Here is a 57,671-nt window from a genome sequence, read left to right on the forward strand (position 1 = left end):
TAAATAGTATTTGATAAAAAATATTGAGGATACAAAATGAATATATTTAATTCAGTAACACAGTTTAACTTTGAACAAACCAGAACAATTTCTCCAGAAAATATGACTGGCGAAAAGGGTAAATCGTGTATGAAAGCTAGTGCTTTAGGACCTGGTCGAAAAGGGCAAGGCTGTATTTCAATTGCAGCGGGTGAAAGAGTGACTATTGCTGAAATTACTGGTCCTGCTGAGATTCGTCATATGTGGTTTACTTTAACCGATAAAACGCATCGAGGTAGTTTTGTATTGCGTGATGTGGTAATTCGTATTTATTGGGATGATGAAACAGTTCCTTCAGTAGAAAGTCCAATTGGTGACTTTTTCTGTAATGGTTTTGGTGCAAGATGTGATATAAATTCAATGCCAATTGTGGTTAATCCAACTGGTGGTTTTAATAGCTATTTTAGAATGCCATTTAATAAAAAAGCGCGAATTGAGATTCATAATGAACATGAAGCTGATTTACAGCATTTCTTCTTTACCATTAATTATGCGTTAATGCCAAAACCGTTTGAAAATCCGCTTTATTTCCATGCACAATGGCGTCGTCAACGTGTAACTAATTATGCACAAGATTATGTTATATTAGATAATGTTCAAGGCTACGGCTATTATGTCGGTACCTACTTAGCCCTTACTGCATTAGAGCGTTATTGGTGGGGTGAAGGTGAATTTAAATTCTATCTTGATGATGATGGTGAATATCCAACCCAACATTCAACCGGTTCCGAAGATTACTTTGGTGGTGCATGGGCATTTCATAACCGAGATAGTCAAGGACGTCCAAAAGCAAAATGTTTCCAAACTATGTTTATGGGTTACCCTTATCAAACAAACCGTGATGCGACGCGTGACTTTTTCCAAACGGGTGATTCTAATCCTGTACATGGTTTTGGTGACGATGGTTTACCAATGCATGGTTTATACCGTTGGCATCTTCCAGATCCAATTGCATTCCACAAAAATATCAAATTGGCGTTTCAACAAATCGGTAATGATGATATCAGATTGTATGAACGTTGTGATGATATTGCCAGTGTTGCTTATTGGTATCAAAGTCCATCGGTGAATAACAATCCAGTATTCCCAAATAAACAACAACGCACCCCACGTTAATATTAAGGTGATTAGTATATGGCGAGTAATAAACTGAAAATTAATGATATTGCTCGTTTGGCTGGCGTGTCGGCAACGACCGTCAGTCATATATTTAATAAACGAGATAAAAAATATCGCATTTCTCCGCAAACTAGACAAAGAGTTTTATCTATTGCAGAAAAATACCGGGATCAATCACATATTCATCAATATTTAGTTAAAGCTAACAGTACCAATACTATTGGTGTTATTGTTCCTGATATGTCAAATTCATTTTTTTCAATGTTTTTGCATCATTTAGAAGCTTGTTTCCGGCAAAAAAATATTCAATTATTGATCACTTGTAGTCATTATAATAAAGAAGTTGAACTTAAAGTTGCGCAAAATTTAGTTGAACGTAAAGTTGATGCAATGATTGTGGTAACATCATTAGATGGTGATCAATTTTATGTCGATATTAATCAAAATACACCAGTATTGCTTTTTGACCGTTATCTAAAAGATACAACATTACCTTTTATTACTAGTGAAGCATTGCAATCTGTCGCTGATTTAATCAAACCTTATGCCGAAAAGTTAGATGAATTTTATTTTATTGGCTGTGATATTCAGTTAACGTCAATTCAAGCTAGACTTAAGGGATTTAAGCAAGGTTTAGAAAGTGTTGGATTAAAAGTTGATAGAGATTGGCTGGTGAGTGATGATTATTGTCCAAATAAAGGTTACCAATTGTTGAAAAATGTTCATCAAAAATTGGGTAGGGTACCAAAAGCTATTTTTACACCATCAGGTAACTTACTGCAAGAGGTACTGAGTTATTTGGTCGAAGCTAAAATTGATCCAAAGCAGATCTATTTATGCTCTTATGATTACAATAGTTATCTTGATTATTGTTACTATCCAATAGATGCAATCGAACAGGATTTTGAGAAGATGGCGCTGACTTGTGTGAATGTCATTGATGATTTATTAAATTTTAAAGAATTAAAACATCAGGCATTTTTTATTCAGCCAAAAATTATACGCCATCGTTAATTTAAGATTTGCTGTTGTAAGTAAGATTAGCGGTTGGCATTTTTCATTATGCGAGCTTTGTCAACTTGCCATTGTCTTTCTTTTATATCGGTGCGTTTGTCGTACTCTTTTTTACCTTTTGCGACACCAATTTTTACCTTTGCCCACGCATTTTTCCAATATAAGGATAATGCAACAACGGTATAACCTTGGCGGTTAATTTGGCCAAATAGCGAGTTTAATTCGCGCTCATTAAGTAATAATTTTCGAGTACGCATAGGTTCACATACGACATGTGTAGACGCAACATTTAATGGTGTTATTGTTGCACCAAATAGCCATGCTTCACCATTTTTTAGTAACACATAACTGTCACTAATATTCGCTTTACCTGCTCGCAGGGACTTTACTTCCCAACCTTGTAGGGATAAACCTGCTTCAATTTCCTCTTCTATAAAGTACTCATGGCGTGCACGTTTATTTAATGCAATAGTTGCCGAACCCGGCTTATGTGATTTTTTCTTAGTCATAATGTGCGTTATTATAGAGTTACATGATACTATATGCCACTAATTTTAACTTTTAATTTTATTATTATGGCACATGTTTTTCATGAGGTGATCGAGCCTTATTCAACCGAACAAATGTTTGCATTGGTTAACGATATAGCTAAATACCCCGAATTTGTTCCTGATTGTATCGCAACTGGGATTATTAGCAAACAAGATAACATTCTAACTGCTTTTATTGAAGTTGAAAAATTAGGTTTTAAAAAATCATTTACTACCATAAATAAGATTAATGAACCTAATTCAATTGATATGGCATTGTTAGATGGTCCATTTAAACATTTAAAAGGACGATGGCAATTTACTCAACTGGATAACCAAAACAGTAAAATTAGCTTTAGTTTAGATTTTGAATTTAATAATAAATTAATGGGCGCTGTTTTTTCTCCTATTTTTAAAGAAGTGATGACCAATATGGTTAAAGCATTTTCGCAAAGAGCAAGGCAGATATATTAAGATGATAAATATTCAAGTTGTATATGCGCTACCTAATCAGCCGACTATTATTGATTGTGCAGTTGATGAACAAACGAATGTCTTGCAAGCAATTGCAAAATCCAATATCTTATCATTATGCAATATTCAATTAGATGGTCATTTTGTCGGTATTTATGGCAAACGTTGTGAGCTTACTGAACAAGTAAAAGATGGTGATCGTATTGAAATATATCGAGCGTTAATCAATGATCCGAAAGAGATTCGACGAAAGAAAGCGGCATTGAAAAAGAAATAAATAGAATGAAGGGAACTGAATGCATAACTTGCTGATTGAAAAAGTTGAAACTTTATGCAAAAAACGAGGTATTAAGCTGACCACTCAGCGTAAAACCGTTTTAAATATTATGCTTAAAGCCAATAGAGCAATGAGCGCATATGATCTTTTAGATCTTTTAAAAGTCAGTGAACCACAAGCTAAACCACCAACAATTTATCGTGCTCTGGAATTTTTACTTGAACAAGGTTTTATTCATAAGGTGGAGTCAACTAACTGTTATATTATTTGTCCGCATTTTCATGACCCGCAACATATATCCATTTTATTTATTTGTGATAATTGTCATCAGATTATTGAAAAGCACTCTGAAAATATTGAAAGTCAACTGAAGTTATTAGCGACGCAAAGTGAATTTTTAATAAAACATAGTGTGCTTGAAATTCATGGAATTTGTCATTCATGTCAACCTTAATTATTTTATTATGGTTAGTTAATATAGTTTGTGACACAGTAGGGCAAGTTGCTTTCAAATATGCCGCAGTGACCTCTAATGATAAAGATGGTCGTTATTGGCAGAAATTATTCGGTAACATATGGCTGTGGTTAGGATTCGGTTCTTATTTCCTTGGTTTTGTGTTTTGGTTAGCATTTTTAAGTGAGGTTCCACTATCACAAGGGATCTTATTAGGCTCTTTTAATATGATCACCGTGATGCTTGCTGGGCGCATCTTATTTAAAGAACATCTAACCCCCTTTCGATTACTAGGGATATTTTTTATAACTACCGGCGTGATATTAGTAGGATTAACTTAATGAAAAAGTTTTATATCATCGGTTTTGTCTTGTTGCTCTTTTTTGATACTTTTGGGCAAACTTTTTTTAAACTTACGGCTATTTCAGCCTTGCCTTTTGAAGCAAATATGAGTTGGTTGTTAAGAATTTTTAGTCATGGGTGGGCATATTTAGTTATGGTTGGATATGCTGGAGCATTTATCACTTGGATGGTATTGTTAAAAAAAGCGCCAGTTGGCCCAGCTTTTGCTGCATCGCATTTGCAACTTGTTACTGTGATGTTTGTATCGGTTGTTGCATTTAATGAACAAATTACGCTTACGCGCCTACTAGGGGCATTGTCTATTATTGTTGGGATTGTTTTTCTTGCTTTGGCTGAGCAGAGGTTACATCGTAAATCAGTAAAATAAACAGAATTGAGATAATCACCTTTTTAATAGGAACCAATATAGTTAATTTACATTGATCCCCAATAGTAAAATAGAAAAGGTTTTATTCTATTTTAATTAGCCACGATCTCGCTCCATCACAACTAGATAAGCTTCTCGTCGCCAGAATAAAAATAAACGGCGCAAATCTTTTTGCATTGTTATAACGCGCCAACCTTGCTGTGCATTATCATTTAAAAAAGCACCAAATTTTTCAGGATTTGCATTAGCTGCTCCCAAGAGCATTGAAGACAAAGCGCCTTCTTGATAAATTACTACTTTATATTCTTTCATTGTTTTCATACCTTCTTAAAATAAACAAGATAATCTCTAATAATTGTCAAAATTAAGAGAAAATCGCGTTAATAATACGCATATTTGGGATATTAATCCAGTGGCAGTGAAATGAATGATTGAATTTTAATCAATTTTGGTCGAAGTATAGCAAATAAAATAACAATGAAATTTTTAGTGAGGCCTTAGCTAAAAATAGCTCACAAGCCAAATTCTTAACTAATATTAGCGATAAATTAAATTTGCTTATCTAAATTTTTAAGCATTTCAATAATTAGTCTATTAGCATCAGGAAATTCATCCGCATTTAGATCTTCTTGATCAATCCAACGGCTTGGTTGCCCTTCTTTCGCAAAAGGTACGCCATCCCATTCTTCTACTAAGTAGGCATGAATTGTGATATCGCGATCATCATAACAGTGTTCAAAGGTTTTTAAAAATTGAGCCTGATGAATGTTGATATCAACTTCTTCGGCAATTTCGCGTTCTAATGTTTGATAAGGTGTTTCACCAGTTTCGATTTTTCCGCCAGGAAACTCCCAAAAACCAGCAAGATGAGAATCTTCACCGCGTTGGGTGATAAAAATTTGACAATCTTGTGAACGAATTATACCTACAGCAATTTCAGTATGTTTTTTCATGGTCCTGTCTGTTTATGATTAAAGTTAGGGAAAGACTATGCTTTCCCTTTTGATTTTTAAGTAACAAAATTCGTTGATTTAAACATCAATATTGTTTAATCATACTAAATTTTTGGCTTAATTAACAGCTCCATGACAATGTTTATATTTTTTTCCAGATCCACATGGACAAGGAGCATTACGTCCTACTTTAGCTTGCGTGCGGACAATCGGTTGTGATGAATTTGATGCTTGCCCATCATTCTCACCATCAATACCGGTCACTGATTCATGGTTAGCCTGTTGTTTCGCCATTAATCTTTCAATTTCAGCTTGACGTTGACGTTCAGCTTCATCAACTTCTTCTTGTGAACGAATTTGTACGCGGCTTAAAATACCAATTACATCATATTTTAAAGATTCTAACATATTGGCAAACATATTGAATGATTCACGTTTGTATTCCTGTTTAGGATCTTTTTGTGCATATCCTCGTAAATGAATACCTTGACGTAAATAATCCATAGCAGATAAATGCTCTTTCCATAACGTATCAAGCGTTTGTAACATAACGCTTTTTTCGAATTGTCTGAAGGCGTCAGCGCCAGCTGCAGTTTCTTTTTCAAGATATTTATCTTGTGCAAGTTGTAAGATGCGTTCACGTAAATTTTCTTCATGAAGATTTTGCTCTTCATCAAGCCATTTAGCGATAGGTAAATCTAAATCGAAATCATTTTTTAAGGCTGCTTCTAATCCAGCAACATCCCACATTTCTTCAATCGATTGTGGTGGAATATATTGATCAATAACCGTCGAAAATACATCGCCACGTATTGAATCAATTGTCTCTTTGATATCTACGTTATCTAATAAATCATTACGTTGGCTATAAATAGCTTTACGTTGATCATTGGCTACATCATCATATTCGAGTAATTGTTTACGAATATCAAAGTTGCGACTTTCAACTTTTTTCTGAGCATTAGCGATAGCTTTCGTAATCCATGGGTGTTCAATTGCTTCACCTTCTTTCATACCAAATTTACGCATCATATTACCGACACGATCCGATGCGAAGATACGCATTAATGGATCTTCTAATGATAGATAAAAGCGAGAAGCACCTGGATCCCCTTGACGACCAGCACGACCACGTAATTGATTATCAATTCGGCGTGATTCATGACGTTCAGTACCAAGAATATATAATCCACCTAGTTCAATAACTTCTTCATGTTTCGCTTGCCATGCTTGTTTCGCTTTTTCGATATCTGCTTCAGTAGGATTTTCTAATTTTGCAACTTCACTTTGCCAGTTACCACCAAGCATAATATCTGTACCACGACCAGCCATATTCGTTGCGATTGTTACGGCCCCTTTACTACCTGCGTCAGCAATAATTTCGGCTTCTTGCGCATGGAATTTGGCGTTAAGAACATTATGTTTGATGCCTGCTTTTTTAAAGGCATGTGAGACAAGCTCTGATTTCTCGATAGATGCAGTACCGACTAATACCGGTTGTCCTCGTTTAACACAAGCTTGTACATCAGCCACGATAGCATCGATCTTTTCTTTTTCGGTCATATAGACAAGATCAGGCTGATCTTTTCTTACCATAGGTCGGTTGGTAGGAATTACAATAGTATCCAAACCATAAATTTGGTTAAATTCGAAAGCTTCAGTATCAGCAGTACCTGTCATACCAGCTAATTTTTCATAGAGACGGAAATAATTTTGGAAAGTGATAGAGGCTAATGTTTGATTCTCATTTTGAATTTTAACATGCTCTTTAGCTTCAACCGCTTGGTGTAAACCGTCAGACCAACGACGACCATCCATTGTACGGCCTGTATGTTCATCAACAATAACGATTTCATTGTCTCTAACAATATAATCAACATCACGATGGAATAAGTGATGGGCACGAAGCGCTGCATTAACATGGTGCATTAGTACAATATTACTAGGTGCGTAAAGTGATTCATCACCTTTCATAATGCCTTGTTTTATTAGTAATTCTTCAACCTTAATTAAACCTCGTTCGGTTAAGTTAACCTGACGAGATTTTTCATCAATTGAGAAGTCTCCATCACCTTGGAACTGATCCGAATCTTCTTTTTCTTGACGGATTAAATGTGGAATGATTTTATCGATACTAACATATCTATCTGAGCTATCTTCAGCTTGACCAGAAATAATTAGTGGTGTTCTTGCTTCATCAATTAAAATTGAATCGACCTCATCCACTAAAGCATAATGAAGTGGGCGTTGTACTCGGGCCTCTTTACTAAAGACCATATTGTCACGCAAATAGTCAAACCCATATTCGTTGTTAGTACCATAAGTGATGTCGGCATTGTAAGCTTCACGTTTTAAATGCGGTGGCATATTAGGTAAGTTAATGCCCACTGTTAAGCCTAAAAATTCAAATAAAGGACGATTATTTTCAGCATCACGTTGCGCTAAATAATCATTAACGGTGACAACATGTACCCCTTTACCGGTTAACGCATTTAAATAAGCAGGCAACGTTGCGGTTAATGTTTTACCTTCACCGGTACGCATTTCAGCTATACAACGTTCATTTAGAACCATACCACCAATTAATTGCACATCAAAATGACGCATACCAAATACACGCTTACTTGCTTCACGGACTACGGCAAAAGCTTCTTCTAATATATCGTCTAATTTTGTACCGTCGGCAATTTTTTGTTTAAATTCGTTAGTTTTTGCCTTAAGTTCATCATCGCTTAATGCTTCCATTGCTGGTTCAAGGGCATTGATGGTTTCAACACGCTTACGCATAGATTTTAATACGCGTTCATTACGGCTACCGAATACTTTAGTTAATAATTTTAATAACATAACTTTTCTCTTATTGTTTTTTATAATGGGAGATATAAGGATTAAACCTTATTGAATAAATTAATTAATTTGATTATGTAAAATCTATTAAGCGGTAGCGTTTGGACCGGCTCTAATTCCATTATAGGGAGATAATCGAATAACAGTATTTGGACTAACTTCGTCATAATTTCGCACGATAATTTGCTTATCGTAATGCTGTTTTGGTGACAAAGATAAGATTTGCGAGGCTTTTTTAGTTGGAATTTGCTGATCTTGAACTATTTCAGTAATCGCAATAATTCCAACTTGAGTTGTAAATGATTGAACTGGTAACGCATTTTGTTGGTAAAAACCGAACCCAGTAGCAATTACACCTAATAATAAGTGCGATAATGCGGTTTTAATAATAAGGCGTTTACTTATATGTTGCCAGTAATTAATCATAGTCATAACCGCAGTATCTTAGCATTTTTTGCCAAAATGAAAAACTATTATTGATTAATAAACTGTCTGAATATTCGAATTTTTATGGTAATAGTAATTAAAAATACCCACCATGTTTTATAGTAGGTATATAGTTAACTAATCCTTAACCATTAATTGTCCCATCATACCGAGTGTTTCATGTTCAACAATATGGCAATGATACATGCGTAATCCTGGCATATTTTGTTGAATTTTTATGGTGATTTTTTCGTGAGGACGTAAATTGATGGTATCTTTTAATGCAACATATTCTGGTGGATATTTTTTACCATCAAATTCATGCGATACAACCGTGAATTGTGTACCATGAATATGGAAATTATGATCCATATGTGAATTATTGAATATTGTCCACTCCTCAACATCATGGATTTTACTTTCTAGATCAATTCGTTTCATATCATGGAGTTTGCCATTAATTAAAAACAGCATGCCACCTCTTGGTTCGTTCTTGTCCATGACCTCTGTATATTCAAGCGTTTTATGCGCTTTTGCTTCACCAATTTTAGGTAGAGTTCGTAATGGCGAAGGTAAAACAATCGAATTTGCTTGTTGTAACTCTAATTCAGCAAGTATTATATCTTGTTCTGGTGGTACATTTCCCATCTTACCGCGATCATAACCAATTGATTGTAAGTAAACCGTACCGGTTTGTTTGGGTAAAATTACCAATTCTGCGCGTTCGGCAGGTGATAATAATAGTGGCTTTTCAAGGGAAATTGGTTCAGGCATTAATCCACCATCACTACCCACTAAAAAGACATCACAACCTGGAATTGAAAGGTTAAGATAACGTCCAGAACAGGCATTCCAAACACGAACACGTGTTGCAGTATTAACTTTCATTTTTGGACGATAACCACCATTAATTAATACAAATTGTCCTTCTCGACCATTCATCCAATCAGTCATTGAGTTATCGGCAATTTCTCCTTTGTCTGTCAGTTTCAGATCTGAGAAAAACCAATTTAGTTCCGGTAAAGATTCTAAAGGGTCTTTTTTACTACGAACTATAAATACTCCCGCTAATCCTCTAGCGACTTGTTCAGCAACGGTGTTATGACCATGAGGATGATACCAATAGGTACCAGCACTGTCTTCGGGAATGGTAAATTCGTAAATACGTTCACTGCCTGCAGGTATTTCATCTTGTGGATTGCCATCTTGATTTGATGGCACAAGTAAACCATGCCAGTGCACTGTTGTTGGTTGTGACAGTTTATTTTTTACTGTCAATTTGACTTTATCACCTTCATAAACTTCAATAAGTGGCCCTGGTATTGAATCATTGTAAGCCCAAAATTCTGTAGTGATATCAGGCGTTAATTCAATTTTTACAGGTTTGGCTTCAATAGTAGCTTCAAATATACCTGATTGATGACTACTATTTTTTAACAGCTGGAATTTGGGTAAATCATGACCTTTTGGTAGTGCTGAAGTAGATAATAGTTTTTGTGGTTGTTTGTTGTTCATATTCATATTCATATGATCGTGCATGTTGTCCCCCTTATCACAATTATCAGATTTAACATCACAAACCATGTCAGACATTGATGAATGATCCAATTTGGCAATGGCTTTAGTCGCAATTAAACCACCAACGGCAGCGGTAATATTCATTATAAAATTTCGGCGTTTCATAGTATTCCTATAATCATTTATTTAGTTAAATAATAACTAGTAGTTAGCTCTCCCAACTCGTCTAGTCGTTCAGCAAGCTAACGTGTTATTGATTTCCAGTATTTATTACTAATATTTAACAGAGCGTAAATTAGCTAATTTTTGGTGGTTTTAACTCAGGAATAAATTCTTTATATTCAGGAATAAAATTTGTTGGTAGATATTGTTCACGGTAAATCGGATAATCAATATTAACGCTATAATTAGCAATAGCCATGCCACAAGCAAAACAATGATTAACTGATTCACTAATAAAAGGTTTTGTTGATTTAGAAGTCGGCAAATCAATTACTGGAGAGTGATGATTTGCGTTCACCCTTAAAGATTGTAAGCTAGGTGAATGATGAACAGTACAAGGTTTGGACATAATGAGTGGAACATGCCAAATAGAATAAAAAAACAAAAAGATTATCGATATAATTAAAATATTTACTCGCTTTTTGTTTATAGTTAATGACATTATTTATCACGCAATTAATCTAGCAAACCTTGTATTTATTTTACTAGAGAAAACACTAAATTTATACTATTTTGACAAGTGGAAGTTTTATTCAACTTCACTTGCTAATAATCGCCAATCTTTCAATCTGTAACATCAACAATAATTGGTATATTAATGGTTATTTAGTACAAGATGATCATAAAAATATATAAGCCAAATATAATTGGTTCTGGTATCATATTCGCATAAAAAACATTATGAATAATAGCGATATGAAAATTCTTTTTGGAGTACAAGGAACAGGAAATGGCCATATCAGTCGTTGTCGAACATTAGCCAAAGCTTTAAAAAAGGCTGGAGCGGATGTTGACTATATTTTAAGTGGTCGTGATCCTAAAGATTATTTTGATATGCAAGCTTTTGGCAACTACCGAACATTTGCTGGTCTTTCATTTGCTACGCTTAATGGCAAAATCAATTTTCGTAAAACTATCCAAAGAATTCGGGCTTTTAGATTAATTAAAGATGTTCGTGATTTAGATTTATCTGCATATGATTGTATTATTAGTGACTTTGAACCGGTTAGTGCTTGGGCTGCACATCATCAAAATCGAGAATGTTTAGGTATCAGTAATCAGTCTGTTTGCCAATATCTCAAGCCTAAAGAATATGGCACGATAGCAAATGTGATTATGAAATACTATGCTCCAGTTACACAACCTATTGGTTTACATTGGTTCCATTTTGGTCATAAATTGGTTCCGCCAATGATTGATTCATTTGCTACACCACCAACTGAAGATGGTAAAATTGTCGTTTATTTGCCTTTTGAAGATTTAACTGAAATTACTGGATTATTAAGTCAATTTTCGCAATATCAATTTAGTTGTTTTCACCCTGAGATAAAACAATCTTCTGCGCATGGTAATATTTTATTGCAACCGTTAAGTCGAGATAATTTTACTCAAGCTCTATTAAGTTGTTCTGGTATTATTTCAAATACTGGATTTGCTCTAATTTCAGAAGCATTATCTTTGGGTAAAAAGATTTTAACTAAACCAGTAGCAGGTCAATTTGAACAAGTTTACAATGCCCAATGTTTGCAGTCTTTAGACATGGCAACCGTTATGGAACATTTAAATAATATGAAGTTGAAATACTGGCTTGGTCTACCGTCACCTAAAGCTATTATTTATCCTGATGTGGCGACTGAATTAGCGAATTGGATTGTTTCAGGTCAAAAAGAGACATTACTTTCTTTAAGCCAAAGACTGTGGTCGCAGACTAAATTTCCGAGTAATGTTAGTGAACGTATTAAATCTTTAGGTTATGTATAAAGGAACTACAATGATATTAAGTATAATTGTTGCAATGGCTGATAATCGTGTGATTGGTATGAACAATCAAATGCCATGGCACATGCCTGCAGATTTAGCATGGTTTAAAAAAAATACATTAAATAAACCGGTGATTATGGGGCGTAAAACGTTTGAATCTATTGGTCGACCATTGCCTAATCGCCACAATATTGTCATCAGTCGACAGGCTGAGAGTAATACGTCAATTAATGCTAATGTTAGTTGGGTTAAATCGATTGATGAGGCAATATCAATTATTAATCAACTACAAGTAGAAGAAGCCTTTATTATAGGTGGTGGTAATATTTATCAACAGGTATTACCTTTAGTTAATCGACTTTATTTAACGCATATTGATGCCAAATTGACTGGCGATACTTATTTTCCTGATTATTTACAAACATCATGGCAACAAATTTATTCAGAAAATCATAAAGCGGATGATAAAAATTGTTATGATTACCAATTTGAGATTTTACAGCGAAGTTAATCAATAGATAAGGTTGCCACTCACATACTAGCGGCAACCGAATTATTATGCTTGTAAGCGTTTTGCTTCCAGCACGTCAGAAAGTTGTTTAATTTTATTCATAACTCTTTCAAGAGAGTCCTGATCAAAAATTTGCATATCCATATCAATCGTTGCAATTTGTTGTTTCATATCTATGCGACTCGAAACTCCTAAGACATTTACTTTTTCATTAGCTAAAATTGTTGTTATGTCTCGCAATAAACCACTTCTATCACTAGCTATGATGCGAATGACCATCGTATAACTTGCGTTATGATTACCACTCCATACCGCACTGGTGATTCGTTCTGGAGCATGATTTTTTAGCTCTTGCAACTGTTCACAGTCTGAACGATGGATTGAAATACCTCGTCCTTGGGTAACAAAACCGACAATTGGATCACCGGGGATAGGGCGACAACAATTAGCAATGGTGTAGAGTAAATTATCTACACCTTCAATAATAATTTCACCACCTTTTATCGATGATATTTTATTGGTATTTTTGGCTTGAGAGGTTGATTTTTGGGTGATCTGTTTAAGAACAGCTTCATCTTCCTCTTCAGCTGTTGGCTTATTAAATTGGGCATTAATAAAATTAACCAGTTGGTTAATTCTAACATCCCCACTACCTATCCCTGCTAATACTTCGTCAAACGAATGGGCGTTATATTTACTAATCAGAATCTTTTCGACACTTTTTAGGCTAATATTTAACGGTTCTAATTCATTGTCTAAAATTTGTTGACCAGCAGCTATATTTTTATCTCGATCTTGTTTTTTAAACCAAGCTTGTATTTTTGCTCGTGCACGGCTGCTATTTACAAATCCAGTATTTGGATTTAGCCAATCGCGGCTTGGATTAGGTTGTTTTTGGGTGATAATTTCAACTTGATCGCCCGTTTTTAATATATAGGTAAACGGTACTATGCGACCCGCAACTTTAGCTCCGATACAACGGTGACCAACATCACTATGAATGTGATAAGCAAAATCTAACGGTGTTGAACCGGCAGGCAAGTCAACAACATCACCTTTTGGTGTAAATACATAAACGCGATCATCAAAAATTTGACTACGCACAGTTTCTTGAATTTCACCACTTTCTGACATCTCTTGTTGCCAAGTTAATAATTTACGTAGCCAAGAAATGCGCTGATCGTAGGCAGTCATTTTATCTGTACTGCCTTCTTTGTATTTCCAATGTGCTGCTACACCTAATTCAGCATCATTGTGCATTTGTTCGGTACGTATTTGAATTTCAATAGTTTTATCATTTGGACCATAAACCACGGTATGAATTGATTGATATCCATTGGGTTTTGGATTGGCAACATAGTCATCAAATTCTTTTGCAATATGTTTATAATGGCTATGTACGATACCTAAGGCATTGTAACAGTCTTCGATTCGCTCACAGATGATGCGTACCGCTCGAATATCATATAAATCTTCAAATTGTAGATGTTTACGTTCCATTTTTCGCCATATGCTATAGATATGTTTAGGGCGACCGTAAACTTCGGCACGAATATGATCTTTATTCATCATATCCTGTAAATTTTTAACAAATAGATTGATATATGATTCGCGATCTAGACGTTTCTCATGTAATTTATGGGCAATAAAACGATATTGGTCAGGATGTAAATAACGGAAACAGAAATCTTCAAGCTCCCATTTTAATTGACCAATACCTAGTCTATTCGCTAAAGGGGCATAGATATTAAAACACTCTTTAGCAGCTAGCACTTGATCTTCTTTGGGTGCATGCATCAAATTACGTAAATAAGTGATACGCTCCGCTAGTTTAATGACTACACTACGGAAGTCATTAACCATCGCAAGTAACATACGACGAATACTATCAATTTGTTCGTTTGTTGCATGACCATTACGGATAGCACGGAGTTGCCTAATGTCCTTCATTTTGACAACACTAGAAAGAATATGAATAATTTCACGGTCAAAATTTTCAGGTAGATCTTCACGGCAGATAATTTTAGTATCAAAGAAAGGGAGTAAAAGGGCGGTTGCTAAACTATTAATATCCATATTTAAGGTTGATAAAATTTCAACCATTTCAATTGCATTTTGGAAGCAATTGACTTGCTCTGGTGCACCAGCGCTATGCTCAAAACAAAAATCCCAAATATCTTTAAACTTTTGATAAGATTCAATATTGGTTAATAACAGTTCTTGTTTTGCCCATTGTTCAACATCAAACTGTGCGAGAGTATAATGCTCGTCATTTTGTTGATGGGCGCCTCTAATTGATACCATAATTATTATCCTGATTTAGTTAACATCAACATTGATTCAATGTGCTTAGTTTGTGGAAACATATCCAAAATAGCAACTTTTGCAATGTTGTATCCTTCCTCAATAAATAGCTTGCAGTCCCTAGCTAATGTAGCAGGATTGCATGAAATATAAACTATTTTTGTAGGCGATATCTTAACAATTTCTGCTGTAGCATTATAAGCACCGGCTCTAGCAGGATCTAATAATACTTTATCAAATTTTGACTGATTCCATATTGAAAATTGCTGTTTATCTTCTAAATTACAGGTGAAAAACTGGGTTTTAGCTACAATTTTATCTTTATTTAGTTTAGCATTGATCTTGGCTTTTTCCACCAGAGCATCAACACCTTCAATACCTGTTACTGATTGGCTGTTTATTGCCATAGGTAACGAGAAATTACCCATACCACAAAATAGGTCGAGTATTTTATCATCTGAAGTTATATCTAACCACTCTAAAGCCTTATCAATCATCTTTTGATTAATTTGACTATTAACTTGTATAAAATCAAGTGGACTGAAAGTTAATTTTAGATGATTAATCAGATAATAATGTTCAGTGGTGCCACTGATATGGAGCAGTTCATGACCATGAAAATAGAGTGAAATATTGTGAGCTTCAGCGAATTTTTTTAATAAAATGCTATCTTGTTCTGTTAGTGGCATGGTGTGTCTTAACACAAGGATAATGCCACTATCGACAGCAATTAATTCAATATGTCCAAGTGATTTTTTTTGTTTAATTTGTCTTAAACAAGACTGTAATGGCATTAATAATTTATCTAATTGTTCAACTAATACCGGACAGTGTTCTATATTTATAATTTGGTTTGATTCTGCCTGCCTAAAGCCGATAAATAATTCACCTTTAACAAAATTAATTGATAATCTAGCTCTCCTACGATAATGATATGGTTGGTCGGCAATGATATTAGGTGAATTGTCTTTATAGTCCAACTCCGCCCCAGCTTCTTTCTGCAATAGTTTGATTAAGGCTTCATATTTAGCTTGTTGCTGTAAATTTGATGAAATATGTTGTAATTCACAGCCACCGCATTTTGTATAGTACTTACATTGTGGTTTAACTCGCTGTTGGCTGTGATTGTGGTATTTTATAACTTTTGCTTTGGCATAATTTTTTTTATCATCAGTTAGTTGAATATCAACAGTTTCATCGGGTAAAGCAGATTTTATAAAAATTGTTTTACCTTTATGATTTGCGACACCTTGACCGAACGCATCTAAATTAGTGACAGTAACTGTCAATTTTTGTGGAGTAAACTTCTTTTTTGTAGGGGTGTAAAAATTAACCATATTAATAAATTGAAATTATGTTAGCCGTTTTAGTAACTCTGTTTTGACATGTAAAGGTACTAAATTAGAGATGTCTCCACCATGGAAAGCAACATCTTTAACAATAGTCGATGAAATAAATCCCATCGCAATAGACGGCATTAAGAAGATAGTATCTAAATCAGGTTTTAATGCTCGGTTCATTTCAGCTAATTGTCTTTCGTATTCAAAATCGTGAGTTGTTCTCACTCCTCTGACTATCACTGTCGCCGCATGCTTTTGGGCGAAGTCAGCCATAAGATTATCAAAGCCAATCACTTCCACATTCAATAAGTGTTCAACCGATGTTGAGGCTAAGTTTACTCGTTCTTCTAAAGTAAACAGTGTTTTTTTATTTGGATTTTGAGCTATAGCTACAATTAAACGTGGAAACAATTGCGATGCACGGGTAATTAGGTCTATATGACCATTGGTGATTGGATCAAATGTTCCCGGAAAAATCGCTGTGAGCGCTTTGCTTTTCATCTATCTTATTATCCATTAGTGAATAGGGGAATATCATACCTAATTTTAACCTAGATTGTTAGGTTAACTATGTAAAATCTTCGATTTTTTAGCCTAAAAAATCCCTTTCCTCAATATTTTTTATAGTGATAAAAAAATATTGAGAGTAACGTAAATGTTAGTTGTTCTGTGTATAATTTTTAACCAATTTTAACTATAAAATATTAGTTATTTGTTAGTTTTATCTTTGTAGTATACATCACTAAGGTTGCTCAATCTTTCTGCAGCTTGTTCTGGCGTTAGATCTTGTTGCGCTTCTGCTAGCATTTCATCACCGACCATGAATTTTTTAATACTGGTTGAACGTAATGGAGATATTTAGATTGTCTAATCGTTTAAACTTTAAACATTTATAGACAATCTAATTTATTTATTTTTTAAATTCTTTTAGGCGGGTTTCAAACTCTTGCCACTGATAAAAACCATCACTATTTGCTACTGCATTTTTTAGCTGAAGTTGGTAATGTTGTGGTGGATGATTGATATCAAGTGGTTGCGCGGTGTAAAGTTGTTCAAAACTTTGATAAACGTATTCAGCTTTAAACAAATATTCCCCCGATGCTTTATTACGATAACGTTGTAATATAACCATACCACCAATTGGTGTATTTTCACATTGGTTAGGAAGTTGGTATTCGGCAAAATCCAAGGCACCAAGTAGTGCAGCAATGGTACTATCATGGCCAACGAGTAAATTTACCTTGTTATTCTTTTGGTGTAACAGATCATCTATCATATTAATTAATAACGCACTATTTTTTCGAGCTATAGATCTGGAATGAAAAACTAAATTAATATAGTGGTTACGAATTTGTATAAGTTGTTGCCATTGTTCGTGGCTGGTTATTTTTCCCCATGCAATTTGTTCTTTAGGAAAAGCTGAATAGTACTGTAATAAGAAAGCATCAACAGCACAAATACCAATTGCTAGAGGCCCTAATAATTCTGGCTCTTCATCTTTTACAAAATGAAGATCATAAGGAATATCAGCAAAATCACATTGATATTCAGCATATAATTGTGAATTTTTATAGTCCAAAATATCCGATAGCATCGCATAAGCTGGCGCTAAATTTTTGAAAATTGATTCAGCTTTATCTGCATCATCAATATCTTTTAATAATGCTTGTTTAGATTCTGGTGAATCATCTTGTACACTTGGATCAAATATAGGGTCCATTTTTTCAATGGTATATTTGTGGTTAACCGGGATATCATAACCCGCAAAAGCCCCTGTAACTAAGAATTGCGCGGTGGCAACTGTTCTTTGAAGACTATTAGCATAAACATATATATCAGGATTTTCCGGTGTAAGGCTAATGTTTTGTTGTTCAAGCCATTGCGATAGATAATGTCCAAAATAAGATTCTAAAACACCTCCTCTGGTAGTTAAATAACCATAAGCATGATCCCAACTTGGCCATTTTAATGGGCTAGCTTTTTCTAAAAACTCTATGGTGTTTGCTAATGGAGTGCGTATTCCATGACGACTTAGTATTACAACTTTATCTAATTGGTATTGATCTTTTTTCATTTAGTTATCCATCCTTGTTTATGCAAATAATTTAAAACGAAATCTCGTTGCCCTTTGCTAATTGTTTCTGCAATTTTATCACTCCAACCATTGGTTTTTTGATTAGTCAGTCGATGCTCATAGTATTGACGCATCTGAGTATCATATTGAGCTAATAATTGGTGATTGATTGGTTGATAATGATTTTCAAAAAAAACCAATTGTTTTGGTAATCGTGGTTTATTATCAGGATTTTGGTCAGGATAACCGATACAAAGTCCAAATAAAGGAAGAACATATTTAGGTAGCGCAAGTAATTCGGTCACTTTAGCAATATTATTGCGTAAACCTCCAATGTACACCGTACCTAAACCTAATGATTGTGCTGCAATAACCGCGTTTTGAGCCATAAGTGTGGTATCAATACAACCCACTAGAAGTTGCTCGGCTTTTTCAAGTGGAATAGTAGCATCAATTTGAAAATGGCGGTTAAAATCGGCACAAAATACCCAAAACTCTGGCGCTTGAACGATATAACTCTGATCGCCTGAATAATGAGCTAATTCTGATCTTTTCTCACTATCAGTGATTCTAATGATGGTAGCGCATTGTAAAAAGTTTGAACTTGGAGCCGATTGTGCCGCTTGAATAATTGCATCAATCTGTTCAGTCGTTAATGGCGTTAATTTATAAGACCGAATTGAACGACGTTGGCAAATTAAATCAATTGTCTCATTTTGCATAACGGCTCCTTGATATCACTATTTTTTTTAAATTGCAAATCCCAAACGCCATGCCCTAGATTTTGACCGCGTTTTTCGAATTTGGTAATAGGTCGATCTTCGGGTCTTGGAATATAGTCGTTAGTTGCAGATAAATTTTTGAATCCTTCTGCTTGACTTAATACTTCAAGCATATGCTCAGCATAGTGTTGCCAGTCAGTAGCTAAATGTAAAATACCATCAGTCTTCAATTTTCTATGAATTAAAGCAACAAAATTAGGTTGAATGATTCGACGTTTATTGTGTCTTGCTTTATGCCATGGATCGGGGAAGAAAATTTGCACCTTATCTAATGAGTTATCAGGTATCATGTTTTCTAACACTTCAACGGCATCATGGCACATAACTTTTAAATTAGATAATTGATTTTCCTCAATTGCCATTAAACAAGCACCAACGCCGGGTTTATGGACTTCAATACCTAAAAAATTCTTGGTAGGGGCATTTTTTGCCATTTCAATTAATGAAGCGCCCATACCAAAACCGATTTCAAACACCACCGGTTTGTTTTCTTCAAAAACAATTGGCGAGGTAGCATTGTACTCAATACCATAGATAGGCCATAAGTGAGTTAAAGCCTGTTGTTGCCCTTTAGTTAAACGGCCTTGTCTTAATACAAAACTACGTATTGTTCGTTTAGATTCTGTTACTTGGTTATTTGTGTTTAATTGTTCACTCATTGCGTATCTGCTGTAAGGTTAAATAGATTATTAAGGTAATAGATCATCTTAGCTATATAGTAGTTTACCTGATTTTTTATTCACTTCAAAAAAACATCTTATTAACTTAGTTTTTTATAGATTAATGTGATGAATGTAAAATATTTTTAATAAATTTTTATAATGTGGTTGAGCATAATCTGTAAATGATTATATAATTGTGATCCCGATTTAACCGATTACGTTTTATGTAATCATGATTACATGCTTGAGGATTTCTCGTGCCTGATATGAAGCTTTTTGCTGGTAACGCCACACCCGAACTAGCAAAACGTATAGCTAATCGTCTTTATACTTCTCTTGGTGATATTATTGTTAGCCGTTTTAGTGACGGTGAAGTAAATGTCCAAATTAATGAAAATGTCCGTGGTGAAGATGTTTTTATTATCCAATCAACTTGTGCGCCTACCAATGATAATTTAATGGAATTATTAGTGATGATTGATGCGATGCGTCGAGCATCTGCTGGTCGTATTACTGCTGTTATTCCTTATTTTGGTTATGCAAGACAAGATCGTCGCGTACGTTCAGCCCGTGTGCCTATTACAGCCAAAGTTGTTGCTGACTTTTTATCGACTGTAGGTGTTGATAGGGTTTTAACCGTTGATCTTCATGCTGAACAGATTCAAGGCTTCTTTGATGTACCCGTTGATAATGTGTTTGGTAGCCCTGTTATTTTAGAAGATATGTTGCAACGTGATTTTGAACGCCCAATCGTGGTATCTCCAGATATTGGTGGTGTGGTTCGTGCTCGTGCTATTGCTAAACTTTTAAATGACACTGATATGGCGATTATTGATAAACGTCGTCAACGTGCTAACGAAGCAGAAGTGATGAATATTATCGGTGATGTTGCTGATAGAGATTGTATTTTAGTTGATGACATGATCGATACGGCAGGAACACTTTGTAAAGCGGCTGATGCATTAAAAGCTCGTGGCGCAAAACGTGTCTTTGCTTATGCGACCCACCCAATTTTCTCAGGAAAAGCTGTAAGTAACATTAAAGATTCTGCTATTGATGAAATTGTAGTTTGTGACACAATTCCATTAACTGCGGAAGTTAAAGCATTGAAAAATGTGCGTCAACTTACATTATCAGGTATGCTTGCTGAAGCAATTCGACGTATTAGTAACGAAGAATCGATTTCAGCAATGTTCCATCAATAATCTTTTCTTCTGAATTAGATAAATGCCCCTGTTAGGGGCTTTTTTGTAATAACAAGATAATTAACGATTAAACTATTATGTCAACAATCAAACTAATTGTAGGGTTAGCCAATCCGGGTAATGAATATGCCGCAACTCGCCATAATGCAGGAGCTTGGTATGTTGATCTCCTTGCTGAACGTTATAATCAACCATTAAAAAATGATCCTAAATTTTTTGGATATAGTTCTCGAATTAATATCAATGGGCATGATGTTCGTTTGTTAGTACCAACTACCTTTATGAACTTAAGTGGTAAAGCAGTGCAAGCAATGGCTTCTTTTTATCAAATTAAGCCCGATGAGATATTAGTTGCTCATGATGAGTTAGATCTTAATCCGGGGATTGCCAAATTAAAATTTGGCGGTAGCCATGGTGGTCACAACGGCTTAAAAGATATTGCCAGTAAACTTGGCAATAATCTGAATTTTTATCGGTTGAGAATTGGAATTGGCCATCCAGGAGATAAAAATAAAGTAGTTGGTTATGTCTTAAATAAACCCTCTAAACCAGAACAAGAATTAATTGATAAAGCTATCGATGAATCAGTTTATTGTACTAATATTTTATTAACAAATGGAATAGAAAGTGCGATGAATCGTCTGCATGCATTCAAAGCTTAAAGTTGTCAACAATAGCGTGTTTTAATTAATTGACTATAAAAAAATCCACCTGATAGACAGGTGGATAACAAATCACGTATCAATTTTGATTAAGAAAATAAATGAGAAACATTACCACCTTTTTCAGCTATTTTCTTCATTACTTCTTTTATTAACCATGTATTCATCGATGCGGTATCGTCAGTACTGCCGGTATAATTAAGTTCGGTGGCGAGTTTTTTACGTGCATCTAAACTACTATCGATACCTAATAATTTCAATAAATCAACAATAGATGTTTTCCAATTAAGTTTTTCTGGAAATTTTTTAGCTAAATTATCCAAAATTGACATGACATCGATCTCAGATATCGGCGCTTTGTTGTCCGATGTGTTTTGTTGATTTTGATCGGAATTACTATTATTTGTGTTATTACTTGAAGTATTATCTGAAGTTTTGTCTTTTACTGTGTCAGTGATTTTATCAACTTGCTCTTTCACTGCATCTTTAGCATGACCTACAGCGGCTTGTGCGTTTGGAAATATTTTTGAAAAAATATTATTTAAGATACCCATATTACACCCCTTATGTTTAAACTGCTTATTAAAAAACTGCTTAACGATATAGATGTAGAAAATATCCCCTTAAGTATAGCGGTTAAGTATAAATTATGTCAAAACCACAATCATTTAATAGCATTTTTTGTAATATTAGTATTTTATGCTTTATTGTAACTATAACTATCTTATCTAACATTTTCGATTAATTGTTTTTTTAACTCAATGGGCACGCATAAATTAATAGTCTTTATTCTTTATTCACGTCATAAAAACACATTAAGATATTATACCAATTCTATTATTATGTGATCCAAATCACGATTTAGATTAATTTTGGAATACTATAATGAAAAATAACGGTAATATTTGGTTTACCAATTTTGGTGACACTAATTATATTTTAGAAATTTACATTAAAACTAGAGGTTATTATGAGTGCCATATTGAAGTCAGGAGGATATGTCCGTTGGCTTATGATTATTTTATTTGCGACGGGTGTTATCCTCAATTATGTTGATAGAAATGCTTTAGGCATTATGGCTCAGGAAATTATACGAGATCTAAATATTACACCTAAAGAATACTCTTATATTACAGGGGCTTTCCAATTAGCTTATACCATTTTTCAACCTATCGTTGGATGGTTTGTTGATGTAATAGGCCTACGTATTGGATTTGCAATTATGGTTGTAATATGGTCAGTTATGTGTGTACTACATGCTGGCGCTGGCGCATGGATCCATTTGGCTATTTTACGTTTTGTTATGGGTGGTGCTGAATCAGTCGTTGCTCCTGCTAATGCAAAAGTAATTAGTTTATGGTTTCCGAAAAAAGAGCGAGCTATAGCTAATGGCTGGAGTATGGTCGGTTTTTCTTTAGGTGCAATGATTGCTCCTCCTTTGATTTATACAATTCATCAATTTGGCGGATGGCAGTTAGCATTTTTAATTCCTGGTTCTTTAGGAATAATTTGGGCTGGAATTTGGCTTTTCTTCTTTAGTGAACCATCCAAAAGTCGTTTTATTTCTGAAGCTGAAAAGAAATATATTCTTTCTGAACAGGATGATAGCGAAATCCAGCAAAATAAAAATATTTGGGTTGCTCTTAAACAAGTGGTTAGTAAAAAGAAATTCTATGGTATTGCTATTCCTGCCTTTTTAGCTGAGCCTGCATGGGCAGCAGTTAACTTCTGGGTACCATATTATTTATTAACCGAACGAGGCATGCAATTGAAAGAGATGGCAATGTTTGTCTGGATTCCATTTCTTGCTGCCGATTTTGGTGGATTATCATCTGGATATTTTTCTAGAATGTTAAATAAACATTTTGGTCTTTCTCGAATAAATGCAGCATGTACAACTTATTTAGGTGCAGCATTGTTCATGTTATCAATGGCTTTTGCTAGTTTAACTGAAAGCCCTTATACGGCTATTGCATTAATTGCTATTGGCGCATGGGGACATCAAATGTTATCGGCGATGTTAACTATTCAAGTTATTGAAAACTTTTCTGGTAAAGAAGTCTCAACGGTGAATGGATTAAGAGGTAGTTCTGCTTGGATAGCGAGTTTCTTATTTACTATAGTTGTTGGGCAGTTTGTTGAAACTATTGGTTTTAAACCATTCTTTATTACCATGGGCTTTTTAGATATCATTGGCGCTATCATAATGTGTTCTTTGTTATATCAACGTAGCCAAAAAAATAACAAGTAATTCGCAAATTATTTATAGACACACATCCTAACTATAAATATAAAAAGAAGAATAGCGTGTATATCACGCTATTTTTATATGTAAATTTAGAAAATAAACAAGCCCATAATCATGGGCTTCAACATAGATAAATTATTTTTTATTCGAAAAATGCGCGTCTAATTGCGTATTCAACACCACGGATTTCAGCTAAGCCTCTTAAGCGTCCTATTGCAGAATAACCTGGATTAGTTTTCTTTTTAAGGTCATCAAGCATCTGGTGGCCATGATCTGGACGAACGGGTATTAAACGGTTTATACCAGCTTTTTTGCGACGTTCTTCTTCCGCAATAAGTACCTTTATTACGCCATACATATCAACGTCCCCAGCTAGGTGATCACCTTCGTGGAAAGATAATGGATTTTCTTCACGTACTGTTGCGCGTAGGTGAATAAAATAAACTCGATCGGCAAATTTTTCAGCCATAGTAACTAAATCATTATCACTACGAACACCATAAGAGCCAGTACAAAAGCAAAAACCATTATGGATACTATCAACAGTCTCTTTTATCCATTGCATATCTTCAATCGTTGAAACAATGCGAGGTAAACCTAAAATCGGTCTAGGAGGATCATCTGGATGAACAGTTAATACAACTCCAACTTCTTCGGCAACAGGTACAATAGCTTTTAAAAAATAAGCATAGTTTTCGCGTAATTTAGCTTTATCAATACCATCATAAGTTGCAAGATGTGCTCGAAACTGATCAAGTGAATAACCTTCTTCAGCGCCAGGTAAACCAGCAATAATGTTTGCTACCAATTTATCTTTATCGGCTTGTGTCATTTGTTCAAAGTAGTTTTTTGCTGAAAGGACATCTTCTTGACTATAATCTTTTTCGGCATTAGGTCGTTGTAAAATATGAATATCAAATGCTGCAAAGGCAATTTGATCAAAGCGCAGGGCTCTTGAACCATCCGGTAATTGATAACCAAGATCGGTACGAGTCCAGTCTAATACCGGCATAAAATTATAGCAAACCGTATCAATACCACAAGCAGCTAAATTACGAATAGATTGTTGATAATTAGCAATATGTTGTTCAACATTACCTGAATGGGTTTTTATCTCTTCATGAACAGGAATACTTTCGACAACAGACCAAACTAGACCTTTATCTTCGATTATTTTTTTTCGTTTTTGAATTTCATCAATAGTCCATACTTCACCGTTAGGTATATGGTGTAATGCTGTAACAATTCCGGTTGCTCCGGATTGTCTGATATCATCCAATGATACCGGGTCACTAGGGCCAAACCAACGCATTGTTTGTTCCATCTAAAATCTCCTTAATGATTCTTTATTTAATAAGTCATTCCAAAAGGAAGATCCATTAACAATGCATATTTTCAACTATTGGTTAACAATAGTGACCGGAATAGAGTCAAATAAATAACCATCAAAATTTGGATCTTCACTGTCAGAAACTGTCATTAATGTTTGTTTAACATTTTCTAAGTGTTGCCACATAGCATGGCGTGCAGCCATAGCATCTTTTAACTGTAAAGCTTGTAGAATTTTTTCGTGATCATATAGCCACTTTTTACGGTAACTATGATCGGTGATTCTACTTTGTAGCTGGTCCCACATTTTACTTGTAGATCGTTTAGCCCATAGATCTGACAATAAACGTTCAAGTACTGAATTTTTGGTAGCTCGTGCTATAGCAATGTGAAACATTTCATCAGCACTATAGTCATCAAGAACCTCTTGTTCTAATATTTGCCGTTCCTGTTCCAATATTGCTCTTAATTCAACAATATCTGCTTTGACAATTTGTGAGGCTGCAAAAGCGGCAATATTGCTTTCAATTAATTGCCTAGCTTGTAATAATTCAAATGGACCTAAATCTTCTTCTTCAATTTTCCTATCTTTTTCTGATAAGACTTCATCAGGTAAACCAATTACATAAACACCGGAGCCTTTTTTTACTGCAACTAAATTTTCAAGCTCTAACATAATCAACGCTTCACGAACTACTGTCCTACTGACATTAAAAGTTTCAGCAATGTCTCTTTCTGGTGGAAGCCGATCACCAATTTTAAAGGTTCCACTTTTTAATAATGATTTCAATTCATTACCAATTTCTTGATAAAGTCGATTGACCACTGGCATAATCTATAGTCCTTAGAATACTTTTAAGTTTAATGTAGATAATTATACGCTAATTATTACAACTCCTCTAAGCCTATAATAACAGAAAGTCGTTTCAGTTTTTATATTGGTTTACCAATATTGTTCGGTATTATAGTGTTTTTTGCAAGGATGCTTATAATATAAACCAAAAAATGTGACTAAAATCACAAAAATTAAAAAATAAAGGTGAAAATTTTATCAACAAGTGAAAATATGTCTAACCAATAAATACTGTCAACTAGTTAATAATGGTGTGTTACATGTTAAATTTATCAAATACTCCCCAATCAATTGCACACAAACCTTTATATGCCCGAGAAAAAATGGTAGCGCGGATTGTACATATAGGTTTTGGTGCTTTTCATCGGGCTCATCAGGCATTATTTACTGATCGCCTATTAAATAAAGGTAATAGTGATTGGGCCATTTGTGAGGTAAATATTGTCGGAGGTGAAGAGCTTATTAATGATATTCGAAAACAAGATCACCTCTATACGGTTTTAGAAAAAGGTGCAACATCTAAACAAGCTTATATTATTGGCAGTGTGAAAGAATCATTATTAGCGCCAATAGATGGTATTGAAACTATTTTAGAAAAAATGGCTGATCCGGTAGTCGAGATCGTTTCATTGACAGTAACCGAAAAAGGTTATTGTATGTTACTAGGTGGTGCTGGTTTGGATTTAAATAATCAATTAATTAAATCCGATCTGAGTTCGCCGACTAAACCTATGTCAGCTCCTGGCGTGATTGTTGAGGCCTTATATAGAAGGATGCAACGAGGTTTAAAATCATTTACTGCTTTATCATGTGATAATATGCCTGAAAATGGTTTGGTATTAAAAAAAGCGATTTTAGACTTAGCAAATGCACGTGACCCAGAGTTAGCTAAATGGATTGAAACCAACACCACTTTCCCTTGTACCATGGTTGATCGTATTGTACCCGCTGCGACAGCCGAAACATTAACAGAAATTCAAGATGCACTAGGTGGTATGTTTGATCCTTGTGGTATAGCTTGTGAACCATTTATTCAATGGGTTATTGAAGATAATTTTGTTACTGCTCGACCTAATTGGAACGAAGTTGGTGCTGAATTTGTTGATAATGTTGTCCCATATGAAGAGATGAAACTTCGAATGTTAAATGGTAGTCATTCATTCTTAGCGTATTTAGGCTATTTAGCTGGGTATGAGCATATTAATGATTGTATGAATGATGAGGCATATAAACAGGCAACTTTATCATTAATGCTACAACAACAAGTTCCAACTTTAAATGTTTCGCCGCAGGTTAATTTACAACAATATGCAGAAAAACTCATTGAAAGATTTAGTAATCCATCACTAAAACATCGAACATGGCAAATAGCCATGGATGGAACGCAAAAATTACCACAACGCATGCTTGATTCAATTCGTTGGCATATCAAACATAATTCTGATTTTTCTTTACTTGCTTTAGGAGTGGCTGGCTGGATGCGTTATGTTGGTGGTATTGATGATCATAAACAAATAATCGATCTTCGTGACCCAATGGTAGATGAGTTAAAAAAAATAGTAACCGCTAGTGATGATGGTATTGAGCGAGTCAATGCTTTATTAACTTTAAACGCTGTTTTTGGATCTGATTTACCAAATAATTCATTATTTAAAGATAAAGTAACTCAATATTATCTTTGTTTAATGGAGAAAGGTGCAAAACAAACTATTCAGGATTTATTTTTTTAAATTGGACTTTAGAGTATGAAAAAATTTTTAGATGATAACTTTTTGTTACAAACTGATGCAGCACAAAAGCTTTATTTTGATTATGCTAAAGATCAACCTATATATGATTATCATTGTCATTTACCACCAAAAGATATCGCTGAGAATAAAAATTTCGGTAATTTAACTGAAATTTGGTTAGCTGGTGACCATTATAAATGGCGAGTATTGCGAACTGCTGGTGTCGATGAAAAATTTATAACCGGAACCGCATCTGATTATGAAAAATATCTTACATGGGCAAAAGTTGTTCCTTTAACACTAGGAAACCCTATTTATCATTGGACCCATTTAGAGTTAAAGAGACCATTTGGTATAAAAAATATTATTTTTAATGAAAAAACAGCTGATCAAATATGGGCTGAAGCTAATGCTAAATTAGCAACAGCTGAGTTTTCTACTCGTGGTATTTTAACTCAAATGAATGTTAAAGCCGTTGGTACAACCGATGATCCTATCGATTCACTTGAATATCATAAGCAAATTGCATTAGATACCTCATTTCTGACTAAAGTAAGGCCTAGTTGGCGACCAGATAAAGTCTTCAAAATAGAATTGGCTGGTTTTGCTGATTATATTGCTGAATTAGGCAAAGTTACTGATATCGAAATTAATAATTTTGAAAAACTACTTTGTGCATTAACTAAACGTCTAGATCATTTTCAACAGCATGGCTGTGAAGCATCAGATCATGGTATTGAAATTTTACATTATGCCGACATTCGTAGCGAAAAACAGCTTGATCAAATAATAACAAAACGCCTTGCTAATCAATCCCTTTCTGAATTAGAAATTGCTCAATTTAGTACCGCGGTATTGGTATGGTTAGGTAAGCAATATCATAAACGCAATTGGGTAATGCAGTTACACTTAGGTGCGCTACGTAATAATAATCAAAGAATGTTTAAATTACTTGGCCCTGATGCTGGATTTGATTCGATTGGCGATAGAACAATTGCCGAACCTCTTTCTTCATTATTAGGTATTTTAGACTTAACTGACGAATTACCGAAAACCATTTTATATTGCCTAAACCCTCGTGACAATGAAGTGTTAGCTACTATGGCTGGCAACTTTCAAGGTTCAGGCATCGCAGGAAAAATTCAATTTGGATCTGGTTGGTGGTTCAATGATCAGAAAGATGGTATGGAACGCCAAATTATGCAACTTTCTCAAATGGGATTATTAAGTCAATTTGTTGGTATGTTAACTGATTCTCGTAGTTTCTTATCCTTTACCAGACATGAGTATTTTAGGCGAATCCTTTGCAATATGGTGGGAAATTGGATGGCAAATGGCGAAATTCCTGCTGATTTTAATTTAGTTGGCAACATGATTAGCAATATTTGTTTTAACAATGCAAATCGTTACTTTGGTTCTCATTAATTGAGTTTATTTTTGTCTAAAAAATAGAAATATTAGAATCAGATGACTCGTATTGGAAAATAGTTATTAATTTTTTAGGATAGTTATATGAAAACATTAAAGACATGGATTTTTAAGAATGACCAAAACAATTGCATTGAATTATTAGTAGATAATCGATTTAACTTTTGCCTGTATGTGCTTGAAGAAAAGATGTTTCGTGTTTTAATTAAACGAAATAATAGTTTATCACTTGATAGAACATGGAGTATTGCTCCTAATCAAGATACGCCATTAGAAGGTCGTGATCGATTAAGCACCGAAGGTTTTTCTTTACCAAAATATGAATTATTGCAACAAGACAATAAAGTTATTATTAGTTCAAGCCAGTTAAGAGTAACTATTGATCAACCATTATCACTAAAATGGGAATTTAAGAATGAATTTGGTGAGTGGCAATTGCTGGTTGAGGATAGAAGTACTAGTGCTTATTTAATTAATCCTCATGGTGATGGTATTGCTCATTATCAACGAAGATATAAAGATGAACATTATTATGGTTTGGGTGAGAAAGCAGGCGACCTTAATCGTGCCGGCCGCCGTTTTGAAATGCGTAATCTTGATTCAATGGGCTATAATGCTAAGGAGACTGATCCGCTTTATAAACATATACCGTTTACTATTACCCATCGAAATGATGTTAGTTTTGGACTATTTTATGATAATTTAAGCAGTTGTTGGATAGATTTGGGAACGGAACATGATAATTATCACCTTTTATATCGTCGTTACCAAGCTGAAGCAGGGGATATTGATTTCTATTTCTTCTTAGGGCCGAAAATTATTGATGTTACTAAATCTTTCATTAAGTTAACCGGTAAAACGTTTTTTGGCCCTAAGTGGAGTTTAGGTTACAGCGGTTCAACAATGTTTTATACCGATGCGCCTAATGCTCAAGAGCAGATGCAAAATTTTATTGATCTGTGTCAAGAGCACGGTATTCCATGTGATTCATTTCAATTGTCATCAGGCTATACCTCGATTAATGGTAAACGATATGTCTTTAATTGGAATTATGATAAATTCCCTGATCCGAAAGCTTTCACCAAATCTTATCATGAGGCAGGTTTAAGAATCGCTGCTAATATAAAACCATGTTTGTTACAAGATCATCCTAAATATAAGGAAGCAGCGGAGAAGGGACTTTTTATCAAAGATTCAGAAAGTGATAATCCTGAACGTTCAATGTTTTGGGATGATGAAGGTTCTAATTTAGATCTTACTAATCCAGCAACATTTAATTGGTGGAAAAACAATGTAACCAAGCAACTTCTTGAAATGGGCATTGATTCTACTTGGAATGATAATAATGAATTTGAAGTTTGGGATGGAGAAGCTCGTTGTCATGGTTTTGGTAAAGAAATTACTATTAAACATATTCGACCAGTAATGCCATTACTAATGTGTAGAGCATCAATGGAAGCGCAACAAACTTATAATCCAAATATTCGCCCTTATTTGATTTCACGTTCAGGTTGCGCAGGCATTCAACGTTATGTGCAAACATGGTCAGGAGACAATCGAACAAGTTGGCAAACTCTGCGATATAATATTCGTATGGGATTAGGAATGAGTCTATCCGGATTGTACAATGTTGGTCATGATGTAGGTGGTTTTTCTGGTGATAAACCGGAACCAGAACTTTTCGTACGTTGGGTGCAAAATGGTATTATGCATCCTCGTTTTACTATTCACTCATGGAATGATGATCATACTGTTAATGAACCTTGGATGTATCCAGAAGTTACACCAATAATTCGCGATACTATTTGTTTTCGTTATCAGTTACTCCCTTATTTCTATAATTTATTATGGCAAGCACATCATAATGATGAACCAATGCTAAGACCAACTTTTTTGGATCATGAACATGATGCAAATACTTTTAAAGAAACTGACGATTTTATGATTGGTAAAGATCTGTTAGTTGCGAGCATTGTTGAACCAGGCCAACGAGAGCGTGAAATTTATTTACCAGATAATAGTACTGGTTGGTATTGTTATCATTCACAGCAATGGTTTAGTGGTAAACAATCGATAACTTTACCTGCTCCACTTGAATCATTTCCTTTATTAGTTAGAGCCGGTGCTATTATTCCTATGTCTAAACGTATGGCTTATGTTAATCATCAATTAGATGATTACCGAGAATTTAAAGTTTTTCCTGCTAAAGGTGTTTATTCAACAAAAGGCAGTTTCTTTGAAGATGATGGCGAAAGTTACGATTATCAAAAAGGGAAAGGCTTATGGATTGATTGGGATTTAACCTCGGATAATCAACGTATTGATCTTCATATACAAGCAAGAGGTGAATATCAACCTGCTTGGGATGAAATTAATATTTCATTACCAAAAGGTGAATTACGTTCATTATTCATTAATGGTCATTCAATAAATAAAGTTTCTTTAAAATCTATCAAATAATTCTTTATTCTCTCAATTCAATATTAATTGGATTGAGAGATCTATATCAAATTGATTTGATTTCACTTAATGTGTTTTTATTAACAAACTTTACCTATAGCAATTATTTTGCAAATATGCAGTTAATTTGACGTTATTTTCCAATTAATTGTGGATAATACAAATAAACTGTAAATATTATTTTTTTACAGGACATTTTTAATTAGATAAGGTAAATTATTCGGTATAAAAATTTTATGGTTGAGTTAGTTGCTATTAATTTTAGCAGGAAGAAAGGATAAGCCTGAATTATGCGTGGTAATGAGCCAAAAGTGTTGACCTCTTTGTTATCACAAGGGGCCTTATTATCAAAAATAAAAGATAGAACCATTGCTTTAAGTCAATTGACCAAAATTATTGATGAATTACTTCCACCACCATTAATTCAGCAATATCGAGTTGCTAATTATCGTCAAGGTGTGCTTATTCTTGAGGTCAGTTCGGCCAGCTGGTTAACAAGATTAAAATATGAACAAGGTAACTTATTATCAGGGATACGCCAAAAAATTTTACCATCTTTATCTTCCATTCAATATAAAATTAATCCAACTATAGCAACTAATTATTCGCAATCAGTTATTTTGTCTGATAAGAATGTTAAAATTAGTAATGTTATTAGTAAGCAAACAGCAATATATTTAAATGCAATTGCAGAGCAAGCACCAGATAAATTAAAAAAACAATTGATTAAACTTGCGAACCATGCAAAATAAACTAAACAATATGTTCAAGTTATATAATTAAGAGCTATAAGGAGTGAAATATGGATAATAATATGATGACTTATATCGTCATTGGCCTAGTAATTGGATTTATTTTAGGCATGATTTTCATGAATTTTATTTCGCCAAAAGGGCGCAAATATATCAAAGCACAACGTGAATTAGAACAAACCCAAGAAGAGTTAGCCTCACAAAAACAAATGATGGTTAAGCATTTTTCACATAGTGCTGAAATTTTAGATAATATGGCCAAAGAATTCCGTCGTTTATACCAACACATCGCTGAAAGTTCAGGACAATTTGTAAATAATGAAAATAGGCCTATTATTGATCTAGAGTCAAATAATGACATCAGTATTAAACAAGAGTTAACGCTTGAAAAACAGCCTAAAGATTATTCAGATAACCCATCTGGATTATTCAAAAGTGAAGATATTAAACCATAATCAATTTTTAAATATTTTTTGATAAGATAATATTAATCAGATTTATATTGTCAATATTAAATCATTCAAACAAGAGAGTTTTATAATGAGTCATTCTTTACGTAAACCAAAAAATTTATTAAGCATAATTGCCTTAAGTTTAGGTTTAAGTTTAGCTACATTACCGAATGCTTATGCTGCTTTTCCGTTTATTCCAACGGATAATAATTTACAACAGCAACAACCTTCATTGGCACCAATGTTAGAAAAAGTACTCCCTTCAGTTGTAAGTATTAACGTTGAAGGTACAGCAAAAATGCAAAGTAATATGCCAGAAGAGTTTAGACGATTTTTTGGTTATCCTGATAGTCAGTCTAGATCATTTTCTGGATTAGGTTCTGGTGTAATTATTGATGCTGAAAAAGGATATATTGTTACTAATAATCATGTTATTGATAATGCAGATAAAATTACTGTTTCGTTAAATGATGGTCATGAATATCAAGCGAAATTAATTGGTAAAGATCCACAAAGTGATATTGCTTTGTTAAAAGTTGATGATGCTAGTAAATTAACTGCTATTAAAATTGCTGATTCAGATAAAACAAGAGTTGGTGATTATGTTGTTGCGATTGGTAATCCATTCGGGATTGGTCAAACGGTAACATCAGGTATTATTTCCGCCTTAGCTCGTAGTGGGCTAAATATGAATGGATTTGAAAACTTTATTCAAACTGACGCATCTATTAACCAAGGTAATTCTGGTGGTGCGTTAGTTAATTTAAATGGTGAACTAGTTGGCATTAACACCGCTATTATTGCACCAAGTGGTGGTAATGTCGGTATTGGTTTTGCTATACCAAGCAATATGGTTAAAAGTTTAACTTCTCAGCTTATTGAATATGGTGAAGTTAAACGAGGTGTTTTAGGTATAAAAGGTAATGAATTAACTTCAGATATCGCTAAAGCCTTTGATCTTGAAGTACAGAAAGGTGCCTTTGTTAGTGAGGTTATTGCTGATTCAGCAGCCCAAGAGGCGGGCATAAAATCCGGCGATGTCATTGTTTCTATGGATGGTAAACCTGTTGATAGCTTTGCTGAATTACGAGCTAAAATTGCCACAACAGGAGCTGGTCGTACCGTTAAATTAGGTTTAATTCGTGATGGTAAAGAGATTTCTGTTGAAGTTAAATTGAAGAACAGTGACCAATTAAGTACCGAGGCTAAATCTCTTCATCCAGCGCTTGATGGAGCAACATTGACTAATGGTGATGTAAAAGGTCAAAAAGGTGTATTGATTGAAAGTATTGCTAAAAATTCACCAGCTTCTCGTTTAAGCTTACAAGAAGGCGATCTTATTACAGGAGTTAATAAGACCAGAGTCGAAAGTATTTCTGATCTACGTAAAATTATTGACAGTAATCCTTCTGCTATTGCCTTAAACATTGTTAGAGGTGATAGTCGTCTTTATCTAATTTTACGTTAATTATTTAGCCAAATATCGTCGGTGCTTCGCATCGACGAAAACGCCTTTTTAACCCTCAGTTATATATGATAGAATCTTATTAATCATTCTTATCCTGTTTGTGACAATTATGCTTAAAAAAATTCTATGGCCGATATTAATCGGTGCTGTTTTAGCGATAGTGTTACTCATTATTTTTCCTTCTTTGAGAAATGGATCTCAATCTGATTTTTCAAGATCCATTTTTAATGATGAACCTATGAGTTATTCTAGTGCAGTAAAGATAGCTGCGCCTGCAGTGGTTAATATTTATAGCCGCTCAATTAATTCTGTACCTGAACAATCACAAGATAGTCCAATAACACCATTAGGTTCTGGTGTTATTATGAGTGAGCTTGGTTATATTGTTACCAATTATCATGTTGTTGATGGCGCAGAACAAATTATCGTTGCTTTGCAAGATGGACGAATTTTTGCTGCATTACCTGTCGGTTCCGATAAATTAGTTGATATTGCTGTACTTAAAATCGAAGCATCTAATCTTCCGATAATACCGATTAATCCTTCCCGCGATCCGAAAATTGGTGATGTCGTTTTAGCCATTGGCAATCCATATAATATTGGGCAAACTATTACCCAAGGTATTATTAGTGCTACTGGCCGTGATGGACTCAGTCCATATCGTCGACAAAATTTTATCCAAACTGATGCTTCAATTAATCATGGTAATTCTGGTGGTGCTTTAGTTAACACTAAAGGTGAATTAATGGGTATTAATACTCTGACATTTGCCAAAAATCTAGGTAATGATGTTCCTGAAGGTATTGGTTTTGCTATTCCAACAGCATTAGCCGTTAAAATAATGAATAAATTAATTCAAGATGGCAAAGTGATACGAGGCTATATTGGCATTGATGGTTTAGAATTTGCTCCAACACAAAATACTAGTGATCTCCCAAAAGTGTTAGGTATTTTAGTCACTAATGCTGAAGGTCCTTCTTTGCAGGCAGGTGTACAAGCTAATGATATTTTAATAATGGTTGATAATAAACCAGTAAGATCGATTGTTGAAACAATGGACCAAATTGCAGAGTTGAAACCGGGAACAATCGTCCCCATAATTGTCTTGCGTAATGGAGAAAAGATTCAACTGCAAATTACTATTGGTCAATTGCCGGTTTAGATTGGCCTTTTATTGCTTGATTATCTTTGATATAGGACGTATAATTCGCACCCTTATCATGTTATTTAACACTCGTATGGTGTATAAATTTTGCGGTTAAGCCATTTATATAGCGATACGAACAAACTTTAGAGGTTTATTATGAAAGAAGGTATCCATCCAGAATACACTGCAATTACAGCAACTTGTTCTTGTGGTAACAAAATTGAAACTCATTCAACTATTGGTCATGACATTCATCTTGACGTATGTGGTGAATGTCACCCGTTCTATACAGGTAAACAACGTGATGTAGCAACTGGCGGACGTGTTGATAAATTTAAACAACGTTTTGCAATGGTTGGTGGTAAAAAATAGTTTTACTAATTTTTACGTTGTAAAAAAGGCGCTTTAAGCGCCTTTTTTGTATCCATGATTTAATCATTCATCAATTAAATCAGGATCTATACCTAAAGCTCGCATCATTTTCTGTGCTTGTAATGGAATGCCATCATCATGATCTTTCTGTAAATCTTCATCACAAGGCAATGGCTGACCAGTATAAGCGTGTAGAAAAGCTTCACATAAAAGTTCACTATTCGTTGCATGACGTAAATTATTGACTTGTCGTCTAGTTCGCTCATCAGTTAATATCTTTAATACTTTTAACGGAATTGAGACTGTAATTTTTTTTACTTGTTCGCTTTTTTTACCATGCTCAGCATAAGGGCTAATATAATCGCCGTTCCATTCCATCATTTATTCACCAAATCAATCACATCACAAATAATGTGGATAATTTTAGCGTTTTTTTTGCTTAGCTGCAATCTATACACCAAGATAGTTAGACGTCTAGACATGTTGACGTCTTTTGTTATTGTGTTATTCTTATACAACTAAATCTAAAAATAAATAAAGTGGTTTGTAGGAAGGTTATTATGGCTCGTAAATCTAAAAATCTTAGCCAAGATACTATTGCTGTTCGTGGTGGATTAAATACAGATGACCAATTTGGTAGCGTAGTTCCTGTTATTACGCCATCAACATGTTATCGATATGAAGAGTTTGCCACCCCAAGGAAATTTGATTATGGTCGAAAATCTAATCCAAGTAGACGATTAGTTGAGGAAACGGTAGCAGAGTTAGAAGGCGGTGCCGATGCCATTTTAACCAATTGCGGTATGTCAGCAATACATCTAGTCAGTGTAGCCTTACTTGGCCCAAATGATGTCGTGGTTGCACCTCATGATTGTTATGGTGGTAGTTATCGATTATTTAATAGTTTGAGCCAAAAAGGGTATTTTAAAACCAAATTTGTAGACCAATCCGATCCTGTTGCTTTAAAAGAAGCGCTGAATTTAAAACCTAAATTAGTATTGATTGAATCGCCAAGTAATCCATTATTAAGAGTCGTTGATATTACTGATATTGCACGTCAGTCGCATGAGGTTGGAGCGTTAGTTCTGGTTGATAATACCTTTATGACACCAATTTTACAAAAACCACTGGAATTAGGGGCTGATATTGTTAGTCACTCTTGTACTAAATTTTTAAATGGCCACTCAGATCTATTAGCCGGAATATTAGTATTTAAAGATCAACAATTAGCTACAGATGTATTGTGGTGGGCAAATAATATCGGAACATCAACTTCATCATTTGATAGTTATTTATTATTGCGCGGTTTAAGAACTCTTACTGCAAGAGTTAGATTACAACAAGAAAATGCAGAAAAAGTCGTCGAATTTTTAGTTAATCATCCTAAAATTGCTAAAGTTTTTCATCCTTCGTTACCAACAAATTTAGGTCATGACATTGCCAAAAAACAACAAAAAGGCTTCGGTTCACTGTTGAGTTTTGAATTAGCTTGCGCTGCCGATGATATGCCTAAATTCCTAGATGCGTTGAATATTTTTACCTTAGCGCAATCACTTGGTGGCGTAGAAAGTTTAATATGTCATCCAGCTACAATGACCCATTCAGGAATTAGTGCTGAAGCACGCAAAACAGCGGGTATATCCGATCAATTATTACGTATTTCTGTGGGGCTCGAGGATATCAATGATCTGATTGGTGATTTAGAGCAAGCGTTAGCAAATATTTAACCGTCATCAATTTATCAATAGAGTTGGAAAATAGCTTATTTTTCGACTCTATTAATATAGATAGCTAAATATTTAAGCTCGATTAATTATTTCGATAATCATTGACTTTATTGGCAATGGCGCTGAGGATCTCGTTAATGGAATGCCGTTTACTTCGACCACAAATTTTAGCATTATCATGGCAAACTAAACATTGTCGAGAATGATGCTCGAATTTAGACCGAGAAATACTTTTTTGTGTAACAGGGTCAATGACATCTATATCCCATAATCGTCCTAAAAAATGCCTCTCCTCAATTTTTATACACAGTTGTTTAAGCATATCAACGTTATAATCAATTGATAATAATGCTTCATCACCAGTTATGCTTTCATAAAGTTTTTCATGGATAATAGAAATATTATGTTGGTTTAACATCTGATGAATAGCTTTTACAGCTTCATTAAATAAGAATACAGTGCCACTACTTTTCTTGATTGGTCCAGGTATTACTAAACTTAATGATATTAGCGGATAAGGGTATTGCTCAAAAACTTGTTGCTGATTGTTTACGCGATTTTCTTTAGCCATTAACATTTGCTCAAGCGTTATGTTAATGCCATCGTCAAATCTTAATGTTGGATTATTCATAATGATGTTGAGTAATAGCATAACTAAGAATTTTGTTATGCTATTACTATTACAAAGTTAATTAGTCTTTGACTTGACGAACAACATCAATAATTGAGCCGTCACGGAAGTGAACAATCCCAACAATTTTATCGTTAAATTCAATTGGTTTTGGTTCACCTGTTAATGCAATAGCACGTTGATAAAGTTCTTCAATAGTCATTACTGGTAAATTAGCCGCTTTTAATCGTTCGGCGATTTCAGGACGAGCAGGATTTACCGCTATACCATGGTCAGTGACTAACACATCTACACTTTCACCTGGTGTAACAATAGTGGTTACTTTTCTAATTACCGTTGGAATTCGGCTACGAATTAGTGGCGCAACGATAATAGTTAGATTTGCTCCAGCGGCTGTATCACAGTGACCACCGGATGCACCACGCATAACACCATCAGATCCTGTTAGTACATTAATGTTGAAATCTAAATCTACTTCGAGTGCACTGAGAATGACAATATCTAATTCATCAACACTCGCACCTTTTGAGGCTGGATTAGCGTAAACGTTGGTTGAAACTTCAATATGATCTTTATTCTTACCTAAAGATTGTCCCGCAGCTCCATCAAAACTTTGTGTATCAAGTAAACGTTTTACTAAGCCTTTCTCATGAAGATCGACGATACTTGCTGTAATACCACCTAGAGCAAATGATGCTGTGATATTTTTCGCTCGCATTCGATTTTCTAGAAAGCGTGTCGCTGCAGTTGATGATGCGCCAGAACCAGTCTGAATTGAGAATCCATCTTTAAAATAACCTGCATTTTCGATAACATCAGCGGCATAGCGGGCAATCATTAATTCTCTAGGGTTACTGGTGATACGTGCTGCACCAACGCTAATTTTAGTTGGGTCACCAACTTCGTCAACTTTAACAATATAGTCAACTTGATCTTGGCGGATACTTGCTGGATGGTTAGGATAACCAACAATATCTTCAGTAAGTAAAACCACTTTCTTAGCAAATTGAGCATCAACCATAGCATAACCAAGGGCGCCACATTGTGATTTACCTGATACGCCATTAGCATTACCTTGTTCGTCAGCAGTTGATACAGCTAAGAATGCGATATCAATATTGATTTCTCCGCTTTGGATTAATTTGACTCGACCACCGTGAGAATGGATATGTACCGGATTTTCCATCAGGCCGTGTGAAATCGCATCAGCTAATTTTCCTCGTAATCCTGAGGTATAGATTTTAGTAATTACACCAGACTCAATGTGAGGAATCAATGCTGCGTTACAGCTTAATAATGAGCTTGAAGCTAATGTAAGGTTCTTAATACCTAATTTACTAATGGTTTCAACAACTTTGTTGATAACTTTATCGCCTTCACGAAATGCGTGGTGAAAAGAGATAGTCATTCCATCACGAAGTTCACACTTCTCTATTGCTTGCTCTATTGACTCACACAATTTACGGGTATACTTAGACTCATCTTTTAGATAAGGTGTGGTTGCATTAGCATCAATAAATGGTGTGATATTTTTAAGATCAGGATGCTGTTTTAATAAATCAGCAATTTTTTGGTTTATAGAAGTTGTCATGTTTCAATCCTATCAAATTTCTTTACGTACACCGGAGTATTTAGCTAGTTCAATGATTTTTTGCGCACGAGCAATAATTGGTGCATCAATCATTTTGCCATTCAAAGAAACAACTCCAAGCCCTTTTCTTTCACCTTCTTCAGCGGCTTCAACGACTTTTTTAGCATTTTCTACTTCACTAGCAGTAGGTGCATAAGCATTATGTAATAGCTCAATTTGTCGTGGATTAATCAATGATTTACCGTTGTATCCTAATTTTTTAATTAGGCTGACTTCTTTTAAAAAGCCTTCATCATCATTAACATTCGAATAAACAACATCAAATGCATCAATACCGGCTACGCGAGCAGCATGTAAAACAGCACAGCGTGCATAAAATAGTTCAGTACCATCCCCGCGTTCTGTTTGCATATCGACTAGATAATCAAATGCCGCAAGAGCGATACCAATTAAACGAGGCGATGATTTGGCAATGGATACGGCATTAACTACTGCTTGAGCTGATTCAATAGCAGCCATTAATTTAGTGCTACCCACTTCTCGGCCACACTCTTTTTCAATTCGTTCAACATGCGCTTCAAGTTCATGAATATCTTCAGCACTATTGGTCATTGGTAAGCGAACAACATCAACACCAGCTCGCACAACGGCTTCTAAGTCTTTAAGACCAAATGGTGTATTTAATGCATTAATTCGAACTACAGTTTCAATACCATGTTCTTTATAAACAGGTAATTTTAATGTTTGCGCGACGAGTAGACGAGCTGAATCTTTTTCTTTGATAGATACAGCATCTTCAAGATCAAACATAATTGAGTCTGGTTTATAGACAAAAGATGTAGATAACATTGCTGCATTTGCACCTGGAAGAAACAGCATACTTCGACGTAATTTTTTCATAGTAATTTACTCCAATCTAATTCAGTTTCTTCTGCACCACGTAACACAGCACATTGTACCCGTGCTTTTATTGCACAATCTAAAGCTCCTTTATCGTCAATAATGATTAAACCATCAGTTAAGTTAAGTTCATTTAACGTGTTATTAACCACTGCGCGAATTTGATCGCCAAATTGTTTATTTACATCACTATTAATAACAATTTCGATGCCAGTATTTGGCATGACTTTAACTAACAAATCGCTGGATTCGAGAGTTCCTGCCATGGCTTCTTTTTGTATTTTCATGTTTTTACCTTTTGAAAAGAATTAAATATTTAATTTATCCAAATTAGCTGAAATATAATTCCAAGTTGTTGAAGGAACTAATTTCTTAATCTGTTCATAATTTTTTAATGCCAGTGAGTTTCGCACTAATGATGCTGATATTATGTTTGATTCTTCGAGTTTTCGAGCAACCTCAATGACAGTAATCTTGGATGCCAAACTAACTTTGTCATCTTCTAACCAATATTTCATCGCTTGGTTATAAGCATTAGTTACTTCACTATGTGGCTCAGTACCAACAAAACGGTGAGTTATATTTAATGCTGGAGCAATATAGTTACGGAAGATTAACAGATCGATTCCCATATAAGCATAGTCAATTTTGCTTTTATCTTTTAAAAAATAAGTAGGGAAGGTTGCTTTAGAAATAATGTATGTCGAACTGGCATGAACCGTAACATTTTTGATATGTTTTGTGCCATCTTTTACTAACTGTAAACGTACCTGAAACGGAAACATTGATACATCTTCATTAACCACAAATACATGTACCCAATCACATTGATTGGCTGCAAATTCAATAAGATATTGATGACCTTTAGTAAAAGGATTGGCATTCATCACTATACTGCCAATTTTGTTACCAGCCTTTAGGTGTTGCGATAATTGTTTACAATATTGTTTAATCCCAATCGGTGTGTTTTCCATCAATACGACTAAATCAGAAATTTCAACAATAGGATAAAAACCGCATGCTTTGAAAAAAGCGATATTTTCAGGTTTGGTATATAAAAATAGATGAAAATAGCCGTTATCATTGGCATATTTCATCGTATAGTCGATTAAAGTTAGATTTAGTTGGTTACCGCGATAATCAGGAGCAATGGCTACACACTTGATAATATTGTGATCAAGACCGGCACAAGCGATACAATTATTATTCAGTTTTGCAACAATGAAAGTTGTGACTTGTGGATCTAAATCGAGGTCAGATTGCAATAGTAATTGCTTAATTGCTTGATAATCTTGTTCAGATTTAGATATATCAACAACACTGTAATCAACTAAATCGTACATATAACTACCTTTTTTCTTCAACAATAAAGTTAGTTAGACGACCAATATTGGTAATTTCAACTTCAATGGTATCACCATCGTGCATAAATATTGGTGGATTTCGTTTTTTTCCAACCCCACCTGGTGAGCCAGTAAGAATAACATCACCCGGTGATAATTTAGTAAATGTACTAATATACGAGATTAAATCAGGTACAGTATGTACTAAATTCTTGATGCTATCATGTTGCATCTCTTTTCCATTCAGATAAGTTGCTATTGATAGCGCTTTAGGATCGGGTATTTCATCTGTAGTTGTTAAACATGGTCCAAAAGCCCCAGTATTTGGCCAATTTTTACCAGCTGTGTACCAAGTATATTGCCAGTCACGAATCGAACCATCCATATAACAGCTATAGCCTGCGACATAAGATAAGGCTTCTTCTGATTTTATGCGGAAGGCCTCTTTACCAATAACAATTGCTAATTCGCCTTCATAATCGAGTTCATCGCTGATAGTTGGTTTAATGATATTTGTCTTATGTCCTGTTTGAGAATCAGGAAAACGAACAAATAAAGTTGGGGCAGAACTAGTTTCATTAAATTCTGCTCGTTTTTCCGCATAATTCATTCCTACACACAAAATTTTGTTTGGATTTGGAATTACCGGTAAATAAATTATTGCTTGTTCATCGATATCACTAGGTGAGTCTAAATAGTTTTTTGCGTTAGCTAATCCATCTTTATCAGAAAGAAGGGATTTTAGATCTTGATATTTATCGCCTAGTTTTTGGCCTAAATCTACGATGCCATGATCAGTATATAAACCAAAACTTGGTCGACCAGAAACAAGGTAACTGACAAGCTTCATGAATACTCCTTAAAAGCTGTTTATTGAAACTACAAAATAAAATAGAACAACCCTAGTAATAACTAAGGTTGCTCTTAAAAAAAACTATACTAAAAAATTGCCTAGAATGAGTAAGGATACTGATACGTTAATTGCACCACCAATACGAGTGGCAATTTGGGCAAACGGCATCAACTCCATACGTTCTGCTGCAGTTAGGATTGCAACATCACCTGTTCCTCCTTGCCCACTTTGACAGCAAGAAATAACCGCCGCATCAACTGGGTACATACCTAGTTTTTTAGCAACAAAGAAACCCGTTGTGACTAAACTCACTACTGTACAAACAATAACTATTAGGTTGATTACGGTGAAAGCTGCAACGATTTTATCCCACGGTGTGATTGCCACGCCCACAGCGAATAAAATAGGATAGGTTACAGATGTTTGGAAGAACTTGTAAACTACTTGCGAACCACTTAGTACTTTTGGTGAAACACCTGATACTAGTTTAACAAATACTGCAGCAAATAGCATCCCTACTGGTGCTGGAATACCGGTTACTTTGTGGCCAATCATACCGACCATATAGAGGATAGCGGCTAACAATACACCAGATGCAAAAGTTGTCACATCAATAACCGATTCTGTTTTAGCCGTTTTATTGATAATTTGGTCATCTTCTGATGCTGGTAACAAGCGACCGTTACCAGTTAAATGAGGATAAGCTTTACCAATACGGTTAAGGATACCACCACAAATAATACCGGTTAAACCACCTAACATAACAATTGGTAATACTCGACCTAGTGCTTCACCTTGTTCCATACCTAAAATAGAGGCATAGCCGATTGATAATGGAATTGCGCCTTCACCAACACCGCCAGCCATGATCGGTAATACTAAGAAGAAGAATGTTTCAAATGGTGATAAGCCTAATAAATAACCCACACCAACACCAACTAGCATACCAACAATTTCACCACATACCATTGGTCCGAAGATTTTTAAGAAACCTTGAATAAGCGTTTTCTTATCCATATTCATAATACTACCAACGATGATACAGCAGATATAAAGATATAAAATGTGAGTATCTTTATAGAATTTGGTTGTTGCTTGTACCACAGGAGTAGGCAGAATGCCATAATAGACTAGAGCTGATGGAATAAAGGTTGCACAAATTGCTGCTGCCCCCATTTTTCCAACAATCGGTAAACGTTTACCTATTTCACCACATAGGAAACCAAAGAAAGCACATGTTACTACCATAACAACTATTTCGCTTGGTAATTTACCTGTTACTAATACTTCAGCAAAGATAAGAATACCTGCGATAATAAATAATGGTAAAGGAATTACACCGATTTTATAATCATCCATAAGTTTCCACCATCCGTATGGCCAAAACTTTTTAGTCTGATCTTCGTGTTTTATCTCATGTTTTTCGACGGTATTGTGCGTTTTTTCAACTGAATTGAAATCCACCATATTTTTTTTATCTCCAAAATAAATTTGCTTTGTTTTAATGGCGCATATGGTGACAAAATATTAATATCAATTTTGTGATATAAATCATAAATTAAGTGTGGTTTTTATGGTTTTAAAGGCTCTAAGTTTTTTTATGCTGTGTTACACTCCTCAGCAGATACAGCAATTATTTATTAAGTATAAAAATGCGAAAACGAATACATCTGTCATTTACGACAAAATTATTTTTATCTCTTTTAATCTTTTCATTGGTGGTTTTAGCATTGCTGCAAAGCTACATATGGAATGTGACAGAAAATGCCTTATATCGTAGTTTAGGCGAAAAAGCTCAAATTCAGGCGAAAGAGTTAGCTGTGATTCCTAGCTTAATCAAATATGTAGAAGATAAAGATACTGAACAAATCGCAAAACTTGTTTCAGATATTTTTGAACAAAGCGATGCGAGTTATATTGTTATAGGTGATGCTAAAGCTTATCGGTTATTTCATACGGCTAATAATTCAATATATTTACCCATGGTTGGTGATGACAATCAGGAGGTGTTAAGTGGTATTAGTAGCACCACAATAAGTCAAGGATCTTTAGGTTTAGCCCTAAGAGGTAAAGCGCCGATTATTAGCAATGGCAAAGTAATTGGTATTGTTTCGGTTGGTTATATGGTAGATGATATTTATGCGTCACATATAAAACAATTTATTCCATTCATTATTTTTTGTTCATTTTTATTCTTTGCTCTGTTTATATTTTCTTTATGCTTTGCTAGAGCTATCAAAAAACAGATGTTTAATTTAGAACCTCAAGCAATTGCACTATTGGTAAAAAGCCAGAAATCAATAATGGAATCAATCTTTGAAGGTATTATTGCGATTGATCTTGATTACAAAATTATTAATATCAACCAATCAGCAAGGCGCATGCTAAATATTGATATTGATGATAATAGTTTACTTAATCATGATTTATCTAACTTTATTAAATCAACTGATTTTCTTTATGGTAGTACCAATCAGACCAAAGATGTGCATGACCATATTTGCTATTTCAATAATATTATTGTTATTGCTAATCGTATTCGCGTGATTGTTGATGATGAAATTCATGGATGGGTGATAACCTTCCGAAATTATGATGATATTAATTTATTAAGTATGCAATTAACCCAAGTTACGCAATATGTGGATAATTTGCGTGCGCTAAGACATGAACATCTTAATTGGATGGCAACGTTATCCGGTTTAATTTATATGAAACGATATGAAGAAGCGGAATCATTTATTGCGTTACATTCTGCTGATAATCAACAAAATCTAGATTTCATTACCAGTCATTTTCAGGTTCCAGCTATTTGCGGTTTATTAATCGGTAAATATTCTAAGTCACATGAAATTGGCTTAAAATTGTTCTTTGATCCTGCCTGCCATTTGGAGGCATTGCCTTCCAAGATAACTGAAGCCGAGTTTATGTCGATATTAGGTAATCTGCTGGATAATGCCTTTAATGCCTGTTTAAAAAATAATCAAGGTGATAAATCTATCTATTTATATTTAAGTGATAGAACCGATGAAATTGTTTTAGAAGTCAGTGATCAGGGTTGTGGTATAGATGATAAAATCCGCAATTCAATTTTCCAACCGGGGGTAACCTCACAAAATTCGAACGAACATGGTATAGGTTTACATTTAGTTTCAACATATGTGAAAAAAGCTAACGGCTACATCACATTTGAAGATAATGAACCTTATGGAACGATTTTTTCTGTTTTTATACCTAAGTAGTTAACAGAGGTGAATAAAGTATGTATGAAATAAAAGAAGATACAATTAAAGTTCTTATTGTTGAAGATGAACCCATTTTAGCTGAATTAAATGCTGAATTTATTCAACGAGACACCAAAGTAGAAGTTATTGGTATCGCTGCAACTTTGGAAGAAGCGAAAGTGATGGTTGAAAAATTAAAACCAACATTAATTTTATTAGATAATTACCTCCCTGATGGAAAAGGAATTGAATTATTTGAATATATTATTAATAATAATTTAGATTGTTATGTTATTTTTATCACTGCTGCGAGTGATATGGATACCTGTAGTAAAGCGATACGTTTTGGCGCTTTTGATTATTTAATCAAGCCGGTATCTTATCAGCGCTTAAAACATTCACTTGAACGTTTTGAACTGTTTTTATATCGTCAAAGTTTGCAAAAACATGTGAATCAAAGACGTATTGATGAACTTTTTAATCTACAAACTAAAGACTTTGTTGATATTAATCGCCACTCCAAAGGTATTGAAGAAATTACCTTACAAAAAGTTAAAGATCTATTTATGCAAACCAATGAACCGCAAACAGTAGATCAAATTGTCGAAAAAGCTAATATTAGTAAAACCACCGCTAGACGATATTTAGAATATTGTGTGCAAACTAAATTATTAACGGTTGAGCTTAACCATGGCAAAATAGGTCGCCCTGAAAGGCTTTATAAAAGATTAGGTAAGTAATTTTTTTCGCAAAGTTGGTTATTAATCCTACGTTATATAATTTATGATTATATAAATATGCTTATTGATTATTTTATTGCCTAAATATTTGATGCTAGATTGAATTAATCCAATTGTTGGATGATTTAAATTGCAGTATCAAATAATAGGAGTAAGCGTATGTCCGTAACAATGTAGTGATTACTCTAATTGGTTAATCAATTTAATGGTGAGATTATTTTGATTTTTGTGATGTATTATTTCTTTTTATCGGGTTAATTGGTTTTCTAAACAACATAGCGTTATTAATCTCCATCTTGATAAATAAATACACATTTTAAATTCTATTTACCCGTGTCATAGATTTAGATTTATTTAAGTTAGACTGTAAACAATTCAATAACATTTGATCATTTTGACTGATTAAATTCATAAACTATATGTTAATTTTCTATTAAGAAACGATTTATATGCATATCACTTTTATTTACGTTATCTTGCTTAAAAACGCATGTCTATTATTTGTAAAGATAATTGAATTGTTGAAAAAAATAGCTTATTTTACAGCAAATTGGTTATTGTTACTAATTAACCAAAACTAATGGAAAAATTATAATATAGTAAGAAATACTGACGACTATAATGAAGCAAATGGAAAATGCAGTTAATACATTGGTAGCTAGTCATCCCTTTAATCATTATCATTTAACGATTGACGGCCAACCTACTATCACCACTTTATCCGTTCTATCACTCTCTGGGCGGGAAGATTTAAACCAACCATGGCGTTATGAAATCAACTTTACCTACACCGATAAACAAATCGCTGTTGATGCTATTTTTCACCGATCTGATAATCTTATTTTTCAAACACCTCATATCGCTCAGCAACTCACCAAAATCAGCGCGAAGGATAATATTGAACTATACGTTCCGAGCAAAATAACCTATGGCGCACAATCATTCCCTTTTACAGACCCGATTCAAATGCAGTTTACACTTTATTCATTTAAATTTAGTGAAAACTTCAATTATTGGAGTTGGGGTAATGACAGTTATAAAGAAACAAATTGTCATGTCCTTTTATTCATTATATTAGTTAATGTAGTTTAGTTGATCCTGAATGTATTGGTGAGAATCTAGCAATACTATCCAAAAAAGCAAAACAAAATTATTAGTAATTATATAATTACATTAAGAAAGCTTGTTAGGAGACAATATGAAAAGCTTAATAAAGATATACTTACTGCCTTTTATGCTATGGATAATAACGGTTGATTATGTTTATGCAGAGGTAAAAATGAACGAACATCAAATAAAAATCATAGAACAGTTAAAAAAACAATCAATTTTACCTAATAAAATTTATTATCAATATGATTTTATGACAGCTTTTGAAAATGAAGATAGCGTTCCAATGGAACATTTATTTTCATCATTATCAGGTTTAGAAACTCACCCAGACATGTATGAATTAGCCATTCAAAGCATTGCAGAAGTAAAATTAAATAAAAATTATCAATATAATGAAGTATTACAACGCAATCGAAATATTATTGAAGTTATCTACCCTACTGATTCATTTCAATCATTAAACGATGGCGTTTATTTTTATACCTTAGATAAAAATAAACAGTTGCAAAAAAAAGATTCATTTAATGAGGTTTACAAATTACCCTGTTATTTAAGAGTCGAAAAGAAACACGGCATTGTGGTAAGTATTCAAAAAAGGCCTTTAGCGGCCATTTCTCATTATAAGTACGATTATTGGCCGAATAACAGTCTAAAATATCTTAAAATAGAAATGACTGATAATAATGACAAGATTATCTATATCTCTGAAACATTTTTTAATGATTATGGAAGAATAGAGAAAAATATTAGGAAAAATACTATAACGGGGAATCTGGCTATTGAATCCATCCAGCATCATGGGGATGTTTATTCTATTGAAGAGTATTTTAATAATAAAAATACCAAAACCAACCGTGTAATTCACTATGAGAACTCGTTCCGTGTAAAAAATGAGATATTAAATAAGAGCGGTAAAGTAATAAAAATAAATAATATAAATCCACTATTATTTGATTTTGAAAAAGATTTGGATGAGCCTTACCCTTACAATAAGCTAGTAGTGAACCTCGAAAAGAGTATTACTCAATTAGTATCATTGACAGAAAAACTGGAGAGTAAATGAAGACTTTAGTTAAAATCTGCTTAATTCCTTTTTTATTTGGGATTGTCTCTACTCAATATGTGATTGCAAAGGTAAAAATGAATGAGCAACAAGTACAAATCGTCAAGCAATTAAAAAAACAAGGAATTTTGCCTAATACAACTTATTACCAATTTGATTATTTACCCGCTTTGGATAATCAAGACAGTTTCCCTGAAAAAAGTTTATATTTATCAGTAAATGAATTAGAAACCAATCCAAATATGTACATAATGGCGACTCAGAGCATTGCACAAGTACAGTTAAATAAAAACTTCCAATATAGCCAGATAATACAACTAGATCGAAATATTATTGAAGTTATCTATCCCACTGATTCATTTCAGTCATTAGACGATGGCGTCTATTTTTATACCTTAGATGAACATAAACAATTACAAAAGAAAAACTCATTCAATGATGTTTACTTATTACCGAGTTACTTACGGATTGAAAAAAAACACGGTATTGTGGTGAGTATTCAAAAAAGATCTTTAACTTCTATTACCCATTATAAATATGATTATTGGTCTAATAACAGCTTAAAATATCTTAAATTAGAAATGTATGATAACAATAAAAAAGTTATTTATAATTCTGAGGTATTCTTTGATGAAAAAGGAAAGATGGTAAAAGCGATCAGAAAAAATATAGAAACAAAACAGTCTTCTATTGAAACTATCGTGCATCAAGAGGATATTTACTCAATAGATGAGTTCTTTGATAATGAAGGCATTAAAACTAATAGAGTTAGCCATTATGAGAACTCATTCCGTGTAAAAAATGAGGTATTAAATAAAAACGGTAAAGTAATAAAAACCAATAATTCCGAACCTGAAATATTCGATTTTGACAAAGATTTGGATGAGCCTTATCCTTACAATAAGTTAGTAATGAACGTCGAAAAAAGTAATGCATTACTGACCGATTCAATGTTTGAGCAAGGTATCAGGGATAACTCTAAGCACGATGAAGAAGCGCTTAAAAGAGCTCAGTATTTAGGTATTAAACCGAACCAAGTTTATTATCATAAACTACCTTTCCCCAATTTTATGGCTGAACGGTATAAGAATTTCCCGCATCAAGCACCTTTAACGTTACTTGAAGCCGAAAATCAATCACCTCAAGAAAAATACAGTGATTTAATAAAAGTTGAAATAGATAATAATTATCAATATAAGAAAATCGATAAAACCAAATGGCAACAAACGGCTATCTCTTTACCTTCAGCGCAACTTAAATCTCTCGAAAATGGTATTCACTTTTTTGTGATTAATGACAAAGGTCAATTAACACCGTTAAACAGTGTTGAAGAGGCAATAGCTCAACCTACTTATGTTCGAGTGGAAAAAGTCATGGGCAAAATTGTCGCAACATTACAAAAAACACGAGTGCAGTGGTTAACAACCGAGTTTGATTACAAAAAGAATTCCCCTATACGAAGTAAATTAACTGTCATTGAAAGCCATGTTGTCCCGAAATTGGTGATAGAGTCGGAATATGAAAGCGGGCAGTCTTTGCCGGTCTCACAAGTCATAAAAAATGCTCAAGGTAATATTATCCGAACGTATAAAACTGTTAAAAAGAAAAATATTATCGCTATATTAGAAAGGTTCAATGAACAAGGCGTTAAAACTAATCATATTGAGATATCCAAACAAAGGGATATCGAAAATCAATACCTTGATAATAAAGAGCATTCGCAACTTTATGATGAGTTACCATTTAATCCGGATGGATTTGAAATGATGCTATTTGAACATTTTAAAAAATAACAGTACAGATAAAACAATTTATTTGAGTTGAAGACACGATCGACAGAGTGATTATAAATCGGAAATGGTAAGTTCCTAAATAAATGAAATGGAGATAGAACAAAATTAATCAATAAACTACTAACTATTTCCCTAAAAACTAAACAATTATTGAAAAATAGCCAAGTAAAAAAAAGAACTGTATTGGAGAAAATATGCAGAAATTAGTGAAAACATTCTTACTTCTTTTTTTAGTAGGGATTGGATCAACTCAATATGTGATCGCAAAGGTAAAAATGAACGAGCAACAAGCACCAATCGTCAAGCAATTAAAACAACAAGGAATTTTACCTCAAAAGGTTTATTTTCAATATGAAGTTATACCTGCTCTAAATAATAAATATAGTTTCCCTAATGAAAATTTATATTCATTAGTATCAGATTTAGAGACTCACCCAGATATGTATAACTTAGCAATTCAGAATATTGCACAAGTAAAATTAAATGAAAATTACCAATATAGTGATGTATTACAACGTAGTCGAAATATTATCGAAGTTATCTACCCGACTGATTCATTTCAAGCATTAGACGATGGTGTTTATTTTTATATCTTAGATGAACAAAAGCAGTTACAAAAAAAAGAGTCATTTAACGAGGTTTACAAATTACCCTGTTATTTAAGAGTCGAAAAAAAACATGGTATTGTGGTAAGTATTCAAAAAAGACCTTTAGCAGCAATTTCTCATTATAAGTATGATTATTGGCCAAATAATAGCCTAAAATATCTGAAAATAGAAATGTTAGATAGTAACAATAATATTATTTATGATTCTGAGATTTTTTTTAATGATAACGGAAAAATGGTCAAAGCAATCAGGAAGAATATAAAAACTGGGCAGTATTCTATTGAAAATATTATTCATCAGGATGATATTTATTCTATCGAAGAATATTATAATAATTCAGATATAAAAACTAATCGTGTGACTAATTATGAAAACACTTCTCGCGTAAAAAATGAGGTATTAAATAAAAACGGTAAAGTAATAAAAACCAATAGCGCCGAACCTGAAATATTCGATTTTGACAAAGATTTGGATGAGCCTTATCCTTACAATAAGCTAGTAATGAACGTCGAAAAGAGTAATGCATTACTGACCGATTCAATGTTTGAGCAAGGTATCAGTGATAATGCTAAGTACGACGAAGAAGCGCTTAAAAGAGCCAAGTATTTAGGTATTAAACCAAAGCAAGTTTACTATCATAAACTACCTTTCCCGAGTTTTATGGCTGAACGCTATAAGAATTTCCCGCATCAAGCACCTTTAACGCTAATTGAAGCCGAAAATCAATCACCTCAAGAAAAATACAGTGATTTAATAAAAGTTGAAATAGATAATAATTATCAATATAAGAAAATCGATAAAACCAAATGGCAACAAACGGCTATCTCTTTACCTTCAGCGCAACTTAAATCTCTCGAAAATGGTATTCACTTTTTTGTGATTAATGACAAAGGTCAATTAACACCGTTAAACAGTGTTGAAGAGGCAATAGCTCAACCTACTTATGTTCGTGTGGAAAAAGTCATGGGCAAAATTGTCTCAAAATTACAAAAAAACCGTGTGCAATGGTTAACAACCGAGTTTGATTACAAAAAGAACTCACCTATTCGAAGTAAATTAACTGTCATTGAAAGTCATATTGTGCCGAAGTTAGTGATAGAGTCAGAATATGAAAGTGGGCAATATTTACCTGTCTCACAAGTCATAAAAAATGCTCAAGGTAATATAATTCGAACGTTCAAAACGGTTAAAAAGAAAAATATTATCGCTATATTAGAAAGATTCAATGAACAAGGCGTTAAAACTAATCATATTGAGATATCCAAACAAAAAGATATTGAAAATCAATATTTTGATAATAAAGAGCATCCGCAACTTTATGATGAGTTACCATTTAATCCAGATGGATTTGAAATGATGCTATTTGAACATTTTAAAAAATAACAGTACAGATAAAACAATTTATTTGAGTTGAAGACACGATCGGCAGAGCGATTATAAATCGGAAATGGTAAGTTCCCAAATAAAAGAAATAGAGATAGAACAAAATTAATCAATAAACTACTAACTATTTCCCTAAAAACTAAACAATTATTGAAAAATAGCCAAGTAAAAAAACTGTATTGGAGAAAATATGCAGAAATTAGTGAAAACATTCTTACTTCTTTTTTTAGTAGGGATTGGATCAACTCAATATGTGATTGCAAAGGTAAAAATGAACGAGCAACAAGCACCAATCGTCAAACAATTAAAAAAACAGGGAATTTTACCTAATAAAACTTATTACCAACTTGATTATTTGCCCGCTTTGGATAATGAAGATCGAATCCCTAATAAAACTTTATATCCATCATTATCTCATTTAGAAACCATCCCAGAGATGTATATAATGGCAATGCAGAGCATTGCACAAGTACAGTTAAATGAAAATTATCAATATAGCAAAGTATTGCGACTTAATCGAAATATTATCGAAGTTATCTACCCGACTGATTCATTTCAATCATTAGACGATGGCGTTTATTTTTATACCTTAGATGAAAATAAACAGTTACAACCAAAAGGGTCATTTAACAAGGTCTACAAATTACCTTGTTATTTAAGAGTCGAAAAAAAACACGGCATTGTGGTCAGTATTCAAAAAAGAGGCTTAGCATCCATCAGCCGTTATATTTATGATTATTGGCATAATACTAATCTGAAATATCTTAAAATAGAAAAATACGATACTAAAAATAATATTATTTATGATTCAGAGGTGTTTTTTGATGATAAAGGAGAGATGGTAAAAGCGATCAGGAAAAATACAAAAACCGGGCTATACTCTATCGAAAATATTATTCATCAAGGAGAGATCTACTCAATTAATGAATTCTTTGATAATGAAGGCAATATAACTAATCGTGTGACTAATTATGAGAACACTTCTCGCGTAAAAAATGAGGTATTAAATAAAAACGGTAAAGTAATAAAAACCAATAACGCCGAACCAGAAATATTCGATTTTGACAAAGATTTGGATGAATCTTACCCATATAATAAGCTAGTAATGAATGTCGAAAAGAGTAATGCATTACTGACTGATTCAATGTTTGAGCAAGGTATCCGTGATAATCCTAAGTACGATGAAGAAGCGCTTAAAAGAGTTCAGTATTTAGGTATTAAACCAAAGCAAGTTTACTATCATAAACTACCTTTCCCGAGTTTTATGGCTGGACGCTATAAGAACTATCCTCATCAAGCACCTTTAACGCTAATTGAAGCCGAAAATCAATCACCTCAAGAAAAATACAGTGATTTAATAAAAGTTGAAATAGATAATAATTATCAATATAAGAAAATTGATAAAACCAAATGGCAACAAGCAGCTATCTTTTTACCTTCAGCGCAACTTAAATCTCTTGAAAATGGTATTCACTTTTTTGTGATTAATAACAAAGGTCAGTTAACACCGTTAAACGGTGCTGAAGAGGCTATAGCGCAACCTACTTATGTTCGAGTGGAAAAAGTCATGGGTAAAATTGTCTCAACATTACAAAAAAACCGTGTGCAATGGTTAACAACCGAGTTTGATTACAAAAAGAATTCCCCTATTCGAAGTAAACTAACTGTTATTGAAAGCCATGTTGTCCCAAAATTGGTGATAGAGTCGGAATATGAAAGTGGGCAATATTTACCTGTCTCACAAGTCATAAAAAATGCTCAAGGTAATATTATCCGAACGTATAAAACTGTTAAAAAGAAAAATATTATCGCTATTTTAGAAAGATTCGATGAACAAGGCGTTAAAACTAACCATATTGAGATATCAAAACAAAGGGATATAGAAAATCAATACTTTGATAATAAAAAGCATGTGCGGTTTACAACAAGTGATATTCAAGATAAAGAGCATCCGCAACTTTATGATGAGTTACCATTTAATCCGGATGGATTTGAAATGATGCTATTTGAACATTTTAAAAAATAACAGTTCAGACTAGATAACATAATATAACAATAAGTGATGATAGATCTTAGTATTATCGTAACTATAAACTAATGAGTCATAGTTCAATTGAGCAATACATTGAGTATCCTCCCCCTACTTTGGTTACTCAATTAGCATCATTGACAAGAAAGTTGGAGACTATATGAAGACTTTAGTTAAAATCTGCTTACTTCCTTTTTTATTTGGGATATGCTCAATTCAATATGTGATCGCTAAGGTAAATATGAACGACCAACAAGTACAAATCAAGCTGTATCATAAGGCTGGTGCGCCAGAACTCTATCCAGAACATTTACGTACTGAAATTGATCAATTGAATGATGTGATATTTTATGAAGTCAGCAACGGCGTATAAAGAAGGCTTTGCCCGATCGTAACAAGCCTATGAATATGCTTACCATCTTTTTTTAATCAATTAGATAAATTGGAACAACGCTTAAGTTGTAACTATCCCCTTAAAATATTACATAAAAAAGTAGAAAATTCTCTATAGTATTTTTAAGGAGAATTTCAACATGAAAAATTATCTGAGCATCAAATTGTCTCCATATTAAAAAAAGCTGAAGCAGCTACCCCTGTCAAACAGCTTTGTCGTCTTTATGTTATATTAATTATTCTTCAATGCCATTGTCTTTGATGACTTGCTGATACCAATAAAAACTATCTTTTTTAATTCGATTAAGGGTTTTTAGGGCATGATCATCTCGATCGACATAGACAAAGCCATATCGCTTTTTAAAACCTTGATGTGAGCTTAATAAATCAATGGCTGACCATGGACAGTATCCAAATAGTTCAACACCATCTTCAATGGCATCATGGCAAGCTAAGATGTGCGATTTTATATAATCAATGCGATAGTCGTCATGTACTTTATTGTCAGCGGTTAACGTATCTGGTGTGCCTAAACCATTTTCAGTAATAATTAACGGTAAACGATATTGGCGATAATATTCATTTAGTACAAGACGTAATCCCATAGGATCAATTTGCGCACCATAAGTTGAGGCAACTAAATTTGGATTCTTCTCGATCTTGAAATAACCATAAAGATCAAAATCGATATCTTTTTCTTTGGTACCAAATGGATGGTTTTCATCTTCGGGTAGGTAACTAGCCACTAAAGTCCGATAGTAATTTACAGCAATAAAATCGGGCTTTGCTTGCTTTAAAATTTGAGCATCTTCTACTTGAGTAATAGGATAGATACCACAACGATTTAAGTAATTTTTATAATACCCAGGATAGTCACCAAAACAGTACATTTCAAGTGCGTAATTGGTTTTGAAATTGTCATTCATTTTCGCAGCCCATACATCCATGGGTTTGTTACTTGCAGGATAAGTCATCGTAGATGAAACCGCAGGCCCAACTTTACTGTCAGAAATTAATTCATGGCAATCATTGGTCGCCATCGCATGAGCAACAAACATATGATAATCCATCTGTGCCCTTACTTTTTCAACATCATGCGGAGCAACTTTATACATATTCATTCTCTCATTGACACGGATCATCAGATTTTGTTCATTATTAATCTGCCAATGTTTCACTCGATCTCCGAATGCTTGATAACATATTTGCGCATAACGTCTAAATGCATCAACACAACGACGATCTTGCCAACCATTATATTTATCAACTAAGGCGAATGGTAAATCAAAATGATAAAGAGTAATAAACGGAATGATATCGTTCTTAATTAATTCATTGATGACTTTATTGTAGAAATCAATGCCTGCTTGATTTATTTCACCATCACCATCGGGAATAATACGCGCCCATGATATAGAAAAGCGATAAGTTTTTAGTCCTAACTCTTTAAATAACGCAATATCACTTTCAACATGATGATAAAAATCACTGGCGACTTTACTGTCGGCTTGTATAGCAGAGCGTTGAAATGAATTATAATCGGCAACAGTCATTCCTTTGCCATCTGCATCCCATCCACCTTCAATTTGAAATGCTGAAGATGATGCACCCCACCAAAAATCCTTAGCAAAAGCTTTCATAACTAAACCTCTAAACTTGAATAAATAATAAATCGTCTTTTTCACTAACCTGAGCTTGTTGGCAATATTCTATATGTTTATATTGATCGGAATTAACCAAAATAATTGAGGTGGTTAAATCAAATTGTTGTTTTATTTTATCAATATCAAATGAAACTAATTTGGTTCCTTTAGTAATATGTTGACCAGCGTGAACATAAGACTGGAAGTATTTACCTTGTAAATTAACTGTATCAATACCGATATGAATTAGTAGTTCAATGCCATTATCTAATTTTAGCCCCATTGCATGTAAAGTAGGGTAGAGTGCCGTAACGGTACAATCTTCAGGGGCAACGATTTCACCAACTTTAGGATAAACTGCGATTCCTTTTCCCATTGCACCTGAGGCGAATGCTTCATCTTTGACTTGCTCTAAAGCAATCACCTCACCAGCAACCGGTGACACAATAGCGGTATCCGATGTTAATTGTGTATTGGACGTTGTTTGAACTGTT

The 57,671-nt window shown here is 33.9% G+C and carries 54 protein-coding genes and 2 pseudogenes (1 of these 56 running past the window's edge); 29 read left to right on the top strand and 27 right to left on the bottom strand.

Annotation, left to right across the window (positions count from 1 at the left end; translation table 11 throughout):
• The first annotated feature begins 36 nt into the window (after positions 1 to 36).
• Positions 37 to 1,155: a glycoside hydrolase family 172 protein gene (locus H3T56_RS05175; RefSeq protein ID WP_198192193.1), complete on the top strand. Its 1,119-nt coding sequence runs from the start codon at positions 37 to 39 to the stop codon at positions 1,153 to 1,155.
• 18 nt (positions 1,156 to 1,173) lie between these two features.
• A complete protein-coding gene (locus H3T56_RS05180) occupies positions 1,174 to 2,172 on the top strand; it encodes a substrate-binding domain-containing protein (RefSeq protein ID WP_198192194.1) in 999 nt (332 codons plus the stop codon).
• 26 nt (positions 2,173 to 2,198) lie between these two features.
• Here H3T56_RS05180 and smpB read toward each other — a convergent pair whose 3' ends face one another.
• A complete protein-coding gene (gene smpB, locus H3T56_RS05185) occupies positions 2,199 to 2,681 on the bottom strand; it encodes an SsrA-binding protein SmpB (RefSeq protein ID WP_065577589.1) in 483 nt (160 codons plus the stop codon).
• Positions 2,682 to 2,714: 33 nt separating this feature from the next.
• Here smpB and H3T56_RS05190 point away from each other — a divergent pair, with 33 nt between their 5' ends.
• From H3T56_RS05190 to H3T56_RS05210, 5 genes are read left to right on the top strand one after another with little or no spacing between them, the layout of a single operon-like run.
• Positions 2,715 to 3,176 (top strand): type II toxin-antitoxin system RatA family toxin, encoded by a 462-nt coding sequence (locus H3T56_RS05190; protein WP_081298773.1) that lies wholly within the window; start codon positions 2,715 to 2,717, stop codon positions 3,174 to 3,176.
• Between the two features lies 1 nt (position 3,177).
• On the top strand, positions 3,178 to 3,453 hold the full coding sequence (locus tag H3T56_RS05195) for an RnfH family protein (protein ID WP_065577588.1): 276 nt from the start codon (positions 3,178 to 3,180) through the stop codon (positions 3,451 to 3,453).
• Between the two features lie 19 nt (positions 3,454 to 3,472).
• Positions 3,473 to 3,907, top strand: coding sequence for a zinc uptake transcriptional repressor Zur (gene zur / locus H3T56_RS05200; RefSeq protein WP_065577587.1), 435 nt, complete (start codon positions 3,473 to 3,475; stop codon positions 3,905 to 3,907).
• Positions 3,895 to 4,248, top strand: coding sequence for an EamA family transporter (locus H3T56_RS05205; protein WP_065613901.1), 354 nt, complete (start codon positions 3,895 to 3,897; stop codon positions 4,246 to 4,248). Before zur ends, H3T56_RS05205 begins: the two co-directional genes overlap by 13 nt.
• Positions 4,248 to 4,637 carry a multidrug efflux SMR transporter gene (locus H3T56_RS05210; RefSeq protein WP_086360252.1) on the top strand — a complete coding sequence of 130 codons (390 nt, stop codon included), beginning with the start codon at positions 4,248 to 4,250 and terminating at the stop codon, positions 4,635 to 4,637. Before H3T56_RS05205 ends, H3T56_RS05210 begins: the two co-directional genes overlap by 1 nt.
• A gap of 96 nt (positions 4,638 to 4,733) precedes the next feature.
• On the opposite strand, the gene H3T56_RS05215 is transcribed toward H3T56_RS05210, so the two are convergent.
• From H3T56_RS05215 to H3T56_RS05240, 6 genes are all read right to left on the bottom strand, one after another.
• Complete coding sequence (locus H3T56_RS05215) at positions 4,734 to 4,949, bottom strand: DUF4177 domain-containing protein (protein ID WP_065577584.1); 216 nt, start codon at positions 4,947 to 4,949, stop codon at positions 4,734 to 4,736.
• A 236-nt stretch (positions 4,950 to 5,185) separates the two neighbouring features.
• Entirely contained in the window at positions 5,186 to 5,590 is a 405-nt protein-coding gene (gene mutT / locus H3T56_RS05220; RefSeq protein WP_065577583.1) for an 8-oxo-dGTP diphosphatase MutT, read from the bottom strand.
• Between the two features lie 117 nt (positions 5,591 to 5,707).
• Positions 5,708 to 8,437, bottom strand: a complete 2,730-nt coding sequence (gene secA, locus H3T56_RS05225; protein ID WP_198192195.1) for a preprotein translocase subunit SecA — start codon at positions 8,435 to 8,437, stop codon at positions 5,708 to 5,710.
• A gap of 87 nt (positions 8,438 to 8,524) precedes the next feature.
• Entirely contained in the window at positions 8,525 to 8,863 is a 339-nt protein-coding gene (locus tag H3T56_RS05230) for a hypothetical protein (protein WP_198192196.1), read from the bottom strand.
• A 138-nt stretch (positions 8,864 to 9,001) separates the two neighbouring features.
• Positions 9,002 to 10,546 carry a multicopper oxidase family protein gene (locus H3T56_RS05235; RefSeq protein ID WP_198192197.1) on the bottom strand — a complete coding sequence of 515 codons (1,545 nt, stop codon included), beginning with the start codon at positions 10,544 to 10,546 and terminating at the stop codon, positions 9,002 to 9,004.
• A 130-nt stretch (positions 10,547 to 10,676) separates the two neighbouring features.
• Positions 10,677 to 10,952 carry a hypothetical protein gene (locus tag H3T56_RS05240; protein ID WP_065651489.1) on the bottom strand — a complete coding sequence of 92 codons (276 nt, stop codon included), beginning with the start codon at positions 10,950 to 10,952 and terminating at the stop codon, positions 10,677 to 10,679.
• A 347-nt stretch (positions 10,953 to 11,299) separates the two neighbouring features.
• On the opposite strand from H3T56_RS05240, the gene H3T56_RS05245 reads away from it, so the two are divergent.
• Both H3T56_RS05245 and folA read left to right on the top strand, forming a co-directional pair.
• Complete coding sequence (locus H3T56_RS05245; RefSeq protein ID WP_165756021.1) at positions 11,300 to 12,364, top strand: MJ1255/VC2487 family glycosyltransferase; 1,065 nt, start codon at positions 11,300 to 11,302, stop codon at positions 12,362 to 12,364.
• A 10-nt stretch (positions 12,365 to 12,374) separates the two neighbouring features.
• Entirely contained in the window at positions 12,375 to 12,875 is a 501-nt protein-coding gene (gene folA, locus H3T56_RS05250) for a type 3 dihydrofolate reductase (RefSeq protein WP_034902020.1), read from the top strand.
• Between the two features lie 45 nt (positions 12,876 to 12,920).
• On the opposite strand, the gene relA is transcribed toward folA, so the two are convergent.
• The 7 genes and pseudogenes from relA to trmB form a co-directional block, all read right to left on the bottom strand.
• On the bottom strand, positions 12,921 to 15,179 hold the full coding sequence (gene relA / locus H3T56_RS05255; RefSeq protein ID WP_198192198.1) for a GTP diphosphokinase: 2,259 nt from the start codon (positions 15,177 to 15,179) through the stop codon (positions 12,921 to 12,923).
• Between the two features lie 5 nt (positions 15,180 to 15,184).
• Positions 15,185 to 16,516 (bottom strand): 23S rRNA (uracil(1939)-C(5))-methyltransferase RlmD, encoded by a 1,332-nt coding sequence (gene rlmD / locus H3T56_RS05260; RefSeq protein ID WP_065577579.1) that lies wholly within the window; start codon positions 16,514 to 16,516, stop codon positions 15,185 to 15,187.
• A 15-nt stretch (positions 16,517 to 16,531) separates the two neighbouring features.
• Positions 16,532 to 17,020 carry a pantetheine-phosphate adenylyltransferase gene (coaD, locus tag H3T56_RS05265; protein WP_065577578.1) on the bottom strand — a complete coding sequence of 163 codons (489 nt, stop codon included), beginning with the start codon at positions 17,018 to 17,020 and terminating at the stop codon, positions 16,532 to 16,534.
• 207 nt (positions 17,021 to 17,227) lie between these two features.
• Positions 17,228 to 17,368 (bottom strand): annotated as a pseudogene (locus H3T56_RS05270) (galactose-1-phosphate uridylyltransferase); the annotation flags it as partial.
• A gap of 61 nt (positions 17,369 to 17,429) precedes the next feature.
• Positions 17,430 to 18,593 (bottom strand): bifunctional glucose-1-phosphatase/inositol phosphatase, encoded by a 1,164-nt coding sequence (gene agp, locus H3T56_RS05275; RefSeq protein ID WP_198192200.1) that lies wholly within the window; start codon positions 18,591 to 18,593, stop codon positions 17,430 to 17,432.
• Positions 18,590 to 19,315 carry an oxygen-insensitive NADPH nitroreductase gene (nfsA, locus tag H3T56_RS05280; RefSeq protein WP_198192201.1) on the bottom strand — a complete coding sequence of 242 codons (726 nt, stop codon included), beginning with the start codon at positions 19,313 to 19,315 and terminating at the stop codon, positions 18,590 to 18,592. The genes agp and nfsA overlap by 4 nt, the downstream gene beginning before the upstream one ends.
• Complete coding sequence (trmB, locus tag H3T56_RS05285) at positions 19,291 to 20,034, bottom strand: tRNA (guanosine(46)-N7)-methyltransferase TrmB (RefSeq protein WP_198192202.1); 744 nt, start codon at positions 20,032 to 20,034, stop codon at positions 19,291 to 19,293. The genes nfsA and trmB overlap by 25 nt, the downstream gene beginning before the upstream one ends.
• A 260-nt stretch (positions 20,035 to 20,294) precedes the next feature.
• Here trmB and H3T56_RS05290 point away from each other — a divergent pair, with 260 nt between their 5' ends.
• Together H3T56_RS05290 and pth are read left to right on the top strand one after the other, a co-directional pair.
• Positions 20,295 to 21,242, top strand: coding sequence for a ribose-phosphate pyrophosphokinase (locus H3T56_RS05290; RefSeq protein ID WP_086319756.1), 948 nt, complete (start codon positions 20,295 to 20,297; stop codon positions 21,240 to 21,242).
• Between the two features lie 77 nt (positions 21,243 to 21,319).
• Entirely contained in the window at positions 21,320 to 21,904 is a 585-nt protein-coding gene (gene pth, locus H3T56_RS05295) for an aminoacyl-tRNA hydrolase (protein ID WP_065613924.1), read from the top strand.
• An 89-nt stretch (positions 21,905 to 21,993) separates the two neighbouring features.
• Here the strand turns inward: pth and H3T56_RS05300 are convergent, their stop codons facing one another.
• On the bottom strand, positions 21,994 to 22,458 hold the full coding sequence (locus H3T56_RS05300) for a DUF3597 domain-containing protein (RefSeq protein ID WP_086319752.1): 465 nt from the start codon (positions 22,456 to 22,458) through the stop codon (positions 21,994 to 21,996).
• Positions 22,459 to 22,874: 416 nt separating this feature from the next.
• Between H3T56_RS05300 and H3T56_RS05305 the strand changes: the two genes are divergently transcribed.
• Positions 22,875 to 24,155, top strand: a complete 1,281-nt coding sequence (locus tag H3T56_RS05305; RefSeq protein ID WP_198192203.1) for an MFS transporter — start codon at positions 22,875 to 22,877, stop codon at positions 24,153 to 24,155.
• Between the two features lie 139 nt (positions 24,156 to 24,294).
• Here the strand turns inward: H3T56_RS05305 and uxuA are convergent, their stop codons facing one another.
• Both uxuA and H3T56_RS05315 read right to left on the bottom strand, forming a co-directional pair.
• Complete coding sequence (gene uxuA, locus H3T56_RS05310; protein WP_086360258.1) at positions 24,295 to 25,476, bottom strand: mannonate dehydratase; 1,182 nt, start codon at positions 25,474 to 25,476, stop codon at positions 24,295 to 24,297.
• A 75-nt stretch (positions 25,477 to 25,551) separates the two neighbouring features.
• Positions 25,552 to 26,313: a GntR family transcriptional regulator gene (locus H3T56_RS05315; protein ID WP_065613931.1), complete on the bottom strand. Its 762-nt coding sequence runs from the start codon at positions 26,311 to 26,313 to the stop codon at positions 25,552 to 25,554.
• A gap of 281 nt (positions 26,314 to 26,594) precedes the next feature.
• On the opposite strand from H3T56_RS05315, the gene H3T56_RS05320 reads away from it, so the two are divergent.
• The 8 genes from H3T56_RS05320 to rpmE all read left to right on the top strand — a co-directional run bounded on the left by H3T56_RS05320 (position 26,595) and on the right by rpmE (position 36,143).
• Positions 26,595 to 28,064 carry a mannitol dehydrogenase family protein gene (locus tag H3T56_RS05320; protein WP_198192204.1) on the top strand — a complete coding sequence of 490 codons (1,470 nt, stop codon included), beginning with the start codon at positions 26,595 to 26,597 and terminating at the stop codon, positions 28,062 to 28,064.
• A 15-nt stretch (positions 28,065 to 28,079) separates the two neighbouring features.
• Positions 28,080 to 29,489, top strand: a complete 1,410-nt coding sequence (gene uxaC / locus H3T56_RS05325; protein WP_198192205.1) for a glucuronate isomerase — start codon at positions 28,080 to 28,082, stop codon at positions 29,487 to 29,489.
• An 87-nt stretch (positions 29,490 to 29,576) separates the two neighbouring features.
• Positions 29,577 to 31,952, top strand: a complete 2,376-nt coding sequence (locus tag H3T56_RS05330) for a TIM-barrel domain-containing protein (protein WP_198192206.1) — start codon at positions 29,577 to 29,579, stop codon at positions 31,950 to 31,952.
• A gap of 290 nt (positions 31,953 to 32,242) precedes the next feature.
• Positions 32,243 to 32,704 carry a DUF721 domain-containing protein gene (locus H3T56_RS05335; RefSeq protein WP_065577568.1) on the top strand — a complete coding sequence of 154 codons (462 nt, stop codon included), beginning with the start codon at positions 32,243 to 32,245 and terminating at the stop codon, positions 32,702 to 32,704.
• 50 nt (positions 32,705 to 32,754) lie between these two features.
• Positions 32,755 to 33,159: a YhcB family protein gene (locus H3T56_RS05340; RefSeq protein ID WP_198192207.1), complete on the top strand. Its 405-nt coding sequence runs from the start codon at positions 32,755 to 32,757 to the stop codon at positions 33,157 to 33,159.
• A gap of 85 nt (positions 33,160 to 33,244) precedes the next feature.
• On the top strand, positions 33,245 to 34,624 hold the full coding sequence (locus tag H3T56_RS05345) for a Do family serine endopeptidase (protein ID WP_065651474.1): 1,380 nt from the start codon (positions 33,245 to 33,247) through the stop codon (positions 34,622 to 34,624).
• 109 nt (positions 34,625 to 34,733) lie between these two features.
• A complete protein-coding gene (gene degS / locus H3T56_RS05350; protein ID WP_065613939.1) occupies positions 34,734 to 35,786 on the top strand; it encodes an outer membrane-stress sensor serine endopeptidase DegS in 1,053 nt (350 codons plus the stop codon).
• Positions 35,787 to 35,927: 141 nt separating this feature from the next.
• Positions 35,928 to 36,143 carry a 50S ribosomal protein L31 gene (gene rpmE, locus H3T56_RS05355; protein WP_034904595.1) on the top strand — a complete coding sequence of 72 codons (216 nt, stop codon included), beginning with the start codon at positions 35,928 to 35,930 and terminating at the stop codon, positions 36,141 to 36,143.
• Between the two features lie 63 nt (positions 36,144 to 36,206).
• On the opposite strand, the gene metJ is transcribed toward rpmE, so the two are convergent.
• The gene (metJ, locus tag H3T56_RS05360) at positions 36,207 to 36,524 is read right to left on the bottom strand and encodes a met regulon transcriptional regulator MetJ (protein ID WP_034904598.1); all 318 of its coding nucleotides are present in this window, start codon (positions 36,522 to 36,524) and stop codon (positions 36,207 to 36,209) included.
• Between the two features lie 179 nt (positions 36,525 to 36,703).
• On the opposite strand from metJ, the gene metB reads away from it, so the two are divergent.
• Positions 36,704 to 37,870 (top strand): cystathionine gamma-synthase, encoded by a 1,167-nt coding sequence (gene metB / locus H3T56_RS05365; protein WP_198192208.1) that lies wholly within the window; start codon positions 36,704 to 36,706, stop codon positions 37,868 to 37,870.
• A gap of 82 nt (positions 37,871 to 37,952) precedes the next feature.
• Here metB and citX read toward each other — a convergent pair whose 3' ends face one another.
• The 7 genes and pseudogenes from citX to H3T56_RS05400 form a co-directional block, all read right to left on the bottom strand.
• Positions 37,953 to 38,501 carry a citrate lyase holo-[acyl-carrier protein] synthase gene (citX, locus tag H3T56_RS05370; RefSeq protein WP_198192209.1) on the bottom strand — a complete coding sequence of 183 codons (549 nt, stop codon included), beginning with the start codon at positions 38,499 to 38,501 and terminating at the stop codon, positions 37,953 to 37,955.
• Positions 38,502 to 38,562: 61 nt separating this feature from the next.
• On the bottom strand, positions 38,563 to 40,092 hold the full coding sequence (gene citF, locus H3T56_RS05375) for a citrate lyase subunit alpha (RefSeq protein ID WP_198192210.1): 1,530 nt from the start codon (positions 40,090 to 40,092) through the stop codon (positions 38,563 to 38,565).
• Between the two features lie 12 nt (positions 40,093 to 40,104).
• The gene (gene citE, locus H3T56_RS05380) at positions 40,105 to 40,992 is read right to left on the bottom strand and encodes a citrate (pro-3S)-lyase subunit beta (RefSeq protein ID WP_065577565.1); all 888 of its coding nucleotides are present in this window, start codon (positions 40,990 to 40,992) and stop codon (positions 40,105 to 40,107) included.
• On the bottom strand, positions 40,989 to 41,279 hold the full coding sequence (citD, locus tag H3T56_RS05385; RefSeq protein WP_034902004.1) for a citrate lyase acyl carrier protein: 291 nt from the start codon (positions 41,277 to 41,279) through the stop codon (positions 40,989 to 40,991). Before citD ends, citE begins: the two co-directional genes overlap by 4 nt.
• A 21-nt stretch (positions 41,280 to 41,300) precedes the next feature.
• Complete coding sequence (gene citC, locus H3T56_RS05390; protein ID WP_198192211.1) at positions 41,301 to 42,335, bottom strand: [citrate (pro-3S)-lyase] ligase; 1,035 nt, start codon at positions 42,333 to 42,335, stop codon at positions 41,301 to 41,303.
• A 4-nt stretch (positions 42,336 to 42,339) separates the two neighbouring features.
• Positions 42,340 to 43,185, bottom strand: coding sequence for a fumarylacetoacetate hydrolase family protein (locus H3T56_RS05395; protein ID WP_198192212.1), 846 nt, complete (start codon positions 43,183 to 43,185; stop codon positions 42,340 to 42,342).
• Positions 43,186 to 43,269: 84 nt separating this feature from the next.
• Positions 43,270 to 44,559, bottom strand: a pseudogene (locus H3T56_RS05400) (2-hydroxycarboxylate transporter family protein); the annotation flags it as partial.
• Between the two features lie 281 nt (positions 44,560 to 44,840).
• Between H3T56_RS05400 and H3T56_RS05405 the strand changes: the two are divergent.
• The 8 genes from H3T56_RS05405 to H3T56_RS05440 all read left to right on the top strand — a co-directional run bounded on the left by H3T56_RS05405 (position 44,841) and on the right by H3T56_RS05440 (position 55,514).
• A complete protein-coding gene (locus H3T56_RS05405; RefSeq protein ID WP_086320334.1) occupies positions 44,841 to 46,430 on the top strand; it encodes a sensor histidine kinase in 1,590 nt (529 codons plus the stop codon).
• Positions 46,431 to 46,450: 20 nt separating this feature from the next.
• Positions 46,451 to 47,152: a response regulator gene (locus H3T56_RS05410; RefSeq protein ID WP_173795327.1), complete on the top strand. Its 702-nt coding sequence runs from the start codon at positions 46,451 to 46,453 to the stop codon at positions 47,150 to 47,152.
• A 630-nt stretch (positions 47,153 to 47,782) separates the two neighbouring features.
• Positions 47,783 to 48,244 (top strand): hypothetical protein, encoded by a 462-nt coding sequence (locus H3T56_RS05415; protein ID WP_086356725.1) that lies wholly within the window; start codon positions 47,783 to 47,785, stop codon positions 48,242 to 48,244.
• 106 nt (positions 48,245 to 48,350) lie between these two features.
• The gene (locus H3T56_RS05420; RefSeq protein WP_065577560.1) at positions 48,351 to 49,328 is read left to right on the top strand and encodes a hypothetical protein; all 978 of its coding nucleotides are present in this window, start codon (positions 48,351 to 48,353) and stop codon (positions 49,326 to 49,328) included.
• On the top strand, positions 49,325 to 51,121 hold the full coding sequence (locus tag H3T56_RS05425; RefSeq protein ID WP_198192213.1) for a hypothetical protein: 1,797 nt from the start codon (positions 49,325 to 49,327) through the stop codon (positions 51,119 to 51,121). The genes H3T56_RS05420 and H3T56_RS05425 overlap by 4 nt, the downstream gene beginning before the upstream one ends.
• Positions 51,122 to 51,315: 194 nt before the next feature.
• Positions 51,316 to 53,112 (top strand): hypothetical protein, encoded by a 1,797-nt coding sequence (locus tag H3T56_RS05430; RefSeq protein WP_198192214.1) that lies wholly within the window; start codon positions 51,316 to 51,318, stop codon positions 53,110 to 53,112.
• Positions 53,113 to 53,302: 190 nt separating this feature from the next.
• Positions 53,303 to 55,138, top strand: coding sequence for a hypothetical protein (locus H3T56_RS05435; protein WP_198192215.1), 1,836 nt, complete (start codon positions 53,303 to 53,305; stop codon positions 55,136 to 55,138).
• 163 nt (positions 55,139 to 55,301) lie between these two features.
• Positions 55,302 to 55,514: a hypothetical protein gene (locus H3T56_RS05440; protein ID WP_034904540.1), complete on the top strand. Its 213-nt coding sequence runs from the start codon at positions 55,302 to 55,304 to the stop codon at positions 55,512 to 55,514.
• 256 nt (positions 55,515 to 55,770) lie between these two features.
• Here the strand turns inward: H3T56_RS05440 and H3T56_RS05445 are convergent, their stop codons facing one another.
• Both H3T56_RS05445 and H3T56_RS05450 read right to left on the bottom strand, forming a co-directional pair.
• A complete protein-coding gene (locus H3T56_RS05445) occupies positions 55,771 to 57,174 on the bottom strand; it encodes a glycoside hydrolase family 1 protein (protein ID WP_065577556.1) in 1,404 nt (467 codons plus the stop codon).
• Positions 57,175 to 57,184: 10 nt separating this feature from the next.
• Positions 57,185 to 57,671, bottom strand: partial view of a beta-glucoside-specific PTS transporter subunit IIABC gene (locus H3T56_RS05450; RefSeq protein ID WP_086360268.1) — the final stretch only. The gene runs 1,373 nt beyond the window's last position; 487 of the gene's 1,860 nt are visible here — the last part of the coding sequence; its start codon lies off the right edge, out of view — the gene reads right to left on this strand; its stop codon occupies positions 57,185 to 57,187.

This window comes from Gilliamella sp. W8123 (genome assembly GCF_016101085.1).
Lineage (GTDB): Bacteria > Pseudomonadota > Gammaproteobacteria > Enterobacterales > Orbaceae > Gilliamella > Gilliamella apis.

Bases quoted from the DNA above. Each gene is read 5' to 3' on its own strand.
- H3T56_RS05440 (WP_034904540.1), top strand. From the start codon at position 55,302: ATGAAGACTTTAGTTAAAATCTGCTTACTTCCTTTTTTATTTGGGATA.
- H3T56_RS05435 (WP_198192215.1), top strand. From the start codon at position 53,303: ATGCAGAAATTAGTGAAAACATTCTTACTTCTTTTTTTAGTAGGGATT.
- metB (WP_198192208.1), top strand. From the start codon at position 36,704: ATGGCTCGTAAATCTAAAAATCTTAGCCAAGATACTATTGCTGTTCGT.
- H3T56_RS05330 (WP_198192206.1), top strand. From the start codon at position 29,577: ATGAAAACATTAAAGACATGGATTTTTAAGAATGACCAAAACAATTGC.
- citC (WP_198192211.1), bottom strand. From the start codon at position 42,335: ATGTACGATTTAGTTGATTACAGTGTTGTTGATATATCTAAATCTGAA.
- H3T56_RS05195 (WP_065577588.1), top strand. From the start codon at position 3,178: ATGATAAATATTCAAGTTGTATATGCGCTACCTAATCAGCCGACTATT.
- agp (WP_198192200.1), bottom strand. From the start codon at position 18,593: ATGAAAAAAGATCAATACCAATTAGATAAAGTTGTAATACTAAGTCGT.
- H3T56_RS05180 (WP_198192194.1), top strand. From the start codon at position 1,174: ATGGCGAGTAATAAACTGAAAATTAATGATATTGCTCGTTTGGCTGGC.
- H3T56_RS05305 (WP_198192203.1), top strand. From the start codon at position 22,875: ATGAGTGCCATATTGAAGTCAGGAGGATATGTCCGTTGGCTTATGATT.
- H3T56_RS05210 (WP_086360252.1), top strand. From the start codon at position 4,248: ATGAAAAAGTTTTATATCATCGGTTTTGTCTTGTTGCTCTTTTTTGAT.
- uxaC (WP_198192205.1), top strand. From the start codon at position 28,080: ATGAAAAAATTTTTAGATGATAACTTTTTGTTACAAACTGATGCAGCA.
- H3T56_RS05340 (WP_198192207.1), top strand. From the start codon at position 32,755: ATGGATAATAATATGATGACTTATATCGTCATTGGCCTAGTAATTGGA.
- H3T56_RS05335 (WP_065577568.1), top strand. From the start codon at position 32,243: ATGCGTGGTAATGAGCCAAAAGTGTTGACCTCTTTGTTATCACAAGGG.
- secA (WP_198192195.1), bottom strand. From the start codon at position 8,437: ATGTTATTAAAATTATTAACTAAAGTATTCGGTAGCCGTAATGAACGC.
- H3T56_RS05320 (WP_198192204.1), top strand. From the start codon at position 26,595: ATGTTAAATTTATCAAATACTCCCCAATCAATTGCACACAAACCTTTA.
- H3T56_RS05420 (WP_065577560.1), top strand. From the start codon at position 48,351: ATGAAAAGCTTAATAAAGATATACTTACTGCCTTTTATGCTATGGATA.
- H3T56_RS05175 (WP_198192193.1), top strand. From the start codon at position 37: ATGAATATATTTAATTCAGTAACACAGTTTAACTTTGAACAAACCAGA.
- H3T56_RS05410 (WP_173795327.1), top strand. From the start codon at position 46,451: ATGTATGAAATAAAAGAAGATACAATTAAAGTTCTTATTGTTGAAGAT.
- pth (WP_065613924.1), top strand. From the start codon at position 21,320: ATGTCAACAATCAAACTAATTGTAGGGTTAGCCAATCCGGGTAATGAA.
- H3T56_RS05425 (WP_198192213.1), top strand. From the start codon at position 49,325: ATGAAGACTTTAGTTAAAATCTGCTTAATTCCTTTTTTATTTGGGATT.
- rlmD (WP_065577579.1), bottom strand. From the start codon at position 16,516: ATGGTTAATTTTTACACCCCTACAAAAAAGAAGTTTACTCCACAAAAA.
- H3T56_RS05430 (WP_198192214.1), top strand. From the start codon at position 51,316: ATGCAGAAATTAGTGAAAACATTCTTACTTCTTTTTTTAGTAGGGATT.
- uxuA (WP_086360258.1), bottom strand. From the start codon at position 25,476: ATGGAACAAACAATGCGTTGGTTTGGCCCTAGTGACCCGGTATCATTG.
- degS (WP_065613939.1), top strand. From the start codon at position 34,734: ATGCTTAAAAAAATTCTATGGCCGATATTAATCGGTGCTGTTTTAGCG.
- citX (WP_198192209.1), bottom strand. From the start codon at position 38,501: ATGAATAATCCAACATTAAGATTTGACGATGGCATTAACATAACGCTT.
- coaD (WP_065577578.1), bottom strand. From the start codon at position 17,020: ATGAAAAGCAAAGCGCTCACAGCGATTTTTCCGGGAACATTTGATCCA.
- mutT (WP_065577583.1), bottom strand. From the start codon at position 5,590: ATGAAAAAACATACTGAAATTGCTGTAGGTATAATTCGTTCACAAGAT.
- metJ (WP_034904598.1), bottom strand. From the start codon at position 36,524: ATGATGGAATGGAACGGCGATTATATTAGCCCTTATGCTGAGCATGGT.
- H3T56_RS05240 (WP_065651489.1), bottom strand. From the start codon at position 10,952: ATGTCCAAACCTTGTACTGTTCATCATTCACCTAGCTTACAATCTTTA.
- H3T56_RS05245 (WP_165756021.1), top strand. From the start codon at position 11,300: ATGAAAATTCTTTTTGGAGTACAAGGAACAGGAAATGGCCATATCAGT.
- rpmE (WP_034904595.1), top strand. From the start codon at position 35,928: ATGAAAGAAGGTATCCATCCAGAATACACTGCAATTACAGCAACTTGT.
- H3T56_RS05405 (WP_086320334.1), top strand. From the start codon at position 44,841: ATGCGAAAACGAATACATCTGTCATTTACGACAAAATTATTTTTATCT.
- H3T56_RS05215 (WP_065577584.1), bottom strand. From the start codon at position 4,949: ATGAAAGAATATAAAGTAGTAATTTATCAAGAAGGCGCTTTGTCTTCA.
- H3T56_RS05205 (WP_065613901.1), top strand. From the start codon at position 3,895: ATGTCAACCTTAATTATTTTATTATGGTTAGTTAATATAGTTTGTGAC.
- folA (WP_034902020.1), top strand. From the start codon at position 12,375: ATGATATTAAGTATAATTGTTGCAATGGCTGATAATCGTGTGATTGGT.
- H3T56_RS05235 (WP_198192197.1), bottom strand. From the start codon at position 10,546: ATGAAACGCCGAAATTTTATAATGAATATTACCGCTGCCGTTGGTGGT.
- H3T56_RS05395 (WP_198192212.1), bottom strand. From the start codon at position 43,185: ATGAAGCTTGTCAGTTACCTTGTTTCTGGTCGACCAAGTTTTGGTTTA.
- H3T56_RS05445 (WP_065577556.1), bottom strand. From the start codon at position 57,174: ATGAAAGCTTTTGCTAAGGATTTTTGGTGGGGTGCATCATCTTCAGCA.
- zur (WP_065577587.1), top strand. From the start codon at position 3,473: ATGCATAACTTGCTGATTGAAAAAGTTGAAACTTTATGCAAAAAACGA.
- trmB (WP_198192202.1), bottom strand. From the start codon at position 20,034: ATGAGTGAACAATTAAACACAAATAACCAAGTAACAGAATCTAAACGA.
- citF (WP_198192210.1), bottom strand. From the start codon at position 40,092: ATGACAACTTCTATAAACCAAAAAATTGCTGATTTATTAAAACAGCAT.
- H3T56_RS05415 (WP_086356725.1), top strand. From the start codon at position 47,783: ATGGAAAATGCAGTTAATACATTGGTAGCTAGTCATCCCTTTAATCAT.
- citD (WP_034902004.1), bottom strand. From the start codon at position 41,279: ATGAAAATACAAAAAGAAGCCATGGCAGGAACTCTCGAATCCAGCGAT.
- H3T56_RS05315 (WP_065613931.1), bottom strand. From the start codon at position 26,313: ATGCCAGTGGTCAATCGACTTTATCAAGAAATTGGTAATGAATTGAAA.
- H3T56_RS05300 (WP_086319752.1), bottom strand. From the start codon at position 22,458: ATGGGTATCTTAAATAATATTTTTTCAAAAATATTTCCAAACGCACAA.
- smpB (WP_065577589.1), bottom strand. From the start codon at position 2,681: ATGACTAAGAAAAAATCACATAAGCCGGGTTCGGCAACTATTGCATTA.
- H3T56_RS05190 (WP_081298773.1), top strand. From the start codon at position 2,715: ATGCCACTAATTTTAACTTTTAATTTTATTATTATGGCACATGTTTTT.
- nfsA (WP_198192201.1), bottom strand. From the start codon at position 19,315: ATGCAAAATGAGACAATTGATTTAATTTGCCAACGTCGTTCAATTCGG.
- H3T56_RS05230 (WP_198192196.1), bottom strand. From the start codon at position 8,863: ATGATTAATTACTGGCAACATATAAGTAAACGCCTTATTATTAAAACC.
- citE (WP_065577565.1), bottom strand. From the start codon at position 40,992: ATGAAAAAATTACGTCGAAGTATGCTGTTTCTTCCAGGTGCAAATGCA.
- relA (WP_198192198.1), bottom strand. From the start codon at position 15,179: ATGGTATCAATTAGAGGCGCCCATCAACAAAATGACGAGCATTATACT.
- H3T56_RS05345 (WP_065651474.1), top strand. From the start codon at position 33,245: ATGAGTCATTCTTTACGTAAACCAAAAAATTTATTAAGCATAATTGCC.